48 protein-coding genes, 1 tRNA gene and 1 rRNA gene (1 of these 50 running past the window's edge) are annotated in these 57,671 nt (G+C 64.1%); 18 read left to right on the top strand and 32 right to left on the bottom strand.

The features are described from left to right. Both rpmA and rplU read right to left on the bottom strand, forming a co-directional pair. Positions 1-247 carry the 5' portion of a 50S ribosomal protein L27 gene (gene rpmA, locus BM136_RS13740; RefSeq protein WP_004633021.1) on the bottom strand. Its footprint begins 14 nt before the window's first position, so only the first 247 of its 261 coding nucleotides appear in the window; its start codon is at positions 245-247; its stop codon lies off the left edge, out of view. 37 nt (positions 248-284) lie between these two features. Continuing rightward, the gene (gene rplU, locus BM136_RS13735) at positions 285-596 is read right to left on the bottom strand and encodes a 50S ribosomal protein L21 (protein WP_004633023.1); all 312 of its coding nucleotides are present in this window, start codon (positions 594-596) and stop codon (positions 285-287) included. 335 nt (positions 597-931) lie between these two features. Here rplU and ispB point away from each other — a divergent pair, with 335 nt between their 5' ends. The 9 genes from ispB (at position 932) to BM136_RS13690 (ending at position 9,344) form a co-directional block, all read left to right on the top strand. Further along, complete coding sequence (ispB, locus tag BM136_RS13730; RefSeq protein WP_092972373.1) at positions 932-1,861, top strand: octaprenyl diphosphate synthase; 930 nt, start codon at positions 932-934, stop codon at positions 1,859-1,861. Between the two features lie 26 nt (positions 1,862-1,887). Further along, positions 1,888-1,964, top strand: a tRNA-Pro gene (locus BM136_RS13725). A 188-nt stretch (positions 1,965-2,152) separates the two neighbouring features. Next, a complete protein-coding gene (locus tag BM136_RS13720) occupies positions 2,153-3,427 on the top strand; it encodes an HlyC/CorC family transporter (protein ID WP_092972372.1) in 1,275 nt (424 codons plus the stop codon). A gap of 259 nt (positions 3,428-3,686) precedes the next feature. Further along, positions 3,687-5,414: a type IV-A pilus assembly ATPase PilB gene (gene pilB, locus BM136_RS13715; RefSeq protein ID WP_092972371.1), complete on the top strand. Its 1,728-nt coding sequence runs from the start codon at positions 3,687-3,689 to the stop codon at positions 5,412-5,414. Positions 5,415-5,458: 44 nt separating this feature from the next. Continuing rightward, positions 5,459-6,724 carry a type II secretion system F family protein gene (locus tag BM136_RS13710; RefSeq protein WP_092972370.1) on the top strand — a complete coding sequence of 422 codons (1,266 nt, stop codon included), beginning with the start codon at positions 5,459-5,461 and terminating at the stop codon, positions 6,722-6,724. 4 nt (positions 6,725-6,728) lie between these two features. Further along, positions 6,729-7,610, top strand: coding sequence for a prepilin peptidase (locus BM136_RS13705; protein WP_092972369.1), 882 nt, complete (start codon positions 6,729-6,731; stop codon positions 7,608-7,610). A gap of 13 nt (positions 7,611-7,623) precedes the next feature. Continuing rightward, a complete protein-coding gene (coaE, locus tag BM136_RS13700) occupies positions 7,624-8,238 on the top strand; it encodes a dephospho-CoA kinase (RefSeq protein WP_092972983.1) in 615 nt (204 codons plus the stop codon). Positions 8,239-8,373: 135 nt separating this feature from the next. After that, on the top strand, positions 8,374-9,132 hold the full coding sequence (gene zapD / locus BM136_RS13695; protein ID WP_092972368.1) for a cell division protein ZapD: 759 nt from the start codon (positions 8,374-8,376) through the stop codon (positions 9,130-9,132). An 8-nt stretch (positions 9,133-9,140) separates the two neighbouring features. After that, a complete protein-coding gene (locus tag BM136_RS13690; RefSeq protein WP_092972367.1) occupies positions 9,141-9,344 on the top strand; it encodes a DNA gyrase inhibitor YacG in 204 nt (67 codons plus the stop codon). On the opposite strand, the gene BM136_RS13685 is transcribed toward BM136_RS13690, so the two are convergent. From BM136_RS13685 to BM136_RS13665, 5 genes are all read right to left on the bottom strand, one after another. Then, positions 9,337-9,786 carry an NUDIX domain-containing protein gene (locus BM136_RS13685; RefSeq protein WP_092972981.1) on the bottom strand — a complete coding sequence of 150 codons (450 nt, stop codon included), beginning with the start codon at positions 9,784-9,786 and terminating at the stop codon, positions 9,337-9,339. The genes BM136_RS13690 and BM136_RS13685 overlap by 8 nt on opposite strands. Continuing rightward, positions 9,776-10,660: an ATP-binding protein gene (locus BM136_RS13680; RefSeq protein WP_092972366.1), complete on the bottom strand. Its 885-nt coding sequence runs from the start codon at positions 10,658-10,660 to the stop codon at positions 9,776-9,778. Before BM136_RS13680 ends, BM136_RS13685 begins: the two co-directional genes overlap by 11 nt. A 16-nt stretch (positions 10,661-10,676) precedes the next feature. Further along, positions 10,677-11,906, bottom strand: coding sequence for a bifunctional glutamate N-acetyltransferase/amino-acid acetyltransferase ArgJ (gene argJ / locus BM136_RS13675; RefSeq protein ID WP_092972365.1), 1,230 nt, complete (start codon positions 11,904-11,906; stop codon positions 10,677-10,679). A 73-nt stretch (positions 11,907-11,979) separates the two neighbouring features. Then, positions 11,980-14,784, bottom strand: a complete 2,805-nt coding sequence (gene secA / locus BM136_RS13670; protein ID WP_092972364.1) for a preprotein translocase subunit SecA — start codon at positions 14,782-14,784, stop codon at positions 11,980-11,982. Positions 14,785-15,032: 248 nt separating this feature from the next. Then, a complete protein-coding gene (locus BM136_RS13665; RefSeq protein WP_092972363.1) occupies positions 15,033-15,998 on the bottom strand; it encodes a M23 family metallopeptidase in 966 nt (321 codons plus the stop codon). A 69-nt stretch (positions 15,999-16,067) separates the two neighbouring features. On the opposite strand from BM136_RS13665, the gene BM136_RS13660 reads away from it, so the two are divergent. After that, positions 16,068-16,589: a DciA family protein gene (locus BM136_RS13660; RefSeq protein ID WP_027680318.1), complete on the top strand. Its 522-nt coding sequence runs from the start codon at positions 16,068-16,070 to the stop codon at positions 16,587-16,589. A gap of 48 nt (positions 16,590-16,637) precedes the next feature. On the opposite strand, the gene lpxC is transcribed toward BM136_RS13660, so the two are convergent. The 18 genes from lpxC to coq7 form a co-directional block, all read right to left on the bottom strand. After that, positions 16,638-17,555: a UDP-3-O-acyl-N-acetylglucosamine deacetylase gene (gene lpxC, locus BM136_RS13655; protein WP_092972362.1), complete on the bottom strand. Its 918-nt coding sequence runs from the start codon at positions 17,553-17,555 to the stop codon at positions 16,638-16,640. Positions 17,556-17,800: 245 nt separating this feature from the next. Next, on the bottom strand, positions 17,801-18,301 hold the full coding sequence (locus BM136_RS13650; RefSeq protein ID WP_092972361.1) for a peroxiredoxin: 501 nt from the start codon (positions 18,299-18,301) through the stop codon (positions 17,801-17,803). 389 nt (positions 18,302-18,690) lie between these two features. After that, positions 18,691-19,890: a cell division protein FtsZ gene (gene ftsZ, locus BM136_RS13645; RefSeq protein WP_024979177.1), complete on the bottom strand. Its 1,200-nt coding sequence runs from the start codon at positions 19,888-19,890 to the stop codon at positions 18,691-18,693. A 140-nt stretch (positions 19,891-20,030) separates the two neighbouring features. Beyond that, a complete protein-coding gene (gene ftsA, locus BM136_RS13640; protein ID WP_004633059.1) occupies positions 20,031-21,263 on the bottom strand; it encodes a cell division protein FtsA in 1,233 nt (410 codons plus the stop codon). Then, entirely contained in the window at positions 21,260-22,171 is a 912-nt protein-coding gene (locus BM136_RS13635; protein WP_092972360.1) for a cell division protein FtsQ/DivIB, read from the bottom strand. Before BM136_RS13635 ends, ftsA begins: the two co-directional genes overlap by 4 nt. Before the next feature lie 37 nt (positions 22,172-22,208). Next, a complete protein-coding gene (locus BM136_RS13630) occupies positions 22,209-23,204 on the bottom strand; it encodes a D-alanine--D-alanine ligase (protein ID WP_092972359.1) in 996 nt (331 codons plus the stop codon). Continuing rightward, positions 23,201-24,652, bottom strand: a complete 1,452-nt coding sequence (gene murC, locus BM136_RS13625; RefSeq protein WP_092972358.1) for a UDP-N-acetylmuramate--L-alanine ligase — start codon at positions 24,650-24,652, stop codon at positions 23,201-23,203. Before murC ends, BM136_RS13630 begins: the two co-directional genes overlap by 4 nt. 14 nt (positions 24,653-24,666) lie before the next feature. Further along, positions 24,667-25,755 carry an undecaprenyldiphospho-muramoylpentapeptide beta-N-acetylglucosaminyltransferase gene (murG, locus tag BM136_RS13620; protein WP_092972357.1) on the bottom strand — a complete coding sequence of 363 codons (1,089 nt, stop codon included), beginning with the start codon at positions 25,753-25,755 and terminating at the stop codon, positions 24,667-24,669. Beyond that, complete coding sequence (ftsW, locus tag BM136_RS13615) at positions 25,752-26,993, bottom strand: putative lipid II flippase FtsW (RefSeq protein WP_092972356.1); 1,242 nt, start codon at positions 26,991-26,993, stop codon at positions 25,752-25,754. The genes murG and ftsW overlap by 4 nt, the downstream gene beginning before the upstream one ends. Then, positions 26,990-28,489, bottom strand: a complete 1,500-nt coding sequence (gene murD / locus BM136_RS13610) for a UDP-N-acetylmuramoyl-L-alanine--D-glutamate ligase (protein ID WP_175537146.1) — start codon at positions 28,487-28,489, stop codon at positions 26,990-26,992. The genes ftsW and murD overlap by 4 nt, the downstream gene beginning before the upstream one ends. Positions 28,490-28,632: 143 nt before the next feature. After that, positions 28,633-29,802, bottom strand: coding sequence for a phospho-N-acetylmuramoyl-pentapeptide-transferase (gene mraY / locus BM136_RS13605; RefSeq protein ID WP_092972354.1), 1,170 nt, complete (start codon positions 29,800-29,802; stop codon positions 28,633-28,635). Between the two features lie 15 nt (positions 29,803-29,817). After that, positions 29,818-31,254 (bottom strand): UDP-N-acetylmuramoyl-tripeptide--D-alanyl-D-alanine ligase, encoded by a 1,437-nt coding sequence (gene murF / locus BM136_RS13600; RefSeq protein ID WP_092972353.1) that lies wholly within the window; start codon positions 31,252-31,254, stop codon positions 29,818-29,820. Continuing rightward, positions 31,251-32,795 carry a UDP-N-acetylmuramoyl-L-alanyl-D-glutamate--2,6-diaminopimelate ligase gene (locus BM136_RS13595; protein WP_092972352.1) on the bottom strand — a complete coding sequence of 515 codons (1,545 nt, stop codon included), beginning with the start codon at positions 32,793-32,795 and terminating at the stop codon, positions 31,251-31,253. The genes murF and BM136_RS13595 overlap by 4 nt, the downstream gene beginning before the upstream one ends. Then, positions 32,792-34,579, bottom strand: coding sequence for a peptidoglycan D,D-transpeptidase FtsI family protein (locus BM136_RS13590; RefSeq protein WP_092972351.1), 1,788 nt, complete (start codon positions 34,577-34,579; stop codon positions 32,792-32,794). The genes BM136_RS13595 and BM136_RS13590 overlap by 4 nt, the downstream gene beginning before the upstream one ends. Further along, positions 34,576-34,920: a cell division protein FtsL gene (ftsL, locus tag BM136_RS13585; RefSeq protein WP_092972350.1), complete on the bottom strand. Its 345-nt coding sequence runs from the start codon at positions 34,918-34,920 to the stop codon at positions 34,576-34,578. Before ftsL ends, BM136_RS13590 begins: the two co-directional genes overlap by 4 nt. 19 nt (positions 34,921-34,939) lie before the next feature. Next, entirely contained in the window at positions 34,940-35,899 is a 960-nt protein-coding gene (gene rsmH / locus BM136_RS13580; RefSeq protein ID WP_092972349.1) for a 16S rRNA (cytosine(1402)-N(4))-methyltransferase RsmH, read from the bottom strand. Between the two features lie 9 nt (positions 35,900-35,908). Then, positions 35,909-36,337 carry a division/cell wall cluster transcriptional repressor MraZ gene (mraZ, locus tag BM136_RS13575; protein WP_024979191.1) on the bottom strand — a complete coding sequence of 143 codons (429 nt, stop codon included), beginning with the start codon at positions 36,335-36,337 and terminating at the stop codon, positions 35,909-35,911. Between the two features lie 382 nt (positions 36,338-36,719). Next, on the bottom strand, positions 36,720-37,370 hold the full coding sequence (coq7, locus tag BM136_RS13570) for a 2-polyprenyl-3-methyl-6-methoxy-1,4-benzoquinone monooxygenase (protein ID WP_092972348.1): 651 nt from the start codon (positions 37,368-37,370) through the stop codon (positions 36,720-36,722). A gap of 380 nt (positions 37,371-37,750) precedes the next feature. On the opposite strand from coq7, the gene BM136_RS13565 reads away from it, so the two are divergent. Then, positions 37,751-38,932 (top strand): porin, encoded by a 1,182-nt coding sequence (locus BM136_RS13565; protein WP_092972347.1) that lies wholly within the window; start codon positions 37,751-37,753, stop codon positions 38,930-38,932. Between the two features lie 185 nt (positions 38,933-39,117). Then, complete coding sequence (locus BM136_RS13560; protein WP_092972346.1) at positions 39,118-40,434, top strand: MFS transporter; 1,317 nt, start codon at positions 39,118-39,120, stop codon at positions 40,432-40,434. A gap of 21 nt (positions 40,435-40,455) precedes the next feature. Here BM136_RS13560 and arfB read toward each other — a convergent pair whose 3' ends face one another. Further along, complete coding sequence (gene arfB, locus BM136_RS13555) at positions 40,456-40,890, bottom strand: alternative ribosome rescue aminoacyl-tRNA hydrolase ArfB (RefSeq protein WP_092972345.1); 435 nt, start codon at positions 40,888-40,890, stop codon at positions 40,456-40,458. Between the two features lie 43 nt (positions 40,891-40,933). On the opposite strand from arfB, the gene BM136_RS13550 reads away from it, so the two are divergent. Then, a complete protein-coding gene (locus BM136_RS13550; protein ID WP_092972344.1) occupies positions 40,934-41,551 on the top strand; it encodes a PAQR family membrane homeostasis protein TrhA in 618 nt (205 codons plus the stop codon). A 54-nt stretch (positions 41,552-41,605) separates the two neighbouring features. Here BM136_RS13550 and BM136_RS13545 read toward each other — a convergent pair whose 3' ends face one another. The 4 genes from BM136_RS13545 to BM136_RS13530 form a co-directional block, all read right to left on the bottom strand. Continuing rightward, positions 41,606-43,315, bottom strand: a complete 1,710-nt coding sequence (locus tag BM136_RS13545) for a long-chain fatty acid--CoA ligase (protein ID WP_092972343.1) — start codon at positions 43,313-43,315, stop codon at positions 41,606-41,608. A gap of 150 nt (positions 43,316-43,465) precedes the next feature. Next, entirely contained in the window at positions 43,466-44,563 is a 1,098-nt protein-coding gene (locus tag BM136_RS13540; RefSeq protein WP_092972342.1) for an aminopeptidase, read from the bottom strand. Between the two features lie 10 nt (positions 44,564-44,573). After that, complete coding sequence (locus BM136_RS13535) at positions 44,574-46,670, bottom strand: molybdopterin-containing oxidoreductase family protein (protein WP_092972341.1); 2,097 nt, start codon at positions 46,668-46,670, stop codon at positions 44,574-44,576. Positions 46,671-46,753: 83 nt separating this feature from the next. Beyond that, positions 46,754-47,749, bottom strand: a complete 996-nt coding sequence (locus BM136_RS13530) for a LacI family DNA-binding transcriptional regulator (RefSeq protein ID WP_092972340.1) — start codon at positions 47,747-47,749, stop codon at positions 46,754-46,756. Positions 47,750-47,964: 215 nt separating this feature from the next. On the opposite strand from BM136_RS13530, the gene ptsP reads away from it, so the two are divergent. The 4 genes from ptsP to BM136_RS13510 all read left to right on the top strand — a co-directional run bounded on the left by ptsP (position 47,965) and on the right by BM136_RS13510 (position 54,528). Further along, entirely contained in the window at positions 47,965-50,505 is a 2,541-nt protein-coding gene (gene ptsP / locus BM136_RS13525) for a phosphoenolpyruvate--protein phosphotransferase (protein WP_092972339.1), read from the top strand. After that, the gene (gene pfkB / locus BM136_RS13520; protein WP_092972338.1) at positions 50,502-51,458 is read left to right on the top strand and encodes a 1-phosphofructokinase; all 957 of its coding nucleotides are present in this window, start codon (positions 50,502-50,504) and stop codon (positions 51,456-51,458) included. The genes ptsP and pfkB overlap by 4 nt, the downstream gene beginning before the upstream one ends. A gap of 50 nt (positions 51,459-51,508) precedes the next feature. Then, on the top strand, positions 51,509-53,224 hold the full coding sequence (locus BM136_RS13515) for a PTS fructose transporter subunit IIC (protein WP_092972337.1): 1,716 nt from the start codon (positions 51,509-51,511) through the stop codon (positions 53,222-53,224). Between the two features lie 146 nt (positions 53,225-53,370). Then, positions 53,371-54,528 (top strand): ABC transporter substrate-binding protein, encoded by a 1,158-nt coding sequence (locus BM136_RS13510; RefSeq protein ID WP_092972336.1) that lies wholly within the window; start codon positions 53,371-53,373, stop codon positions 54,526-54,528. Between the two features lie 54 nt (positions 54,529-54,582). On the opposite strand, the gene argE is transcribed toward BM136_RS13510, so the two are convergent. Beyond that, the gene (argE, locus tag BM136_RS13505) at positions 54,583-55,779 is read right to left on the bottom strand and encodes an acetylornithine deacetylase (RefSeq protein ID WP_092972335.1); all 1,197 of its coding nucleotides are present in this window, start codon (positions 55,777-55,779) and stop codon (positions 54,583-54,585) included. 263 nt (positions 55,780-56,042) lie between these two features. Between argE and BM136_RS13500 the strand changes: the two genes are divergently transcribed. Then, on the top strand, positions 56,043-57,233 hold the full coding sequence (locus BM136_RS13500) for a M20 aminoacylase family protein (protein ID WP_092972334.1): 1,191 nt from the start codon (positions 56,043-56,045) through the stop codon (positions 57,231-57,233). A gap of 171 nt (positions 57,234-57,404) precedes the next feature. Here BM136_RS13500 and rrf read toward each other — a convergent pair. Then, positions 57,405-57,517: ribosomal RNA gene (gene rrf / locus BM136_RS13495) — 5S ribosomal RNA — on the bottom strand. Positions 57,518-57,671: the final 154 nt, after the last annotated feature.

The raw sequence follows: 57,671 nt of genomic DNA, 5'->3' as shown, positions 1-57,671 counted from the left end.
CAACGTCGACGAACTGCTTCTTGCCTTCGCCGCGGTTGGCGAACTTCACGTGGCCATCGACCAGCGCGAAGAGGGTGTGGTCCTTGCCCATGCCCACGTTCACGCCAGCGTGCGTGCGGGTGCCGCGTTGGCGAACGATGATGCCGCCAGCGTTGATGGCTTGACCACCGTACACCTTCACGCCCAGGCGCTTCGACTCGGAATCGCGGCCGTTCCGTGTGGAACCGCCGCCTTTTTTCTGTGCCATGACTGAACTCCTATCCGGTTACGTAGACGACGCAGCCTTAGGCCACGATCGAGTCGATACGCAACTCGGTGTAATTTTGACGATGCCCTTGGCGCTTTTGATAGTGCTTACGACGGCGCATCTTGAAGATGTGCACTTTGTCGTGACGACCGTGGGAGATGACGGTGGCTTTGACGGCAGCCCCGCTCACCAGCGGCGCACCAACCTTGAGTTGGTCGCCGGCGCCCACTGCGAGCACCTGGTCAAGCGTGATTTCTGCGCCAACGTCCGCCGGTATCTGTTCTACTTTCAGTTTTTCGCCAGCAGCAACCTTGTATTGCTTACCGCCGGTTTTTACGACCGCGTACATTGTCGGACCTCGATAAAAGAACTAAAACGTGACTCTTGTGCCACTCGACGCCCGCCTGCGCGGACAACGGACACAGAGAACTCGCAACTATACAAGAAAAACCCAAGCAAATCAAAGGTTAATGCGTTACAGGGGTGCTGCGCCCGCGCAACGCACCCGCCACGTCAAGCGTGGTGCGCCGGGCCATCGGCAAACCACCCTGTTGCTCTATAATCTTGCGGTTTTTTGCGCAACATCGTACGCGCGCAAATTGACCACCAGCCACACGCTTTCTGTCGGAATTCGCCTTGACCCAGTCCTCCGCCTCCGTCCTGCTCGCCCCTGTCGCTGAAGACATGCGCGCCGTCGATGCCGTGATCCGCCGCCGCCTAGGCTCGGAGGTGGTGCTGATCAATCAGATCGGCGAATACATCATCAGCGCCGGCGGCAAGCGGTTGCGCCCGGTGATTCTGCTGCTGGTGGCGAATGCGCTCGGCTACAAGGGCGAGCATCAGCACGAACTGGCCGCCGTGGTCGAGTTCATCCACACGGCCACACTGCTGCACGACGACGTGGTTGACGAATCCGACCTGCGCCGCGGCCGAAAGACCGCCAATGCCGTGTTCGGCAACGCGGCCAGCGTGCTGGTGGGCGATTTCCTGTATTCGCGCGCCTTCCAGATGATGGTGCAGGCCAACAGCATGCGCATCATGCAGATCCTGGCCGACGCAACCAACATCATTTCTGAAGGCGAGGTTCTGCAACTGCTGAACATGCATGACCCGGACGTAACGGAAGAGCGCTATCTGCAGGTCATTCGCTACAAGACCGCCAAGCTGTTCGAGGCAGCCGCCCAGATCGGTGCAGTGCTCTCAGGCGCGGACACCGCCATCGAAGAAGCTGCCGCCGAATACGGCCGCCGCATTGGCACCGCGTTCCAGATCGTCGATGACCTGCTCGACTACACGTCCACCGCTGATCAAATGGGCAAGAACGCTGGCGACGACCTGCGCGAAGGCAAGCCGACCCTGCCACTCATCCACCTGCTGTCAAACGGCACGGAAGAGCAGCGCGCACTGGTGCGCCAAGCCATCGAGCAAGGCGGCACGGAACATTTCGATGCAATCTTCGCTGCCATTCAGGCTTCCGGCGCGCTGGAGTACACGCGCCTGGCCGCCGAGCGCGAAGCCACCGCAGCTGAAGCAGCGGCAAACGCATTACCCCCTTCCCTTTTCCGTCAGACGCTGATAGACTTGTGTGCTTTCTCGCTGCAACGTCAGTCCTGACACGCACGAGATCTGCGAAGAAGCATCGGGGTGTAGCTTAGCCTGGTAGAGCGCTACGTTCGGGACGTAGAGGCCGGAGGTTCGAATCCTCTCACCCCGACCAGTTTCTCGTATTCAAGTCATTCCGGCGGCACAGTTTTCAGCATCGCCGCACAGCAATTCCAAGCATTTTCCGCATCGTCCGCTTATTTCAGCGGGGTGTTGCGCTGTCCGCGCGGCCAATGGCCGTGTGCGCAGAAGCGGCAAACCCCTCTGTTATAGTGGGCGCTTCGCCGCCCTTCCTCTCCCGCTTTGGACTCTTGGCCGCTCTGGGCACAAATCGGCGCCGTCGTGCTGCTGTTGTGCTGCTCCGCCTTCTTCTCGATTTCCGAAACCGCGATGATGGCCCTGAACCGCCATCGCCTGCGGCATCTTGCCAAGTCCAACGTATCGGGCGCGCGCAATACGCAACAGTTGCTCGGTCAGACCGACAAGCTGCTCTCGCTCATCCTGATCGGCAACAATCTGATCAACACCGCTGTGCCGGTGCTGATCACCACCTTGGCGATCCACTACTTCGGCAACAACGGAACGACGCTGTCGATTGCCACGGCCATCGTCGCGTTTCTCATCATCGTATTTGCGGAGATTGCCCCCAAGATCGTGGGCGCGACCTACCCCGAACGCGTGGCCTTCCCTGCCAGTTTCATCATCAAGCCGCTGCTGCAGATTTCGACGCCGCTGGTCGCGGTGGTCAACGCGTTTGCCATGGGTGTCCTGCGATTGGTGCGCATCAACACGCGCAAAGCGCCGGAGCAGCGCATGTCGACCGAGGAACTGCGCACGCTGGTGCTGGAATCAGGCAACTTCATTCCGCACAAGCACCGCAGCATCCTGCTCAACCTGTTCGACCTTGACGTCATCACCGTGGACGACGTGATGACGCCGCGCGCGCGCGTGGAATCGCTCGATCTGTCACGCCCGATTGAAGAAGTCATCCAGCAGCTCGAAACCTGCTATCACAACAAGCTGCCCGTGTTCGAGCAGGATAGCGATCAGGTGATCGGCATCCTGCATGTGCGCAAGGCACTGTCACTGCTGGGGCACACCGAACTCACGCACGACGATTTCCGGGGCCTGCTCGCCGAGCCGTATTTTGTACCGAGCGGCACGCCCGTTTTCCGCCAGCTACAGTACTTTCAGGAGAACCGCCGCCGTCTCGGCCTGATCGTCAATGAATACGGCGACATGCTGGGATTGGTGACGCTTGAAGACATCATCGAAGAGATGATCGGCGAGTTCACCACCACGCTGCCCAACGCCGGCAAGCTGGCCTGGGACAAGGAAGGCACTTATCTTGCGGATGCGGGAATGTCGTTGCGCGATCTGAACAGGCGTCTAGGCTTGGGCCTGCCAACCGACGGCCCGAAGACGCTCAACGGGCTGTTACTGGAAGTGCTGGAAGAGATTCCCGAAGCGACGGTGAGTGTGAAGATTGCGGGCTGCGTGATGGACATCGTCCAGATGGACAGCCAATCGATCCGCACGGTACGCCTGCATCAGCCGCCGCAACCAAAGCGCAGTTGACGCCACACTCAAGCGCGAACGCTTCAGTTGGAGCGGTTTTCTGCCGATGTGGCACAAATGCAAGCTGCGCTTTGATGTGCGCTTTACAAATGCAGGGGCGGTCGGCAAACTGCCCCGGTTCCGGACACCACCCCCCACGAATGGGTGGGGTACCGGCTGCAGAACATAAAACAATCGCCTTGGGGGGCGAGCGCACGCTGGAGGCGGTGGGGCCCGGCGCGCGCTGAAATGGTCAGCTTCAGCCTGACGGACTGGACTCATGACACTCGGACTCGCTCTAGCGCAGAGCCGGCGGATCGCGCCGACGCTACTCACCCAGCTCGAACAGAGCGCGCGTGAAAAACGCACGCAATTGATCGACGAACTGGTGGGCAGCGGGATCATGAGTGCGCACGACCTCGCCGTGTTCGTGGCCGGCAAGTATCAGATGCCGCTGCTGGACTTGGCTCAGTACAAGCTCGACACCGTGCCGGCCGTGCTGTCAGCCAACAAGCACTTTGCCCAGTTGCGCCTGTTGCCGCTGGGCCGCCGCGAAAACCGCCTCATCCTCGCCACGTCCGACCCCAGCGATCCGAAACCGATCGAAGAGCTGCGTCAGAAGATGAACGTGGCCATCGAAACGGTCATCGTTGAACACGACAAGCTGGTGCGGCAACTGAGCCTCGCCAATGAAGCGCCGGCCGAGATCAAGTCGCTCTTTCCCAAACAGGAAGCCACGCAGATTGAGTACGACCCGGGCGCTGCTGCCGCCACGCGTCGCACCACCACCGATGGCATCGACGATGCCCCCGTGGTGCGCTTCCTGCAGAAGCTCTTTACCGAGGCCTTGTTGCGCGGCGCGTCGGACTTGCATTTCGAGCCCTTTGAAACGTTTTACCGGGTGCGTTTCCGTATTGACGGCATCCTCGCGCAGGTCGCGCAGCCGCCGCTGGATATCCGCGACAAGATCGCGACGCGCATCAAGGTGTTGTCGCGCCTGGATATCTCGGAAAAGCGCGTGCCGCAAGACGGCCGCATGAAGCTGCTGATCACCGTTCCGAAAGACCGCAAGGACAAGGACAACAAGGAGACGATCGAGCGCGCCATCGACTTCCGGGTATCGACGCTGCCGACGCTGTTCGGCGAGAAGATCGTGATCCGGATTCTGGAGTCGTCCACCGAGCGGCTCGATATCGACCAGCTCGGCTACGAGCCGGAACAGAAGCAGTTGCTGCTCGACGTGATCAAGCGCCCGTACGGTATGGTGCTCGTGACAGGGCCAACGGGCTCGGGCAAGACCGTGTCGCTGTACACCTTCCTGAACAGGCTGAATCAGGGCGACATCAATATCTCTACCGCCGAAGATCCGGCGGAAATCCAGTTGCCCGGCATCAACCAAGTCAACGTGAATGACAAGGCGGGGCTGACCTTTGCGGCGGCGCTGAAGTCGTTCCTGCGGCAGGATCCGGACATCATCATGGTGGGCGAAATCCGAGATCTGGAAACGGCCGACATTTCGATCAAGGCCGCGCAGACCGGGCACTTGGTGTTTTCCACGCTGCACACCAACGATGCCCCGACCACGCTGACTCGCCTGATGAACATGGGGGTGGCGCCGTTCAACATCGCGTCGTCGGTGCTGCTGATTACAGCGCAGCGTCTGGCACGCCGGTTGTGCAAGGATTGCAAGAAGCCGGGGCCGCTGCCCAAGGAAACGCTGCTCGACGCGGGCTTTACCGAAGCGGACGTCGACGGCTCCTGGCAGCCGTATCACCCGGTCGGTTGCGAAACCTGCAACGGCAGCGGCTACAAGGGCCGGGTCGGCATCTACCAAGTCATGCCGATCACCGAAGCGATCCAGGAGATCATCCTTACGCACGGCACGGCGCTGCAGATTGCCGAGCAGGCACGCAAGGACGGCGTGCTGTCGCTGCGCGAATCGGGCTTGCGGAAAGTGAAGCAGGGGCTGACTTCCCTAGAGGAAGTGCTGGCCACAACGAACCAATAACCTTCTCGATCAATCGTTCCCATACCGGGGGGTAGGAACCAACCATGGCCACACGAGCACCTGCCGCGAATCGCGCGGCCGCCGCGCCAGCGCGAAAGACTGCCAAGACAAAGGCGCCCACGCAGTACATCTTCGAGTGGGAAGGCAAAGATCGCAAAGGCAAGATCTTCAAGGGCGAGATGCGCGCCGAGAGCATCACCGAGGTGAATGCCATCCTGCGCAAGCAAGGCCTGTCGATCACGAAGTCCAAGCGCCGCCGTGCGGCCCGCGGCAAGAAGATCACGCCGAAGGACATCGCCTACTTCACGCGCCAGCTCTCGACCATGCTGAAGGCCGGCGTGCCGCTCCTGCAGTCGGTCGACATCATCGCGAAGGGCCATGCCAATCCAAACTTCACGCAACTGCTGACGGAAATCCGTGTCGACATTGAGTCGGGCAGCAGCATGGCGCAAGCCTTCCGCCGTCATCCGAAGTACTTTGACACGCTGTACTGCAACCTGATCGACGCTGGCGAGCAAGGCGGTATTCTCGATGCCCTGCTGGAGCGGCTTTCGCTGTACATGGAGAAGTCGATCGCGCTGAAGGCGCAGATCAAGTCGGCGATGATCTATCCGATCTCGGTGCTGACGGTGGCGTTTGCGGTGACCGTGGTCCTGATGATCTTTGTGGTGCCCTCGTTCAAGAGCGTGTTCTCCAGTTTCGGCGCGGACCTGCCGGCTCCAACGCTGTTCGTGATTGCGATTTCCGACTTTTTCGTTAAGTGGTGGATACCAATCGTGCTGGGGCCCGTCGCGGGCATTGCATTGTTTTCTCGCGCATTCAAACGGTCTGAAAACGTCCAGCGTTCGACACATCGCTTTATCCTGAAGATTCCCATCTTTGGGGACATCATCCGCAAGGCGACCATCGCGCGCTGGACTCGCACGCTGGCTACCATGTTCGCAGCTGGTACTCCGCTCGTGGAATCGATGGAGTCGGTCGCCGGTGCCGCTGGCAACTGGATCTACCACGATGCGACGCTGGAAGTTCAGCAAGCGGTACGTATCGGCACCAGTCTCACCAACGCCATGCAGGCCACGCACGTGTTCGACAACATGGTCCTGCAGATGACGCAGATCGGTGAAGAGTCCGGTGCCTTGGACAACATGCTGCTGAAGGTGGCCGAGTTCTACGAGCGCGAGGTGGACGATGCGGTGGCCAACATCTCGACCCTGATCGAACCAATCATCATCGTCTTCCTCGGCGTGCTGATCGGCGGCATGGTGGTGGCGATGTATCTCCCGATCTTCAAGCTTGGTACGGTGGTCTGACGCAATGCCAGAGATGTTCATCATCCCCACGCTGGCGCAATTGCCGGCGTGGTTTGTGATTGCGGCCGGCTTGCTGGTCGGCTTGCTGGTCGGCAGTTTTCTCAACGTGGTGATTCACCGCCTGCCGCGCATGATCGAGCGGGAAGAAGCCAACTACATCGCCGAGTTGCGCGAAGAGCCGCTGCCTCACCCCGACGCATACAACCTGGTCGTGCCGCGCTCCGCATGCCCGTCGTGCGGTCACCAGATCAAAGCGATCGAGAATATTCCCGTATTGAGCTGGCTGGCGCTGCGCGGCCGCTGCAGTGCCTGCGAGACACCGATTTCATGGCGCTATCCCGCAGTGGAGCTGGTCACGGGGCTGCTGACGGCGGCCTGCCTGTGGCACTTCGGCCCGACGTGGGTGGCAGTCGCATCGGCGGTGCTGCTGTGGTTCCTGATCGCCGGCACGATGATCGACGCCGACACACAACTACTGCCCGATGCCATCACCCAGCCGCTGCTCTGGCTTGGGCTGGGCGTGAATCTGTTCGGCATGTTCGTGCACCTGCACGACGCGGTGATTGGCGCGATGGCCGGCTACCTGTTCCTGTGGTCGATCTACTGGGCGTACAAGCTGCTGCGCGGCCGCGAAGGCATGGGCTATGGGGACTTCAAGCTGATGGCCGCACTCGGCGCCTGGTTCGGCTGGCAGGCGCTGCCGCTGCTCGTGCTGCTGTCGTCGGTCGTGGGACTGGTGTTTGGGCTGGTGCGCATTGCGCGCGGCGCGACGAGCGAATCGCCGTTCTCGTTCGGACCGTTCATTGCCGGGGCCGGCGTGATCGCACTGCTGGCCGGCCCGCAGTTGCTCATGCTGGCAGGGCTCGGCCCGCTGCTTGCGCCATAAGGGCATGGCGAACATGCGCGTGATCGGCCTGACCGGCGGCATTGGCAGCGGTAAAAGCTACGTGGCAGACCGCCTGGCGGAACGCGGCGCCGCCATTGTCGACACCGACGCGATCGCCCATGAGATCGCCGCACCCGGGGGGGCGGCCATCCCCAAGCTGGTCGAGACGTTCGGCGCCGCCATCCTGCGCGCGGACGGTGCCATGGACCGCGATGCCATGCGCGCTCTCGCGTTTTCGGACGCCACCGCCAAATCGCGACTGGAGCAGATCACGCATCCGCTCATCCGCGAGATCGCGTTGTCGCGCGGAGCCGCCGCGCAGGCATCGAGCGCGCACCCGTACCTAGTCTACGTGGTCCCCCTGTTGGTGGAATCCCTCGCCGGGCATCACAGTTGGCGCACGCTGGTCGACCGCATTCTGGTGGTCGACTGCGCGGTTGAGACGCAGATTGCCCGCGTGATGGCCCGTAGCGGGCTGCCGCGCACGCAGGTGGAAGCCATCATCGCGCGCCAGGCTTCACGCGAAGCGCGCCTTGCCGCAGCCGACGACGTGATCGACAACAGCGGCACGCTGGCTGACCTCCTGCCGCAGATCGACCGCCTGGACCTAACCTACAGGACGAACTGAAACGGTCTGAAAGCGGTCGTCACAGCCCTTTGCATTGTGATGAACGAGGGTCTCGCATAGAATGCGGGCAGATCGAGGCCAAATGGGCTTCGGGGCCGCATATGCCAGCAGGCCAGCAAACCGGGCACCCAAGTTTTGATCCTGTACGAATATCCCTTCAACGAACGCATTCGGACGCTGCTGCGCCTCGAAGACCTGTTCGAGCGGCTGGATTTCTTTCTCGTTCAGGAACACCCGCTGCAGCACCATGTGGCCCTGACCACGCTGTTCGAAGTGGTGGACGTAGCCGGGCGTGCCGACCTCAAATCCGATCTGCTGAAAGAACTCGATCGCCAGCGCCAGACTCTCACCGCGCTGCGCGCCAATCCGCAGATCGACCAGGACGCGCTTGATGCCGTCATCAGCGAGCTGGAAACCGCCTCGGGCAATCTCACTGCCACACATGGCAAGGCGGGCCAGCTCATCGCCGACAACGAGTGGCTGACGAGCATCCGCAGCCGCGCGATCATCCCCGGCGGTACGTGCGAGTTTGATCTGCCCGCGTATTTTGCATGGCAGCATCACCCCGCCGAGCGCCGCCGCGCCGACATCATCAAATGGGCCCAACCGCTGGTGCCGCTACGCGACGCCACGATGATCGTGCTGCGCCTGCTGCGCGAATCGGGCCAGAGTGGCAAGGTGATTGCTAACACTGGCAGCTATCAGCAGATGCTGTCGGGCCGTGTGTACCAGCTGATGCAGGTGCGCCTGGACGAGTCGGCGCTGGGGTTCATTCCCGAGATCAGCGCCAACAAGTACATGCTTTGGGTGCGCTTTACCCAGCAGGATGGCGACCTGCGACCGAAGCCCGTCGATGCGGATATCCCGTTCCAGCTGAAGCTCTGTAATTTCTGAGCCGCACCATGAATGTGAAGACCGTCAAATGCCCCAGCTGCGGCAAGCCCGTGCCCTGGGTGCCTGAGAGCCGCTACCGCCCCTTCTGCTCCGAACGCTGCAAGCAGATCGACCTGGGTGCCTGGGCCGCCGAGCAGTACACCATCCCCGTGGTCGAAGAAGACGACCTGCCCGAGGCACCTGGCGGCGATACGAGCAACAAGCTCAACTAGCCGTCGCTTCCTCGCGCATCCATTCGAAGACGGGCAACGTTGCCGGCAGCACCGGATCAACGTTGATCGGCAGCGTCTGCCAGGCGAAGTCCTGACCTTCCAGCGCGCGCAATGTCCCGTCCCACGCCGTTACCTTGCAGAAGTGCAGGCGCACATATGCGTGAGGGTAATCGTGCTCGATGGTGTGCCAGGGCACGCAGGCGCGCAACGTAACGTCCAGTTCTTCCTTGAGTTCACGCGTGAGCGCAGCTTCCACCGATTCGCCCGCCTCCAGCTTGCCGCCAGGGAATTCCCAGTAGCCCGCGTACGGCTTGCCCTCGGGACGCTGTGCAAGCAAGAACTGGCCGTCCGGCTGCACCAGCACGCCAACGGCCACCTCGGTGATCTTGCGACCGTCGGAGGTGTGCGTGGGTGGCACTTGCGTCAGATTGTCAGTCGACATGCTGCCGCCCATGCTTGCCGCCCCAGTCGCGGGCGAACTGCCATGCCACGCGACCAGAGCGCGAACCGCGCTCGAGCGCCCAGACCAGCGCATCGCCACGCGCAGCGGCGATGTCCTCGTCGCTGCAGCCGAAATGCCGGAGCCAGTGGCCGACGATGGTCAGATATTCATCCTGCTTGGGCGGGTAGAACGACAGCCACAGCCCGAAGCGCTCCGACAACGAGATCTTCTCTTCCACCACCTCGCCCGGATGGATTTCGCCATCCGATGTGTGCTGATAAGTCTCGTTGTCCTTCATGTATTCGGGCAGCAAATGGCGCCGGTTGGACGTCGCGTAGATCAGCACGTTGTCTGACTGCGTTGCCACCGAGCCGTCCAGCGCAGACTTCAGCGCCTTGTAGCCCGATTCGCCCTCTTCAAACGAAAGGTCATCGCAGAAGATCGCGAAGCGCTCCGGGCGCGTCGACAGTTGCTCGACGATATCGCCCAGATCAGCCAGATCATCCTTGTCGACTTCGACAAGACGCAGGCCTTCCTTCACGAATTCGTTCAGGCACGCCTTGATGAGCGATGACTTGCCGGTGCCCCGCGCACCCGTGAGCAGCACATTGTTGGCCGGCAACTTACGCACGAACTGGCGGGTGTTGGCGACGATGGCGTCTTTCTGGCGCTCGATGTTGTGCAGATCGCTCAGGTGGATCGGCGGCAGCTGGCGGATCGGCACGAGATAGCCGATGTTGCCGAACAAGCTCTGGCGTTTGCGCCAGCGGAAGGCAACGGCCTCGTTCCAATCAGCCTCAGTCAGTTCGGGCGGCAGCCATTGCTCAAGCCGCCCAAGAAAGCGGTCGAGCCGTGCGGAAAGGTCGGACGACATAGCGGCTGACTCCGAATTAGGAACGGTAGTCCGCGTTGATCGACACGTAATCGTGCGAGAAATCGCACGTCCACACGGTGGCGGTGGCGTTGCCGCGGCCGAGTGCGATGCGCACGGTGATCTCTGCCTGCTTCATCACGCGCTGGCCGTCCTCTTCGCGGTATTCGGGGTTGCGGCCACCGTCACGCGCAACCCACACGTCGTCGAGCCACAGGTTGACGCCGTTCACGTCGAGGTCCGTCACACCGGCGTAGCCAACGGCGGCCAGGATGCGGCCCAGGTTGGGGTCCGAAGCGTAGAACGCGGTCTTCACCAGCGGCGAGTGCGCGACCGCGTAGGCGATCAATCGGCACTCCTCAACGTTGCGGCCACCCTCAACCTGGATGGCCATGAACTTGGTCGCGCCTTCGCCGTCGCGCACGATCTTCTGCGCCAGCTCCTGTGCGAGACCCGTCAACGCATCGCGCAACGCAGCATAGTCGGGGTGCGATTCGGAATCGATGCGCGGCGTGCCGGCACGGCCCGTGGCGATGACGACGAACGAGTCGTTGGTGGAGGTATCGCCATCCACCGTCACGCTGTTGAACGAATGATCAGCCGCGTGGCGCACCAAACCTTGAAGCACAGCTTCATCCACATTGGCATCGGTGGCGATGAAGCCGAGCATCGTCGCCATGTTCGGGCGGATCATGCCTGCGCCCTTGCTGATGCCCGACATGCGCACGGTCTTGCCCGACAGCGTGCACGTGGCGGACGCTGCTTTGGGTACGGTGTCGGTGGTCATGATGGCTTCAGCGGCGGCCAGCCAGTTGTCGGGCTTCGCGTTGGCCTGCGCAGCCGGCAGCCCTGCGACGATGCGATCGACCGGCAGCGGCTCCAGAATCACGCCCGTGGAGAACGGCAGCACCTGCTCCGCCGACACGCCCAGCAGCTTGGCCACGGCATCGCAGGTCTGGCGTGCGTGCGCGAGGCCCGGTGCGCCCGTTCCGGCATTCGCGTTGCCTGTGTTCACGACGATCGCACGTGCGCCCTTGCCGCTCGCCAAATGCTCGCGGCACACCTGCACAGGTGCCGCGCAGAAACGGTTCTGCGTGAACACACCGGCCACCGTCGAGCCCTCTGCGATACGAACCAGCAGCACATCCTTGCGATTGGCCTTGCGCACACCGGCCTCGGCCCAGCCCAGGTCCACACCGTCGATCGGCAACAGGGAGTCAGCGGCAGGCGCGACGAGATTCACAGCCATGGAGCACACCTTTCAAATGAGGATGCCCGCATTGCGGGCATCGTGAATCAACAGAAAACAGGTCTAAACAGCGTCAGGCAAGTTTGCCGTGGCACTGCTTGTACTTCTTGCCCGAACCACATGGGCACGGATCGTTGCGGCCAACTTTCGGCACTTCGCCAGCCAGTGCGGCAGCAGCGGCAGATGCCGCCGAACGCGGTGCGGCCATAGCCGGCGTCGCGCCGTGAATCTCCGCATCGCCCGCGGCCACTTCGGCCAGTTCGCTGAATTCGTCGTGCTTGTACTGCAGGTTGCTCAGCGCGGAAAGATCTTCTTCGATCTGCTCGGATGCCTGCTCCAGCTCTTCCTGCGACTGGATTCGCACCGTGAAGACAATACGCGTGACTTCGTTGCGAATGGTATCGAGCAGGCGGCCGAACAGTTCGAACGACTCGCGCTTGTATTCCTGCTTCGGGTCCTTCTGCGCATAGCCGCGCAGGTGGATACCCTGGCGCAGCATGTCGAGCGCCGCCAGGTGCTCACGCCAGTGCGTATCGAGGCTTTGCAGCATCACCGAACGCTCGAAACCGGCGAAGGACTCGCGGCCCACCTGCGCCACTTTGCCTTCGTACACCGCTTCAGCGGCGTCCAGCACCATCTTCAGCAGATCCTCGTCTTCGATCGACTGCGCATCTTCCAGCGTCTTCACCAGCGGCTGATCGACGCCCCAGTCTTCACGCAGGGCCTTTTCCAGGCCGGCGACATCCCACTGCTCTTCCATGGTCTCGGCCGGCACATAGGTGCGGAACAGCTCGGTGAACACGGACTCGCGCAGGTTCTTGACCAGATCGCCCACATCCTGCGCTTCGAGAATCTCGTTACGCAGCTTGTAGAGTTCCTTGCGCTGATCGTTGGAGACATCGTCGTACTGCAGCAGTTGCTTGCGGATATCGAAGTTGCGGCCTTCGACCTTGCGCTGCGCCGATTCGATCGAGCGCGTGACGATGCCTGCTTCGATCGGCTCGCCTTCGGGCATCTTCAGGCGGTCCATGATCGCGCGCACGCGGTCGCCCGCGAAGATGCGCAGCAGTTGGTCATCCAGCGACAGATAAAAACGTGACGAACCCGGATCGCCCTGACGGCCGGCACGGCCACGCAGCTGGTTGTCGATCCGGCGCGACTCGTGGCGCTCGGTGCCAACGATATGCAGGCCGCCAGCAGCCTTCACCTGCTCGTGCAGCGATTGCCATTCGTCCTGCAACGTCTTCACGCGCGAGGCCTTCTCAGCGTCGGAGAGCGACTCGTCGGCCATCACAAAGCCGGACTGCTTTTCCACGTTGCCGCCCAGCACGATGTCGGTACCGCGGCCAGCCATGTTGGTGGCAATGGTGATCATCTTCGGACGACCGGCCTGCGCGATGATCTCAGCTTCACGTTCGTGCTGCTTCGCGTTGAGCACCTGATGCGGCAGCTTCGCCTGGTTCAGCAGGTTCGACAGCAGTTCGGAGTTTTCGATGGACGTCGTGCCCACCAGCACTGGCTGACCACGCTCGTAGCAATCGCGAATATCGCGAATGACGGCGTCGTAGCGCTCCTTCGAGGTCTTGTAGATCTGATCCTGCAAGTCCTTGCGCTGCGGCGTGCGGTTGGTCGGGATCACCACGGTTTCCAGGCCATAAATCTCCTGGAATTCATACGCTTCCGTGTCAGCCGTGCCGGTCATGCCCGACAGCTTGTTGTACATGCGGAAGTAGTTCTGGAACGTGATGGTCGCCAGCGTCTGGTTTTCCTGCTGGATCTGCACGCCTTCCTTGGCTTCCACGGCCTGATGCAGACCGTCGGACCAGCGGCGGCCCGCCATCAGCCGGCCGGTGAATTCATCGACGATCACCACTTCACCGTTCTGCACCACGTAGTGCTGATCGCGGAAGAACAGGCTGTGCGCACGCAGGGCGGCGTACAGATGGTGCATCAGCGTGATGTTCTGCGGCGCGTAGAGCGATTCGCCCTCGCCGATCAAGCCGGCTTGCAGCAGGATCTGCTCGGCTTTCTCGTGGCCCGATTCGGTCAGGTAGACCTGATGCGACTTTTCGTCGACATAGTAATCGCCCGGCTTCTCGACGCCTGTGCCATCCGACTTCTCTTCACCGATCTGGCGCGTGAGCTGCGCCGGGATGCCGTTCATGCGGCGGTACAGGTCGGTGTGGTCTTCTGCCTGGCCGGAGATGATCAGCGGGGTGCGCGCTTCATCGATCAGGATCGAGTCGACTTCATCGACGATCGCGTAGTTCAGCGGACGCTGCACGCGCTGGCCGGCGTCGTACACCATATTGTCGCGCAGGTAGTCGAAGCCGAACTCGTTGTTCGTGCCGTAGGTGATGTCCGACGCGTAGGCAGCCTGCTTCTGGTCGTGATCCATGGTGGTCAGGTTGACGCCCACCGACAGGCCCAGCCAGTTGTACAGGCGGCCCATCCACTCGGCGTCGCGCTGGGCGAGGTAATCGTTGACCGTCACGACGTGCACGCCCTGACCCGAAATGGCGTTCAGATACACAGCCAGCGTTGCGGTCAGCGTCTTGCCTTCACCCGTGCGCATTTCGGCGATCTTGCCGTCGTGCAGGACCATGCCGCCGACAAGCTGCACGTCGAAGTGCCGCATCTTCATCACGCGCTTGCTGGCCTCGCGGCACACAGCGAACGCTTCGGGCAACAACGCGTCGAGGGTTTCGCCCTTGGCAAAACGTTGGCGGAATTCTTCGGTCTTGGCCTGCAGCTCGGCATCGGAGAGCGCTTCGAACTTGGGCTCGAGCGCATTGATCTGCGCCACCTTGCGGCGGTATTGTTTGATCAGCCGTTCATTACGGCTGCCGAAAATCTTCTTGAGAAGGCCCGTGATCATCGATGGCTAGGGCTGGTGAGCCACCCGGAAAACGCGTCGGAGAGACCGCGAAACACAGGCAGCACAACGGCCCAGAAAGGGTTGGCGCAAAGGCGGGAGTTTAGCATGTGCAAAACACCCGCTTGATGGCAGCAGAACCGCCAGATGTGGCAGGAACGCCGCACTTTGGGGCCGCACGAACGTCGTCCGGGCGGCTACACACTCACGCTGAACTGGGGACGGGCGCCCCAATTGCAACCCGCGCTAGATCAATGGCCGGCCGCCGCCATGCTCTTTCCGATATCGGCCGCCGCAACCTTCGGCGCGGGCGCCTTGTTGGCTGCCATCTTGGGCTGACCGGCGTTCTCCAGGAAGGCTACCGGATTCTGCGGGACATCGTTGACGTGCACCTCGAAGTGCAGATGCGGCCCAGTGGCGCGGCCGGTACGGCCGATCAGCGCGATGCGCTCGCCCGCCTTCACGATGTCGCCGACCTTCACAAACACCTTGGACGCGTGCGCATAGCGCGTCTTCAGGCCGTTGCCATGGTCGATGTCGATCATGTTGCCGTATTCGTGGTGGAACTCGCTGGCCACCACCACGCCACCGGCAGCGGCCACGATGGGCGTTCCAACCGGACCGACAAAGTCGACGCCGTCATGCTGCGTGCGCCGGCCCGTGAACGGATCGATGCGCGTGCCGAAGCCCGAGGAATCGTAGCCCGTGGCCACCGGGCGCACGGTCGGCATCATCTTGGCGTGGATCTGCCGGTCCATCAGGGTGCTTTCAAGCACGCTGAGGTAATCGATGCGCTGGTCTGCCGAGCGCGTCAGGCGATTCAGCTCGGACTGAATTTCCGGCATCGACATCGGCCGCGAGAATGCACCCTCCGGCCCGCCACGGCTCGGCTGTGATTTGAAATCGAACTCGCGCGGCGGCACGCCTGCCAGCCCCGACACACGGGCGCCCAGCGCGTCCAGGCGCGCGATCTGCGCCTGCATTTCGCCAATGCGCGCAGCCATCAGGTTGAGGTTTTCGCGGGTGACGCGCTGGTCTGCGCCAGGAACCGCGGAAGCAGCCGCACCCGGCAGCAGCCCCTGCTTGGCCGCCAACCAGGTCCCACCAACGGACAGGCTTGCCACGGTCAGCAGCACTGCGCCAATAGCCACGAAGACGCCGCGTCGCGACAGGTGCATCGCGCCGGCCTTGCGTGGGTGAATCAGGATGATCTGCATCGCTCGTTTTCCGGACAAAAAAGCTGCCCACCAGCACGAAAGCGCGATGAAGCGCCCTACAATGCCGGCATGCGAATCTTTGTTCATCCCGCTCTCAAGACGCCTGTGGCTAAACCCGTCCAGGACTGGCTCTCGGGTGCCGGTTCGGTCGGCCCGCTGATGCAGGCGGCCAGGCAATTGGCGACGTTGGAAGCGGAGGTGTTGTCGCTGCTGCCGCCCGGTTTGGGCGGCGGGGTGGCGGTCGGTGGCATCAAGAACGATGCGCGCGACAGCCGCGAAGCGACTCTGGTGTTGCTCGCCGCACATAGTGCGGCTGCGGCGCGCTTGCGGCAGGTGGTACCCACCTTGCTGGAGCGTCTGCAGCGCCGGGGATCGCAGATTACCGCAATTCGTGTACGGGTACAACCGCAGGGCGGCAACGACAGTTTATGGCCACAAGAGACCGAAAAGCCGCCTAAACGCGCCAAGATGACCGCAGTTGGAGTCAACAGCCTGGCGGCCCTGGCCAATGAACTGCCCGATTCGCCGCTTCGGCAGGCCTTGGCCGAAATGATTGCGCGACACGTTGCACCGGCCGCCAAGCCCAAATAAAAAGCGCCCCGCAGGGCGCTTTTTTCATACGAACGACCGCTCAGCCGATCACGAGAAGGCCGGTTGCAACTGCGGCAGGAACGCGCGCGGCGCTTCTTCCACCTTGTCGAACGTCACGATCTCGTAAGCCGTTTCGTCGGCCAGGAGCGCGCGCAGCAGCGCGTTGTTCAGGCCATGACCCGACTTGTGCGCGGTGTACGCAGCGATCAGCGGGTGGCCCACCACATACAGGTCGCCAATCGCGTCGAGAATCTTGTGACGGACGAACTCATCGCCATAGCGCAGTTCGTCGTTGTTCAGCATGCGGTGCTCGTCGAGCACGATGGCGTTGTCGAGGCTGCCGCCGCGCGCCAGACCGACCTCGCGCAGCATTTCAACTTCATGCGCGAAACCGAACGTACGGGCGCGGGCGATTTCGCGCGTGTAGCTGGTGTCAGCAAAGTCGATCTCGAACGTCTGGCCGGTCTTGTCGACAGCCGGGTGGCGGAATTCGATCGTGAACGACAGCTTGAAGCCGAAGTATGGGTCGAGGCGGGCAAGTTTGTCGCCCTCGCGGATTTCCACCGGCTTGAGCACGCGGATGAACCGCTTGGCTGCGCCCTGCTCTTCGATGCCCGCCGATTGCAACAGAAACACGAATGAGGCCGCGCTGCCGTCCATGATGGGGATTTCTTCGGCGTCGACGTCGACATAGAGATTGTCGATACCGAGGCCGGCGCAAGCGGACATCAAATGTTCGACGGTCGACACGCGGGCGCCGTCTTTTTGCAGCACGGACGCAAGGCGGGTGTCGCCGATGGCGCTGGCGGTAGCGGGAATCTCGACGGCCGGATCGAGGTCAACGCGCGTGAAGACGATGCCGGTGCCTGCGGCTGCCGGGCGCAACGTCAACGTCACCTTACGGCCCGAGTGCAACCCGATGCCGACGGTCTTGACGAGGGACTTGATGGTGCGTTGTTTCAACATGGCCGCCCTCAACTCACGAAATTTCTACGATTGTTTTTATCTATGCGGTCTGCATAGGTGATAACCCTAATCATACCATTTTCACATCCCTGCCTTCAAAACGACTTTTGTATCGGGATGTTAGGGGTGCTCACACTCTGCTTAACCTTAGTGCACGCAGATTCAGGGCCACGAACTCATCAGCCTTGAGGCGAGGCGGCATAGCGGGCGGTACTCCGCCATTTGGGGGAGCCGCCAGCGTGGCGTCAGAGTATCGCCAGGATCGATTCGGCGCTGCTGACGGCGAACTGCCCGGGCGCTTCCACCTGTAGCGCTGTTACCACACCGTCCTTCACGACCATCGCGTAGCGCTGCGAGCGCACGCCCATGCCGCGCTTGGAGAGGTCCTGGTCAAGGCCGAGCTTGCTGGTGAACTCTGCGCTGCCGTCACCAAGCATGCGGATTTTGTCGTCGGTTCCCTGTGTTCGGGCCCAGGCGCCCATCACGAAGGCGTCGTTGACGGACACACACCATATCTCGTCGACACCCTTGGCGCGCAGCGCGTCGAAGTGGGCGAGGTAGCCGGGCACATGCCGCGCCGAACAGGTCGGCGTGAACGCACCTGGCAGCCCGAAGATGACGATCGTCTTACCCTCTGCCAGATGCTGGACGGAGAAAGCATTGGGGCCGAGCGCGCAGCCGTCCTTTTCCACTTCAAAGAACTCGTAGAGCGTTGCGTCGGGAAGCGGTTGACCAGGCTGGATCATGATCGTCAGGGAGCGTGCGCGGATATCGCGATCATAGAACTTGCCGCGCGACCGCGCAGCCGGTTCGTAAAACGAGACCGCCCGCGTGAACGAATCACGCGGGCGGTCTTGGGAGACAACACTATCAGGCCGCTTGGGTCGGAACGCACCGCGCGCGGCACAACGAACGGATACACCCGCCGGGCGGGGTGAACCCTTCCGGGGAGGCGGCCAGAGGCCAACCTGCCCGGCGGCAACGACTGTGTCCGGTTCGTCGAGCGCTGTCGACTTGCGAGCAGCGGGCCATCACACAACGGCGATCACGGGAGGGGAGCCGTGAACCGCGCGCGGCGTGCGGTGCCGCAGGCAGTCGGACGTGCGCGAGCGCTATCGAACCAACGCAGGCCCGATCAGTCCGCCTGCTTGCGCAGGAATGCCGGAATGTCGTACGTGTCGACGCCCTTCTCTTGCAGTGCCGCCACGTGAGCCGATGCCGACTCACGCGAGCTGCGCCACACGGCAGGGGTGTCGAAATTGCTGTAGTCCGGCGCGGCCGCCACCGAGTGACCGGCGCTACCGCCGAAAGCCACCGGCTGGTTGTCCGTACCGGTCTTCAGCAGCGTCATCGTCTGTTGCTGTTGCTGCTTGTTGCGAGCAGCGCGACCCAGGCCCGTCGCAACCACGGTCACACGCAGTGCGTCGCCCATGGCATCGTCGTAGACCGTGCCGAAAATGACGGTGGCATCTTCCGCGGCATAGCTGCGGATGGTGTTCATCACTTCCTTGGTTTCGGACAGCTTGAGCGAGCGGCTGGCCGTGATGTTGACCAGCACGCCCCGCGCGCCCGAAAGGTCCACGCCTTCCAGCAGCGGGCTTGCCACGGCTTGCTCAGCGGCCAGACGTGCACGGTCGACGCCGGACACGGTGGCCGTGCCCATCATCGCCTTGCCTTGTTCGCCCATCACGGTCTTCACGTCTTCGAAGTCGACGTTCACCAGACCATCGACGTTGATGATTTCCGCGATGCCGGCCACTGCGTTGTGCAGCACGTCGTCGGCGCACTGGAAGCACTTGTCCATCTCGGCATCATCGCCCATGACTTCGAAGAGCTTTTCGTTGAGCACGACGATCAGCGAATCGACGTTGCCTTCGAGGTCGTTCGCGCCATGCTCGCCAACCTTCGAGCGGCGTGCGCCTTCGAATTCGAACGGCTTGGAGACCACGCCCACGGTCAAGATGCCCATTTCCTTGGCGACCTGTGCGACCACCGGTGCTGCGCCCGTACCCGTACCGCCGCCCATGCCGGCAGTGATGAAGACCATGTGCGCGCCGCGCAGTGCGTCGGCGATCTGCTCACGGGCTTCCTCTGCGCAGTGCTTGCCCACTTCGGGCTTGGCACCGGCGCCGAGGCCCGTGCTGCCGAGCTGCAGCACGCGCGATGCGGTCGAGCGCTTGAGCGCCTGCGCATCGGTGTTCATGCAGATGAATTCCACGCCTTGCACGCCGCGGTTGATCATGTGCTGCACGGCATTACCGCCCGCGCCGCCGACGCCGACCACCTTGATGATGGTGCCGTCCTGCATTTCCGTTTCAATCATGTCGAAGTCCATCATTGCCTCCAGAAGTGATCAGTCCCAGACGATGCAGCCTCCCCGCCGCAACTCCTGGTTCCTGAACAAAAAACATCAAAACAAGAAACTCAACTTGCTCCCCCCAGGGAGCACATCGCCAACACCCGGCACACACGTGCTTAGAAGTTGCCGATGAACCATTCCTTCATGCGCGTCCAGATCTGCTTGGCCGATCCGGACTGCACCACAACCTTGCGCCCCCGCACCCGCTGCACGCGACCTTCCTGCAGCAAGCCCATCACGGTGGCGTAACGCGGGCTCTTCACCACCTCGTGCAGGTTGCCGCGGTACTCCGGTACGCCCACACGCACGGGCTTCAAGAACATGTCTTCACCCAGCTCGACCATGCCCGGCATCATTGCGGTACCGCCAGTGAGGACCACGCCGCTGGAGAGCAGTTCCTCATAGCCGGATTCGCGCACCACCTGATGCACGAGCGAGAACAGCTCTTCCACGCGCGGCTCGATCACGGCAGCCAGCGCTTGACGCGAAAGCGTGCGCGGCCCGCGGTCGCCGACGCCCGGCACATCGATCATCTCGTCCGGATCGGCCAGCACCTGCTTGGCGATGCCGTACTGGATCTTGATGTCCTCGGCGTCCGGCGTCGGCGTGCGCAGGGCCATCGCGATGTCGTTGGTGATCTGGTCGCCGGCGATGGGGATCACGGCCGTGTGGCGGATCGCGCCTTCGCTGAAGATCGCGATGTCGGTCGTGCCGCTGCCAATGTCGACCAGCACCACGCCGAGTTCCTTTTCGTCTTCGGTCAGCACGGCCAGGCTTGATGCGAGCGGCTGCAGAATCAGGTCGTGCACCTCCAGCCCGCAGCGACGCACGCACTTGACGATGTTCTGCGCCGCACTCACTGCGCCCGTCACGATGTGCACCTTCACCTCGAGCCGGATGCCGCTCATGCCAATCGGCTCGCGCACGTCTTCCTGGCCGTCGATGATGAATTCCTGCGTGAGAATGTGCAGGATCTGCTGGTCGGTCGGGATGTTGACGGCCTTGGCGGTCTCGATCACGCGGGCCACATCGGTGGAGGTGACTTCCTTGTCCTTGATCGCCACCATGCCGCTCGAGTTGAAGCTGCGGATATGGCTGCCGGCAATGCCCGTGAAGACCTCGCCGATCTTGCAATCGGCCATCAGCTCCGCTTCTTCGAGCGCCTTCTGGATCGACTGGACGGTCGCCTCGATATTGACGACCACACCCTTCTTGAGCCCCTTCGATTCGGTCTGGCCCATGCCGATGACCTCGTAGGCGCCGTCAGGACGCAGCTCGGCGACCACCGCCACCACCTTGGAGGTGCCGATGTCCAGCCCGACCAGAAGATCCTTGTATTCCTTGCTCATCGCGTTTTCTCTGTGCTTCGCGTTGCTTTGTTGTTGGCCGCCGGCTTACCCCCCAGCGTGGCTTTCGGCTTTGCAGCACTGCTGGTGCCATTCGCGGTGCCAGGCAGCTTGCCCCCCTTGGCCAGCACCGCAGCCTGCGCATCGGTCAGGAAGCGCACACCCGCCGCCCGAACTGCGAATCCGTTGGGATACCGCAGATCGGCGTATTCGATCTGACCGCCCCAGCGCTTCGTCACCTCGGGCCACGCACGCACAAAGCGGCGGGCACGCGCGGCCAGCGCTGTGCGGTCATCGTCATTCAGTTCGCGGCCCAGCTCGATGACCGTGCCGTTGGACAACCGCGCGCGCCAGGCGTAGCGGTCGGTGAGCGTCACGCTCAGCGGCTCGACATTCATCGGCTTGAACCACTCGGTCATGGTCTCCAGTTTGTCGACCACGTCCTGCTCGGTTCCTTCGGGGCCAGCCAGCGCAACCAGGTCGGTGTCATCTTCAGCTTCGGCCAGGTTGGCCACGAAGACTTCGCCATACGTGTTGACCAGCTTGCCGGACTCATTGCCGCCCCAGGTGCCGAGCGCTTCGTGCTCCTGCACTTCCACCAGCAGCCCGTTCGGCCACACGCGGCGCACGCTCGCACGCCGCACCCACGGCACCGATTCGAATGCGGCACGCGCGTCGTCCAGATTCAGCGAGAAGAAATTGCCGCGCAGCTTGGTCAGCGCGTTGGCGCGCAGACTCGGCACATTCACGTGGCGCAACTCGCTGCCGGCCATCGGCATCACCCGCACCTGCTGCAGCTGGAACATCGGTCGCTGCATCAGCCAGACCGTCCCAACGCCCAACGCGCCAAGCGCGAGCAGCGCATAGAGCGCACTCGCGACGGCGTTGAGGAGACGGGTGTTGTGCCACATAACGTTGTGTTGTCCGGTTTCGCTGACGTTGCGTTGATTACTCTGGTTTCCAGTCGGTGCTCGCGTGCAGCTCCAGCGACGCACTCGCGGCCAGTTGCAGCACAAAATCTTCATAGCTGATGCCGGCCGCGCGCGCGCCCATCGGCACCAGCGAATGGCCGGTCATGCCCGGCGACGTGTTCATCTCCAGCAGGAACGGCGCGTTGTCGGACTTGCGCAGCATGATGTCGGCACGGCCCCAGCCACGGCAGCCCAGCCCGCGATATGCCTGCACCACCAGCGCCTGCACGCGCACGGCCACATCGGCGGGAATCGGTGCCGGGCATTCGTAGCGCGTGTCGTCGGTGAAGTACTTGTTCTGGTAGTCGTAGTTGGCCTGCGGCGCGACGATGCGGATGAGCGGCAACGCGGTCGCGCTCTCGCCTTCGCCGATGATCGGGCAGGTCAGCTCGTCGCCTTCGATGAACTGCTCGGCCATCACATCGCGGTCCAGGCGCGCAGCCTTCTCGTAGGCGGCGGGCAGCTCGGCGGCGCTCGTGACCTTGGTCAGACCGATCGACGAACCTTCGCGCGCCGGCTTGACGATCAGCGGCAGGCCAAGGCGGTCGGCCACGGCTTGCCAGTCGGCGCCGGCGTGCAACATCACGAAGTCAGGCGTGGGCAGGCCGTGAGTCTGCCATTGGCGCTTGGTGGCTTCCTTGTCCATCGCCAGCGCAGACGCGAGTACGCCGCTACCGGTGTACGGAATGCCGAATTGCTCGAGCAAGCCCTGGATCGTGCCGTCTTCGCCAAAGCGGCCGTGCAGCGAGATCACCACGCGGTCGAACCCTTGCTTGGCCAGATCGGCCACGGCCTGCAGGCCCGGGTCGAACGGGTGCGCATCGACGCCCCGCGCGCGCAGCGCAGCCAGCACGCCGTTGCCGGACATCAGCGAGATTTCGCGTTCGGCGGACCGGCCGCCCATGAGCACGCCCACCTTGCCGAGGGACTTCGGATCAATCGTCGGATTTGGAACAAACGGACCGGTCGTCATGCTGCGGCGCCTCCGTTCAGATCCACGACATTTGTGCTGCGCGCCTGCGCCTGCAACGCCACCACTTGACCGGGCACCTGCCCGATCGAACCTGCGCCCATGGTGATGACCACGTCGCCGTCCTGCGCCGCATTCAGAATCGCTTGCGGCATGTCTTCGATCTGCTCTACGAATACCGGCTCGATCTTGTTGGCTACGCGCAGCGCACGCGTCAGCGCGCGGCCGTCGGCGGCGACGATGGGAGGCTCACCGGCGGCGTACACCTCGGCGAGCAGCAACGCATCTACGGTGCCGAGCACCTTCACAAAATCTTCGAAGCAGTCGCGCGTGCGGGTAAAGCGGTGCGGCTGGAACGACAGCACAAGGCGACGACCGGGGAACGCGCCGCGCGCCGCGGCCAGCGTGGCAGCCATCTCGACGGGGTGGTGGCCGTAGTCATCGATGAGCGTGAAGCGGCCCTCGCCGTCAGCGGTCGGCACTTCGCCGTAGCGTTGGAAGCGGCGGCCCACGCCGTTGAATTCGGCCAACGCCTTGACGATGGCCTCGTCCGGCACTTCCAGTTCGGTAGCGATGGCGATGGCGGCCAGCGCGTTCTGCACGTTGTGCAGGCCCGGCAGGTTGAGCGTGATCGACAGCGGCGGCTCGGCATGGCCGTTGATCTGGCGGATCACGGTGAATTCCATGCGGCCATCGACGGCGCGCGCATTGACCGCACGCACTTGCGCATCTTCGGCAAAACCGTAGCGCACGACAGGCTTGGAGACGAACGGCAGAATTTCGCGCACGTTCGGATCATCCACGCACAGCACGGCAATGCCGTAGAACGGCAGACGCTGCGTGAACTCGATGAACGCCTGCTTCAGGCGCGAGAAATCGTGCCCGTAGGTCTCCATGTGATCGGCATCGATATTGGTGATGACCTCGATCACAGGGAACAGGTTGAGGAACGACGCGTCGGATTCGTCGGCCTCGGCGACGATGAAGTCGCCCGTGCCCAGCCGAGCGTTGGCGCCGGCAGAGTTCAGGCGGCCGCCGATCACGAAGGTCGGGTCCAGGCCGCCTTCGGCCAGCACGGAGGCGACCAGGCTGGTGGTCGTCGTCTTGCCGTGCGTGCCGGCAATGGCGATGCCCTGCTTCAGGCGCATCAGCTCGGCCAGCATCACCGCACGCGGCACGATGGGGATGCGCTTGGCGCGCGCGGCCAGCACTTCGGGGTTGTCGCCGCGCACGGCGGTGGAGACGACCACGGCATTGGCGCCGATCACATGCTCCGGCGCGTGGCCCTGCATGATTGTCGCGCCGAGGGTTGCCAGCCGCTGCGTGGTCGCGCTGCTGCCCAGATCTGAGCCTGTCACGCGGTAGCCGAGGTTCAGCAGCACCTCGGCGATGCCGCTCATACCGGCGCCGCCGATGCCTACAAAATGGATGTTCTTGACGATGTGCTTCATATCGATTCGATTCCCTATGCCCGTGCCACCGCTACACACACGTCGGCGACACGCTCGGCCGCTTCGGGCCGTGCCTGCTCACGTGCTTTAGCCGCCATATCGGCCAACTGCGCACGCGTCAGGGACGCGAGTGTATCTGCCAGCGATGCCGGACCCAGTTCCTGCTGCGACACCAACAGCGCTGCGCCGCGTTCCGAAAGGAAGCGCGCGTTGGTGGTCTGGTGATCGTCCACGGCGTGCGGGAACGGCACGAACAGCGCCGCGACACCCGCCGCGGCCACTTCTGAAACAGTCATTGCGCCCGCACGGCAAATCACGAGATCGGCGTGCGCATACGCGGCCGCCATGTCGTCGATGAAGGGCACGGGTTGCGCGTGGGCAGCGTCAATGCCCGCGGCGGCATAGTTGGCGCGCAGCGTGTCGATCTGCTTGGCACCAGCCTGATGGATGACGATCGGGCGCGTATCAGCCGGCAGCAACGCCAGCGCCTTGGGCACCACGTCGTTGAGCGCCGCCGCGCCCAGGCTGCCGCCCACGACCAGCACGCGCAGCGGGCCGGTTCGCTCGGCGTAACGCGCTTGCGGTGAAGCCAGCATGGCAAGGTCGGCGCGGATCGGGTTGCCGACCCACTCAGCGCCGGACAGCGCATTCGGAAATGCGCACAGCACGCGATCCGCTACGCGCGCAAGCACGCGGTTGGCCAGACCTGCGATGGAATTCTGTTCGTGCAGCACCAGCGGGCGCCCCAGCAGCACGCTCATCATGCCGCCCGGGAACGTGATATAGCCGCCCATGCCCAACACCACGTTTGGACGCACACGACGCACCACACCGAGGCTCTGCCAGAACGCGCGCAACAGGTTGAGCGGCAGCAGAAACTTGGTAACGAGGCCCTTGCCGCGCAGGCCACCAAACTGTACCGACTCCAGCGGAAAGCCGTGCTTGGGCACCAGTTGGCCTTCCATGCCGTTCGCGTTGCCAAGCCACACCACCTTCCAGCCACGCGCGGCAAGCAGCTTGGCCACCGACAGCGCGGGGAAGATGTGACCGCCCGTACCGCCGGCCATGACGAGGAGCGTGCGGGGCGCCGTACCTACCGTCATACCTTGCCCCCCCGCATCAGCACGCGGTTTTCGTAGTCGATACGCAGCAGCAGCGCGAGCGCCACGCAGTTCATCAGGATGCCCGAGCCGCCGTAGCTGACCATCGGCAGTGTCAGGCCCTTGGTTGGCAGCAGGCCGAGGTTCACACCCATGTTGATGAAGGCCTGCCAGCCGATCCAGATACCCAGGCCTTTGGCGACCAGGCCGGCAAACGTGCGGTCGAGCTGCAATGCGGTGCGGCCGATCTCGAATGCGCGCCGCACCATCCAGTAGAACAGCAGGATCACGATCAGCACGCCGACGAAGCCCAGTTCCTCGCCGATCACAGCCAGGATGAAGTCGGTGTGCGCTTCCGGCAGGTAGTGCAGCTTCTCGATGCTGCCGCCCAGGCCGACGCCGGTCCACTCGCCACGGCCGAAAGCGATGAGCGAGTGCGTGAGCTGGTAAGCCTTGCCCTGTGCGTATTCCTCCTGCCAGGGGTTCAGGTACGCAAAGATCCGCTCACGCCGCCACGGCGACGCCACGATCAGCAGTGAGAAAGTTGACACCGCCGTCAGCACGAGGCCGCCGAACAGCTTGCCGTTCACGCCGCCCAGGAAGAGGATGCCCATAGCCACGGCCGCGATCACTAGGAACGCGCCCATGTCCGGCTCCAGCAGCAGGAGCGAGCCCACAAACGCCACGGCCACGCCCATCGGCAGGAAGCCCTTGCGCACGCTCTGCATCCAGTCCTGCTTGCGCACGGTGTAATTGGCGGCGTACAGCACGACCGCCAGCTTCATCAGCTCGGACGGCTGGAAGTTCATGACGCCCAGCGGCAACCAGCGGCGCGCGCCGTTCACGCCCTTACCCACGTGCGGCACGAGCACGATCACCAACAGCACCAGCGCGATGATGAAAAGCTTCGGTGCGTATTTGTCCCAGAACTTGACCGGAATCTGGAATGCGACGATCGCACCGATGAGGCCGATCACCAGCGAGAAAATGTGGCGGATCAGGAAGTGCCCGTTGCTGTAGTTGGCGTACTTGGGCGAATCCGGCAACGCGATGGACGCCGAATACACCATCACCAGCCCGAGGCCGAGCAGCACAATCGCAACCCACATCAGCGGCTGGTCGTACTCCATCATCTTGGAGCGCGTGGGCTTGACCCCCGAAACGGCATCACGCAGGCCATCCCACGCATTGCCGATGGTCGCGCCGATGAAGCCGCTGCGCTTGATCTGGGTGTCGCTCATAGGAGGACTCCTCGGTCTGCCGCCAGTGCGGCCACGGCCTCGTGGAACACCTGGGCGCGATGTTCGTAGTTGCGGAACATGTCAAAGCTGGCGCACGCCGGCGACAACAGCACGGCATCGCCCGGTTGCGCATGAGCGGCGGCTTGCGGCACAGCGGCTTCCAGCGTCGGCGCATCGATCAGCGCGACACCGGTATTGGCCAGCGCCTCACGAATCAGCGGTGCATCGCGGCCGATGAGGATCACGGCGCGCGCGTACTGCGCGACCGGCTCGGCCAGCGGCGAGAAGTCCTGACCCTTGCCGTCGCCACCCGCGATCAGCACGACATGCTTGGACAAGCCCGAGAGTGCAGCCACCGTCGCGCCGACGTTGGTGCCCTTGCTGTCGTCGAAGAATTCGATGTCGTCAAATGCGGCGATCAGTTCGACGCGGTGCGGCTCGCCGGCGTAGTCGCGCAGGCCGTGCAGCAGCGCGCTCACCGGAAGGCCGATCGCCCGGCACAGTGCCAGCGCAGCCATCGCGTTGGTCGCGTTGTGCAAGCCCCGGATGCGCAGTGCGTCAGCTGGCATCAGGCGCTTGAGGCGCACCGGCACAGGCGCGGCCGGCACGTTGTCGCTTTTCTTGCGGCGCGTGGGCTTGGGAAGATCGTCCTCATCGGCTTCCGCCAATACGATCCAGGGCATGCCGCCATCGCGCAACAGGCCGAGCGCATCGGGCGTGCCCGGTTCGTCGATGCCGAAGGTGATGTCGCCACCGTTCTTGCTGGCGAATGCCATCACGGCAGCATCCTGACGATTCAGCACACGCACGGTGTTGGCGCCAAAGATGCGGCCCTTGGCCGCGGCATAGGCGTCCAGCGTGCCGTGCCAGTCGAGGTGATCCTGCGTAATGTTCAGGACGGTGGCGGCGTCTGCGTCCAGCGTGTGCGTGGTTTCGAGCTGGAAGCTGGAAAGCTCGAGCACCCACACGTCGGGCAGCGTACCGGCGTCAATGCATTCCCCGAGCTTATCGAGCGCCGACGGGCTGATGTTGCCTGCTACGCCGACAGTCTTGCCGGCGCGCTCCACCAAGGCGCCCGTGAGCGCAGTGGTGGTTGTCTTGCCGTTGGTCCCAGTGATGGCCAACACGCGCGGCGTGTAGCTCTGCGCGGTCTTGAGACCCGCCAACGCGCGGGCAAACAATTCGATCTCGCCCCACACCGGCACGCTGCGCGCATTGGCGGCGCTCAGCAGTGCGGCGACGTTGGCATCCAGCGGCGACAGCCCGGGACTGATCGCCACGAGCGTCACATCGTCCAGCAGCGACACGGCGAATGGGCCGTTCACGAATTCGGCATCCGGCACGTGCGCACGCAACGTGGGCAGGTTGGCTGGCGCCTCGCGCGTGTCGGCCACGCGCACTCGCGCGCCATGACGGGCACACCAGCGCGCCATTGCCAGGCCGGATTCACCAAGGCCGAGCACCAGCACCGCCGGCGCGTCGAAGTCGCCGAACATGCGCGGCTCCTGGGCGGTTTCGGCAGCGGGCATCGGTTCGGTGGAATCGAGCGTCGCGACAACGGCGTCCACGGCCGCTTCCGGCTGTGTGGCGTCCATGTCGTCCGGGCTGATCGATTCGGTCATGTCGGTCATTTGCGTGCTCACCGCAGCTTCAGGGTCGACAAGCCGATCAGCACCAACATCATGGTGATGACCCAGAAGCGCACGACCACTTGCGTTTCCTTCCAGCCGGAGAGCTCGAAATGGTGATGCAGCGGCGCCATGCGGAACAGACGCCGGCCCTCGCCATAACGCTTTTTGGTGAACTTGAACCACGTCACCTGCAGCATCACCGAGACGGTCTCGGCCACGAAGATGCCGCCCATGATGAAGAGCACGATTTCCTGACGCACGATCACGGCGATCGTGCCCAGCGCGCCGCCAAGCGCCAGCGCGCCAACGTCACCCATGAACACCTGCGCCGGATGCGCGTTGAACCACAGGAAGGCAAGCCCGGCCCCCGCCATCGCCGAGCAGAAGATCAGCAGCTCACCCGCACCTGGAATGTGAGGGAACAGCAGGTACTTGCTATAGACGGCGCTGCCCATCACGTAGGCGAACACGCCTAACGCACTGCCCACCAGCACGACCGGCATGATGACGAGGCCATCAAGTCCGTCGGTCAGGTTCACAGCATTGCTGGAACCGACGATGACGAGATACGTCAGGATGATGAAACCGAACACGCCCAGCGGGTAGCTGATCTCTTTGAAGAACGGCACGATCAGGTGCGACTTGGCCGGCAGGTTGAGTGACAGGCCGCTGCGCACCCAATCCATGAACAGCTCGAGCACGCGCATGTTGCTCGTCTCCGAGACCGAGAACGCCAGATATGCCGCAGCAAAGAGGCCGATCACGGTCTGCCAGAAGAATTTCTCGCGCGAGGACATGCCCTTCGGATCACGGTGCACGACCTTGCGGTAGTCATCCACCCAACCGATCGCGCCGTAGCCCAGCGTGACGAGCAGCACGATCCAAATGAAGCGGTTGCCCCAGTCCGCCCATAGCAGCGTCGACACAGCAATACCGATGAGCACCAGCACACCGCCCATCGTGGGCGTGCCCGCCTTGACCAGGTGCGTTTGCGGGCCATAACTGCGCACAGCCTGGCCGACCTTCAGCTCGGTCAGGCGACGGATCACCCACGGCCCAAACCCGAGGCCGATCACCAGCGCCGTGAGAGATGCCATCACGGCGCGGAACGTCAGATAGTTGAAGACGCGCAGGAAGCCGTAGTCGTTCTGCAACCATTGCGCCAATGCCAATAACATGGGTTCTTGCTTCCCTTAGTGCTGCTGTTGTGTGCTGGAACCGGTCGACAAATCCGCAACCGGGTCTTTCAAGACCAGCGCTTCCACAATGCGTTCCATCCGCATGAAGCGCGAGCCCTTCACCAATACCGTCGCAGCCGGCGCAATGGCGGGCACGCCGTGTTCAATCAAGTCCTCCGCCGACGCAAAATGCTGCGCGCCTGCGCCGAAAGCGTCGACGCTGTGGCGCGCAAGCTCGCCGGTTGCCAGCACCGCGTCGATGCCGTGCTCGCGCGCATAAGCGCCGATTTCTTCGTGGAATGCCGGACCCTGCGAGCCAACCTCGCCCATGTCACCCAGCACCAACCAGCGCGGCGCCGGCAGCGTGACCAGCGCATCGATCGCTGCGCGCATCGAATCGGGGTTCGCGTTGTACGTGTCGTCGATGACGAGGCCGCCGTGCGTGCCCTGCTTGCGCTGCAGCCGCCCCTTGACCGGAGCAAAGTTGCCCAGCGCCTGTGCTATCACCTCGGGAGCGACACCGGCTGCGAGCGCGCATGCCGTCGCGGCCAGCGCATTGCGTGCGTTGTGCAACCCGAGCAGCGGCAACGTGATGACGAAGCGTTGCCCAGGGGCCTGCACATCGATGCGTTGCCCGTCGGCGGTGTCCGCCACCGTGCCCGTCACAGCCCCGGCCTCGATACCGAAATCGAGCACGCGACGCGAACCGGCCGCGGCTTGCCACACCGGCGCATATTCGCCACCGTTGGCCGCATCACGCGGGAACACCGCAACGCCATCGGGCGGCAGCGCGGCCAGCACGGCGGCGTGCTCTTCAGCCACCGCTTCCACGCTGACCATGAATTCCTGGTGCTCGCGCTGAGCGTTATTGATCATCGCCACGGTGGGCTGGGCAATGGCGGCCAGCACGGCCGTCTCGCCCGGATGATTCATCCCGAGTTCGAGCACGGCCAGCTTGTGTTGCGCATTCAAGCGGAACAGCGTGAGCGGCAGGCCGATGTCGTTGTTGAAGTTACCGGCGGTCGCCAGGCGAGCGTCTTCACCCACAGCCTGCGCGAAGATCGCGGAGATCATTTCCTTGACCGTGGTCTTGCCGTTGCTGCCCGTCACGGCGACGACGGGAATCGGGAACTGGCGGCGCCAGCCGGCGGCAAGTTGGCCGAGTCCGATACGCGTATCGGCAACGGTCAGCACGGCCACCTTCGTCACATCCAGCGTGGCAGCAGGTGCGCGCGACACCAGCACGGCGGCAGCGCCACGCGCCACCACCTCGGGCAGGAAGTCGTGCGCATCGAAACGCTCGCCGATCAGCGCGACGAACAGGTCGCCGGGTTGCACAGCGCGGCTGTCGGTCGTCACGCGCAGGATCGCTGCATCGGGGCCGGCGAGATAGGCGCCGGCCATCCAGGCAGCGGCGTCGGTGGCGTGCATCATGACGGTCGCGGCGCTCATGCATTCACCCCGCGGGCGGCGAGTGCCAGGCGCACATGTTCCTGATCGGAAAACGGCCGCTTGCGACCGGCAATCTCCTGCGTCGATTCATGTCCCTTGCCGGCCACGACGATCACGTCATGCGCATCGGCGTGGCGCACGGCGTGCAGGATGGCGGCCGCGCGGTCTTCGATCTGGGTGGCGGCGCGCGGATTGTCCATGCCGTCGGCGATCTCGTCGAGGATGTGCTGCGGATCTTCGCTGCGCGGGTTGTCGGAGGTCAGCACCACGTGCGGCGCCAGGCGCTCGGCGATGGCGCCCATCTGCGGACGCTTGCCAGGGTCGCGGTCACCGCCGCAGCCGAACACAGCCCACAGCTTGCCGCCGCGCGCCTCGGTAATCGGCGCAAGCGCGCGCAGCGTTTGCTCCAGCGCGTCGGGCGTATGGGCGTAATCGACCACCACGAGGGGCCCGTCTTCACCGCCGAAACGCTCCATGCGGCCGCTCACCGGCTGCAGCTTTTCCAGGCGCGCAATGGCGTCCTGCCACGGCACACCAGCCGCCAGCAGTGCACCCAGCACACCCAACAGATTCGATACGTTGAACAGGCCGACGGTGGGGGCATGCACGGTCGCGTGACCGAAGCTGCCGTCCACGTCGAACGTCGTACCGGTGCGATGCGCGCGCACGTTGCTGGCGCGCAGCCATTGTCTGGCGCCGTGCTGCGCAGCGGCTTCGCCGTCGATGCCGTATTCGAGGGTTTCGACTTCGGCGCGGGCGTTCTGCAGCAAGCGCACACCGGCCGCATCGTCGCGATTGATCACCGCCGCGCGCAGGCCCGGCCAGCTGAACAGACGCGCCTTGGCGAGTTCGTACTCGGCCATCGTGCCGTGGTAGTCGAGGTGATCCTGCGTCAGGTTGGTGAACACCGCGATGTCGAAGCTGGTGCCATCCACGCGGCCTTGCTCCAGGCCATGCGACGACACTTCCATGGCGATGGCACGAGCACCCGCACCGTGCAGATCGGCAAGGCTGTGCTGGAGCTGGATGGCATCCGGCGTGGTAAAGCCGGTCGCGGCCAGCGCATCGACAAACCCGGTGCCGAGCGTACCCACCACTGCGCAACGCTCGCCGTGTTTGGTCAGCGCCTGCGCAATCCATTGCGAACACGATGTCTTGCCGTTGGTGCCTGTCACGCCAATCACGCGCAGGGCGTCCGCGCACGGTACGCCGTACCACTGCGCGGCAAGCGGGCCGGCCAGTTCAGCCAGACCGTCCACCGGCAGGATGCGCACGGGCGCGTCTGCGGGCATTGCGTAGCCATGGGCTTCGGCCAGCACGGCGGAAGCCCCTGCCTCGATGGCCTGAGGAATATGCGGACGGCCGTCGCCATGCTGGCGCACATTGCCGAGCACGTAGGCGACGAACACATCGCCAGTCTTGAGCTTGCGCGTATCGCTCGTGAGGTCGGCACCCGCTGGCGCTTGTACGCGCAGCCAGTCCGCCACGGGCGCCAGGCGCGCGGCGATGGTCGGACGATCGGACGTCGGCTTGGCCGTCATTGCAGCCCTCCCACCGGCTCTTCCGGCACGTCCGGCGTCATCACGAGCTGACGCACCGGCGAATCCGGCGGCACGTTCAACGCGCGCAAGGTGCCGCCCACGATCTGCGAAAACACCGGACCGGCGGCGCCGCCACCGTAGCGGTTACCCACAGTGGGCTCATCCACGCTCACCGCCACGATGATGCGCGGGTTCGACATCGGCGCCAGACCAATAAACGAGGCGCGATACTTCGAGCGGTCATAGCCGCGCCCGGTGTGCTTCCACGCCGTGCCGGTCTTGCCGCCGACGCGATAGCCCATCACCTGGGCCTGCGGTGCGGTACCGCCGGGCGCCGTCACCGTCTCGAGCATCTGACGGACCTGCCGCGCCACCTCCGGCGAGATCACGCGCTCGCCCTGCGGCGGCTGGCCGTCGGTGCGGTACATGGTGATCGGAATCAGCTCGCCATCGTGCGCAAAGATGGTGTACGCATGCGCAATCTGGAACAGCGACACCGACAGGCCGTAGCCGTACGACATGGTCGCCTGCTCGATGCGGCGCCATTTGTTTGCCGGCCGCAGCCGCCCCGCCACCGCGCCCGGGAAGCCGATCTTCGGTGCCTGCCCCAAGCCCACACTGGTGAACATGTCCCACATTTCCTGCGGCTTGAGCATCATCGCGATCTTGGTCGTACCGATGTTGCTGGAGTGCTGGATCACCTGGGCGACCGTCAGCGTGCCGTAGTTGCCGGTATCGGAAATGGTCGCGCCTTCAAAATTGTATTTGCCGTTGGTCTGCACCAGCGTAGTGGGCGTCACGCGCTTGAGCTGCAACGCGAGGCTGATGGTGACCGGCTTCATCATCGAGCCGGGCTCGAAGGTGTCGGTCAGCACGCGGTTACGCAGTTGCTCGCCAGACAGGCGGGTGCGGTCGTTCGGGTTGTAGGTCGGGTAGTTGGCGAGTGCCAGCACCTCGCCGGTCTGGGCGTCCAGAACGATCGCACTGGCGGCCTTTGCGTGGGTACGCTCGATGGCGGCCTTCAGTTCATTGAAGGTCAGGTACTGGATCTTGGCGTCGATCGACAGCGTCTGATCATGCCCATCACGCGGAGCCTTGAGCACGCCCACGTCTTCCACCACGCGGCCCAGCCGATCCTTGATCACCTGACGCTGTCCGGCGGCACCGGCGAGGTCGGACTCGCGCGCCAGCTCCATGCCTTCCTGGCCTTTGTCCTCGACGTTGGTGAAACCGACGATGTGCGCCATCGCCTCGCCTTCCGGGTAGAAGCGCTTGTATTCACGCGTCTGATAGATGCCATCGATCTTCAGCGCGGCAATCTGGTCGGCCACCTCGGGCAGCACCTGACGCTTGAGGTAGACGAAGCCCTTGTCTTCGCCCAGCTTGCCCGAAAGCTCCTTGTTGTTCATGCCGAGCAGCTTGGCGAGCTTCTTCATGTCTTCGCCAGGCACGTTGTTGGGCACGTCTTCGGGCACGGCCCAGATGGCCTTCACCGGCAGGCTCGTGGCCAGCACCAGACCATTGCGATCGAGAATCTTGCCGCGCGTGGCGGGCAACTCCAGCGTGCGCTGGAAGCGCTTCTTGCCCTCGGCTTCATAGAAGCGGTTGCCGGGGCCTTGAATCCACAGCGCGCGACCGATCAGCGCCAGGAAGGCCGAGAACATCAGGAACACGACCAGCTTAGAGCGCCACATCGGCAGGCGCAGGCCCAGCACGGGGCTGGCGGAAAACTGGCCCAGGCGCGCGCGCGCCGTGGTGCCGTTGGATTTGCGTGCGCCGCTCATGGCTGTACTCCGGAAGCCGTGGGCGCGCTCGCCGCCGCCGAGGACGCCCCGGAGCCCCCCCCTGCTGTCGGCAAATCGGCAAACCCCTGCAGATACTGCGTGCGACCCGCCTGTGCGGGCGACATCTTCAACTGCCTGCTCGCGATGTCGGCAATGCGAGCGCTCTTGCCCAGCGCGCTCTGCTCATATTGCAGACGCGACCAATCGGTGTTGAGTTGCTTCTCTTCCGCCTGCGCGCGATCCAGCGCGACAAACAGTTGCCGCGCCTGATGCTGTGCGTTGACCAGCGACAGCGCACACAGCACCAGCGCGGTCAGCAGGAACATGTTCAGGCGGTTCATGGCGTGCGGCTCCGTCGGCTCAGCAACGCTCGGCCACGCGCATGATGGCCGAGCGCGCACGCGGGTTGGCCGACACCTCGGCCTCCGACGGCTTCACGCGGCCAAGCAGGCGCAACTGCGGCGCCGGCAATTCATGCGCACGCAGCGGCGCCCGACGCAGTTCCGGCGCGGCGGATTGCTCCGGGCGCGCCAAGGCCTGCATGAAGCGCTTGACGATGCGGTCTTCCAGCGAATGGAAGCTGATCACGACGAGACGTCCCCCCTGTTCCAGGCGTTCAAAAGCGGCCTTCAGACCGGTTTCGAGGTCCGCAAGCTCTTGATTGACGTGAATCCGTAAAGCTTGAAAGGTGCGGGTCGCAGGGTCTTGGCCCTTCTCGCGTGTTTTGACGGCTTGCGCCACGAGCGCGGCAAGCTCGGATGTGCGATCGAGAGGACCTCGATCCCCGGATTGGCCCCGGCGAGCAACAATCGCCTTTGCAATCTGTACAGCAAACCGTTCTTCCCCATAGTCCCGTATCACCCTCGCAATGTCGCGCTCATCAGCCTCGGCCAGCCATTGGGCTGCGGTGATGCCGCGCGTGGTGTCCATCCGCATGTCGAGCGGGCCATCCATCCGGAACGAGAAGCCACGTGCGCCTTCGTCGATCTGCGGCGAGCTGATGCCGAGATCGAGCAGCACGCCGGCCACTCGCTCCACGCCACGCGCGTCCAGGCACTGGGCCATCTGCGCGAAGCTGTCATGCTCAATAGCGAAGCGGGCATCCTCTACGGTGCCCGCTTCGGTGATTGCTGCCGGGTCCTTGTCGAAGGCGACAAGTCTGCCGCCGGGCCCCAGCCGTTCCAGGATGAGCCGGCTGTGCCCGCCTCTCCCGAAGGTTCCATCGATATAGAGGCCGTCGTCGCGCCAGATGAGCGCGTCGACCGCTTCGTCTAAGAGCACCGTCTGATGGCGCAGTCCCGTACTGGCTTGGGTTGTCATCGTGCGTCATCAAAAGGAGAAATTCTTGAGGGCGTCGGGCATGCCTTGCGCCATGGCGGCTTGCTCCTTCGCGGTGTACGTGGCGGCGTCCCAGACTTCGAAGTGGCTGCCCATGCCGAGCAGCATCACGTCACGTTCCAGGGAGGCAGCCGTGCGCAGTTCTGGGGTAATGAGGACGCGGCCGGCGGTATCGAGTTCGACATCTGCGGCGCTGCCCAGGAAGATCCGTTTCCACCAGTGGGCTTCCATCGGCAGCGCAGCGATGCGCTCGCGAAAGCGTTCCCACTCGGGGCGCGGAAACAGCATGAGGCAACCGTCCGGGTGCTTGGTCACAGTCACCCGGCCCTCGGCCTGCAGCTGGAGCGCTTCGCGGTGCCGAGACGGAATGGACATCCGCCCTTTGGCATCCAGCGTTAGCGCCGACGCACCCTGGAACACGTTGGTTTCTCTCTCCGTGTGGCGATTCGATCGCCACTCACCTTGCCGTCAACTGGCCTGCAAACGGCCTCTTTAAACCACAAAACTACACTTTCTGACACTGTTTCCCACTTTAGAGGAACGACTTTAGGCGGTCAAGGCTTGCGAAGGGCTGCGAGACGGAAAATTTGCAATCAGAACAATGACTTAGCGCATCCCCCCGGAGCAGCCAAGGCACTTTTCCCAATCAAATGAAGGAGATAGCGTGGTTTATGCAGAAACCACGTGAGAGAACAGCGAGCGGCCGCGCCCTCGTAAGAGGGTACAAACCGCAGGCAGCAAAGCTCGGGCGAATGGAGGAGCGTGCGCCGTGTCGCCGGGTCGTCGACCCGCCACACGTGCGTCAGATGCGATAGGCGGCGGTGGTCATGACGCGTGACGCGGCACGCATGGTTTGGCGGATCGGCGCAGGCAGATCAATGCCGCCGGCTTGGCGCGCGTTGTCGCCGTGGCGGATTTCGTCGTCGCGCATCTGGGCGACGATGGCGCGCGAGCGGGTGTCCTGTTCGGGCAATGTATCGAGATGACCGTCGAGGTGATGCTCGACCTGGCGCTCGGTCTCGGCGACGAAGCCGAGGCTGATCTTGTCGCCGAGGCGTCCGGCCACCGCGCCGATCGCGAAAGCGCCGGCGTACCACAGCGGATTGAGCAGGCTCGGGCGGTCGTTCAATTCCTGCAGGCGCTGGGCGCACCAGGCGAGATGGTCTTCTTCTTCGCGTGCGGCTTCGTCAAGCTGGGCTCGGATGGCCGGGTCCCGGGCAAACAGCGCTTGCCCCTGGTATAGGGCCTGCGCGCAGACTTCGCCAACATGGTTCACGCGCATCAGGCCGGCGGCATGGCGGCGGTCGGCCTCGGAAAGCTTGGTCGCGTTGTCGACCCTATCCGCGGAGGTGGACACGATAACGGCGTCAGCAGGGTTCGGTCGGCTGGCGCGGGTGACGCCTGCCACAGCGCGCAGGGCGCGGTCGAATTCGGGGATGAAGCGGTCGAGCATAGGTACGGGCACCGCCGACAATGGCGTGCGGCGCGATCGCCATTGTAAAGCCGACGCTGCGCGGGACCTTGCGTCCGGTCAGAAGCGGGTTGACCAAACACTACTGTACGGGATAACCCTGTTGGCGCGCGGATCGCATCTAAAACCGCAACGAATCAAGCGCGCTCATCGCCGATCTATTTCAAATTCGGAAACAGCCTGTTGCCGGGATCAGACAGCAAACGCGCGTTTACGAACATTCGTTCGCAAATTTCGACCGAGCCCAGTATCGCGTTGCTACATTAGTCAGCGACTTCGATTGAAAGTCATGGGGCGGGAAGACAAGAACGGAGGGTCTGCCTGCCACCGAACTCAATAAATAAAGATCTGGAGACCGACCGATGAAGAAATCGCTGCTGGCATTGGCAGTGCTGGGCACGTTTGCGGGTGTTGCGCAGGCTCAGTCGAGTGTGACGCTGTATGGCGTGGTCGACGCGAACGTCGAGTATGTCAACCACGAGCAGAACGTAACGGCGGCAGGCGTCGCCATTCCGGGCAGCAGCGGTTCGCGCCTTGCAATGCAGGCAGGCGGGCTGTCTTCCAACCGTTGGGGCTTGCGCGGCGTTGAAGACATCGGCGGCGGGCTCAAGGGTCTGTTCGTGCTGGAATCAGGTTTCGGCATGGACACCGGCACGCTGCAGCAAGGTGGCCGCCTGTTCGGCCGGCAGGCGTTTGTTGGCTTGCAAGGCAACTGGGGCAAGATCACGCTGGGTCGTCAGTACACGACGATCTTCGACATGATGGCGAACTTCTCGCCGAGCGGGTACGCCACGCAGTGGGAGCCGGTGGTCGGCCTGCTGGGCGCGAACTTCCGCGAAGACAACATGATCAAGTACGGCGCCACGTTCGGCCCGTTGACGGTCGAAGCCCACTGGTCGTTCGGCGAGCGCACGGGCAGCAACACGGCCAATTCGGCCTACGGCGCCGGCGCGAACTACTTCGCTGGCCCGTTTGGCTTGGGTGTCGCATATGACGAAGTGAAGGTGCTGACGGCCGCAGAAGCCCTGGGCCTGTCGGGCGGCAACGAATATGCCCGTGACAAACGCGCCGCCATTGCGGCCAGCTACACCACGGGCCCCGTCAAGGTGATGGCAGGCTTCCGCTACGGCAACACCGAAGCGCCTTCCAGCGGCGCCGCAGCCGCACTGACGCCGCACCGCGATGATCTGTACTGGCTGGGCGTGAACTACCAGGCAACCCCGGCACTCGGCCTGACGCTGTCGTACTACTACGACAACATCAAGGAAGCGACCATCGGCGGCGCCACCATCAACCCGCGCAACCCGCAGCAGTGGAACTTCATCGCCGACTACAACTTCTCGAAGCGCACCGACGTGTACCTGACGGCCGCGTATTCGCGCAATGGTTCGCTGAACTGGGATTCGATCGGCTACGCGACCAACCCGGCAACGGGCGCGCAGACATCGGTGGGCTATCTGCCGGCGGCATCGCAGACGTACTTCATCACGCCGAACTCGGATAACCAAGTCGGTGTGGCAGTGGGTGTGCGCCACAAGTTCTGACGCACGCTTTGGTTTTTGCCCGCCGCCCCTCTCCTTGGCGGGCGCAGGAAGGCACCTTCGGGTGCCTTTTTGCATGGCCGCGCGCTATGCTCTGCGATCGAGCCCGCCGCCGGACAGCAAGACGGCAACACAACAACGCGCGGCGCTTCATAACGACAACAACGCGAACCTCACCGGAGACCCGCATGTCCTCTTCGACTTCTCCAACCATGGCGCCCGCTGCCCCCGACGCGACGGCCGACGCCAGCCGCTCGCGCATCGTCTTTGCGAGCTTCATCGGCACGGCCATCGAGTTCTACGATTTCTATGTCTATGCGACCGCCGCGGCGCTGGTGATCGGCCCCGTGTTCTTTCCGCATGGGTCTGCCACGGCGCAAGCGCTGTCGGCATTCGTCACCTTTGGTATCGCGTTCATTGCGCGACCGATCGGCTCGTTCCTGTTCGGCCACTTTGGCGATCGCATCGGGCGCAAGTCGACGCTGGTGGCGTCACTGCTGGTGATGGGCATTTCAACCACGCTGATCGGCCTGGTGCCGGGATACGACAGCATCGGCACGCTCGCACCGATTCTCCTGTGCGTGCTGCGCTTTGGCCAGGGCATTGGCCTGGGCGGTGAATGGGGCGGCGCGGCGCTGCTGGCCACCGAAAATGCACCGGCCGGCAAGCGCGCGTGGTTTGGCATGTTTCCTCAGCTCGGCCCGTCGGTCGGCTTCCTGGCATCGAACGGTCTCTTCTTCGGGCTGGCCATCGCATTGTCGGACGAGCAGTTCCGCAGTTGGGGCTGGCGCGTGCCGTTCCTGGTCAGCGCAGTGCTCGTGGCGCTGGGCTTGTATGTGCGATTGAAGATCGCCGAGACCCCGGCCTTCCAAGCCGCCATCGACCGGCAGGAGCGCGTGAAGGTGCCGGTCGCCACGCTGCTGGCGCACCACTGGTGGCCCACGCTGCTGGGCGCGCTGGCGATGGTGGTCTGCTACACGTTGTTCTATATCTCGACGGTGTTTTCGCTGTCGTACGGCGTGGGCACGCTGCATTTCTCTCGCCCGAGCTTCCTGGGGTTGCTGTGCCTGGCAGTGGTGTTCATGGGGCTGGCAACGCCGCTGTCGGCGTGGGCGTCGGACCGTTTTGGGCGCAAACCGGTGCTGATCGTCGGCATCATCGCGGCCATTCTGTCGGGCTTTGCGATGGCGCCGCTGCTGGGCAGCGGGCAGACGCCGCTGGTGGCGCTGTTCCTCATCATCGAGTTGTTCCTGATGGGCGTGACCTTCGCGCCGATGGGCGCGCTGCTGCCGGAGCTGTTCCCGACCAACGTGCGCTACACCGGCGCCGGCGTGTCGTACAACCTCGGCGGCATTCTCGGCGCGTCGATTGCGCCGTATATCGCGCAGAAGCTTGCCGAGCAAGGTGGCCTGAGCTGGGTAGGCATGTATGTGTCGGCCGCCGCGGTGGTCAGCCTGATCGGTGTGCTCTGCATGCGCGAGACGCGCGATACACGGCTGATGTAAGGATCCCGCATAGCAACGCGCTTAATCCCACGAGTGGCGGCCCGAGCGACCACGCTTGACGTCGCCACGCGCGCGCTTGCCTTCCAGACGGCGCGTCTTGGAAGCGCGCGTAGGCTTGGTGGCGATCCGCGACTTCGGCACCGAAAGCCCCGTCGCAATGAATGCGGCCAGACGTTCACGGGCATCCTGGCGGTTGCGGTCCTGCGTGCGAAACCGTTGTGCATCAATCACAATCACGCCCTGATCGGTCAAGCGGCGGTCGCGCTTTCCCAACAGGCGAGCGCGCAATGCGTCCGGCAACGACGGCGATTGGGCGATGTCAAAGCGCAACTCCACCGCCGTCGATACCTTGTTGACGTTTTGCCCACCCGCTCCGCTTGCGCGCACAAAGCGCTCGACCAGCTCGGTCTCCGGAATAGACAATTGGGGGGTGATTTTGAGATCGGTGCCGGGCATTGGGGCATTGTAGGGAGAACCCGTTTTTTCTGGAGATCAGCGTATGTATCGGGGAGAACGTTTCAACGGCTTCAGCCACCTGGCCGGGGCCATCCTTGCCGCCGCTGGCATGGCCGTTCTGGTAACGTCGTCCGCCCTCCACCACGACGCGTGGAAGGTCGTCAGCTCAGTCGTCTACGGCACGACGCTCGTCTTGCTCTACACCATCTCCACGCTGTATCACAGCCTGCGCGGGCCGGCCAAAAGCATCTTCCAGCGGCTCGACTATTGCGCCATCTACCTGCTGATCGCCGGTAGCTACACGCCGTTTGCGCTCGTTACGTTGCGCGGCCCCTGGGGCTGGGCGCTGTTCGGCATCAACTGGGCGTTGGCGGCCATCGGCATTGCGCAGGAACTCTGGATCGGCCACCGCACGCGCCTGTTCTCGCTGCTGATCTACGTGGTGATGGGCTGGCTGGTGCTGATTGCCATGGGGCCGTTGGCAGCCGCCCTGCCTGCCGCGGGCCTGTGGTGGCTGGTGGCGGGTGGCGCGCTTTACACGGTCGGCATCGGCTTCTTCCTCTTTGACGAGAAGGTGCGGCACTTCCACGGCATCTGGCACCTCTTCGTCTTGGCGGGCAGCGCGTGCCAGTTCGTCAGCATCCTGCTGTACGTGGGCTGATAGGCAACAAAAAAGCCGCGACGAACGCGGCTTTTTCTTTGCGGCTACGCAGACTCAGGCACGCTTCTTCATCGCCTCGTCTCGCAGTTCGCGGCGCAGGATCTTGCCCACGTTCGTCTTCGGCAGTTCGTTGCGGAACTCGATGAACTTCGGGCGCTTGTAGCCGGTGAGCTGGTCTTTGCAGAACTCCTGCAACTTCTGTTCCGTGAGCGACGGATCGCGACGCACCACGAACAGCTTCACCACCTCGCCCGAATGCACGTCGGGCACGCCCACGGCGGCCACTTCCAGCACGCCCGGGCACATCGCCACGACGCCTTCGATTTCGTTCGGGTACACGTTGAAGCCCGACACCAGGATCATGTCCTTCTTGCGATCGACGATCTTGGTGTAGCCGCGCTCGTCCATCACACCCACGTCGCCGGTCTTGAAGAAACCATCGGCATACATGACCTTGGCGGTCTCGTCCGGGCGCTTCCAGTAACCGGCCATGACCTGCGGGCCACGGATGCAGATTTCGCCCGGCTGGCCGATCGGCTGATCACGGCCTTCGTCGTCGCGAATGGCGATTTCGGTGCCCGGAATCGGCAGGCCGACCGTGCCCGAAAACTTGTCGGTATCGGTCGGGTTGCAGATGGCCGACGGCGAGGTCTCCGACAAGCCGTAGCCTTCGATGATCGGGCAGCCAGTCACTTCGAGCCACTTCTTGGCCACGGCCTCCTGCACCGCCATGCCGCCGCCGTTGGCCACGCGCAGGTTCGAGCAGTCGACATCCTTGAATTCGGGATTGTTCAGCAGCGCGTTGTAGAGCGTGTTCACCGCCGGGAACATGTGGAAGCGGTACTGCTTGAGTACCTTGATGAAGCCCGGGATGTCACGCGGATTCGGGATCAGCACGGCCAGCCCGCCCTTGCGCATCGACAGCAGGCAGCACACCGTCAGCGCGAAGATGTGATACAGCGGCAGCGCGGTGATGGTGACGATTTCTTCGTCGGCGGCCAGCATGCGGCCGTCGCGGCCGGGCTTGGTGAGCGCCGGGTTCATCCACGCTTCCGATTGCAGCACGTTGGCGACGATGTTCCGATGCAGCAGCGTCGCGCCCTTCGACACGCCGGTCGTGCCACCTGTGTATTGCAGGAAGGCGACGTCGTCGGGGCCGACGGAGGTTGGCTTGAGCGTCTGCTTGGCGCCATCTTCCAGCGCGGTGTTGAAGCGGATGCAGCTGGGCAGTTCCCACGCCGGCACCATCTTCTTGACGCTGCGCACGACAAAATTGACCAGCATGCCCTTGAGCCCGCCAAGCATGTCGCCCATGCTGGCCACCACGATGTGCTTGATCGGTGTATTGGGCAGCACCTGCTGCAGCGTCGTCGCGAAGTTCTCCAGGATGATGATGGCTTCGGCGCCGCTGTCCTTGAGCTGGTGTTCCAGTTCGCGCGGGGTGTAAAGCGGATTGACGTTGACGACCACGTAGCCGGCGCGCAGCACGGCGGCCAGCGCCACCGGGTACTGCAGCACGTTCGGCATCATCAGCGCGACACGGGCGCCTGGGGTCAGACCGCGCGATTGCAGCCACGCCGCCAATTGGCGCGAGAGCGTATCCAGCTCGCCGTAGGTCAGCACCTTGCCCATGCATTCAAATGCACGGCGGTTGCGGTTCTTCTGGAAAGAATCCTCAAGCAGATGGGCCAGCGATCGATACTGCGATGCATCGATCTCGGCCGGCACCCCAGCGGGGTACTGCTTCAGCCACGGCTTATCCATGGGTGTGTCTCCTGGCGATTGTCGATTTTTTCGAATGGTCGTTCGTTTTTTTCGGCATCCTACGCGGATGTCTGTGTCAAAACAATAACTTAGACAGTTCCCTCAGCCGGTCGAGGCTGCTTGAAACTGGTGCAGAAACCGATCTTGGCATCACTTTTGCGTGACGCCGGCCTCCGTGGTCATCGCCGGAGGCGCAAGCGCGCGCAGCACTGCCTCGCGCTGCGATTTGGATTCGGCCGCCATCGCTTTGACGTCGGCATAGAAGCGAGCCCAGTCGCCGCCATCGCGCTGGTACAGCGCCGTGAATGCCGGCACCCATTCCAGGTAACTCGCGACTGCTCCCAGATGCGCGTTCGACAGGGGCTGCGCAAACCAACGGTCGTAACCGGTATAACCGCGCCAGCTTGCTTTGAGCTTGGCGTAATCCGCCTGCAGGCTCGCGAAGATGGCGCGTTTTCCGGCGCGCTTCTCGTCGTCCGACACGGGGCTGGCATACAGCGTCTCAAGCCGGTTGCGATACTCCAGCAGCAGGGCGCGGAATTGTACGCGGCGGGCGTCGTACGTGGCGTATTCCGCGCGAATTTCCGGCGTGGCGGCATCCGCCAGCCAGCGTTCGACGCCGATGGTTTCCACGGCGGTGGCAAACGATTCGTTGAACGCGGTATCGCCCTTGGCGTAGACGACCTGATGCGCCAGCTCATGAAAAATCAGCCGCGCCAGCTCGCCTTCCGGCAGGCCGACGAAGGTGTTGAGCAGCGGATCGTCGAAATAACCCAGTGTGGAATACGCAGGAATGCCGGCCACATCCACGTCCAGACCTTGGGCGCGCAGGGTGTCGGCGTAGGCCATGGCGGCGTTGCGATCGTAGTACCCGCGATAGGTCACGCAGCCCACGACGAGGAAGCACCATTCCTTGAGCTTGACCGACAGCTCCGGCGCCGCAAACACGTTCCACACCGCGAACGGACGCTTGAGATTGGCGTAGACGCGATAGCTGCCGTTGTCGGGCAGACCCAGCTCGCGCGAAGCATAGATGCGGATGCTGCGCGCATCCTCCAGGCGTTTGGCGAGCTTGTCGTTGTGGGCTTGCCGGGCGTTGTCGATCGCCTGGTCGATCGACTCGCGCTGCGCCATCAGCGAGAGATGTCCGCTGACCGACTGGTAGTAATAACCGACGGTGTCGCAGCCGGCCAGCAACGCCGAACCGGCAAACGACAGCGCAAGGCACAGCGCGCGTACGGCACGCATGATGGCTCCGTCAGGCGGCCTGTGCCAACGGCGCGACCTCGACCAGGCAATCGTAGAAGGTTGGCGCACGCCCCATGTCGGTCAGCCGCTGGCTGGTCAGCTCGTTGGCGTTGGTGCCGTCGGGCGCGAGCTTCTTCCACCAGATCGACAGGCCGACGACCACGCCGCGCCGCGCACGGTCGGTCACGCGGGCGCGCGCCTGCATGGTGCCGCGATCGTTGAAGATGCGGACCAGTTCGCCATCGACAACGCCGCGTGCGTTCGCATCGTCGGGGTGGATGTCGAGATGCGGCTCGCCTTCGGTGTTGCGCAGGCTGTCGACGTTGACGAAGGTGGAGTTCAGGAAGTTGCGCGCCGGCGGCGAGATCATCGACAGCGGATAGCGCTTGGCCAGCTCTGGCGTGCTGATGGCCGATTCGTGCGGCGGCACATAGCCGGGCAGCGGATCGAGTCCGTCTTTGGCCATCTGTTCGGAATAGAACTCGCAGCGGCCCGACGGCGTGCGGTAGCCGCCACGAGCCAGCGGCGCGGCCGGGTGCGCCAGCTTCTGCCAGCCCTCGCGCTTGAGCGTCGCCCAGTCGATGTGCGCGGAGGCCGGGTCGTCACGGCGCACGGCCTGGCTGGCGATGTCGTCGTCCGAGTCGGCAAAGCAGGCGTCGTTAAAGCCCATGCGCTTGGCAATGCGACGGAAGATCTCCGTGTTCGGCAGCGACTGCCCCATGGGCGCGATGGCAGCGTTGTTGGCCAGCACGTAGGTGTGGCCATACGCCTTATGCACATCGACATGTTCGAGCTGCGTGGTGGCGGGCAGGAGGATGTCGGCGTAGTCGGCCGTGTCGGTCTGGAAATGCTCCAGCACCACGGTGAAGAGATCTTCGCGCGCAAAGCCGGCGGCGACCTTGCGCGAGTCCGGCGCCACCGCCACGGGGTTGCTGTTATAGACAACCACCGCCTCGACCTTGGGGCCGAACGATGCGTCGCCCGCATGCAGCAGTGCATCGCCGATGGTGCTCATGTTGATCGTGCGCGGCAGCGCGGGCCAGCTCGGCAGCAGGTCAGGACGCTGCAGCTTCGCATTGTCGATGGGGAAGAAACCCGACGTCGACAGCTGCAGCCCGCCCGCTGCATCGCGCCACGCGCCCACCAGCGACGGCAGGCATGCGACCGCGCGCACGCCCTGCCCGCCGCCATGCGCGCGCTGCATGCCGTAGTTCAGGCGAATAGCCGCGGGCTGCTTGTCGCGCACGACGGTCGTGCCGTACAGCTTGGCGAGCCACTCGATATCCGCCGCGTCCACCCCACACAGCGTCGCTGCATATTCCGGCGTGTATTGCTGCGCGCGCTCACGCAGCGCCTCGAAACCGAGCGTGTGATTGGCGATGTAATCGTGGTCGAGCAGGTCTTCGCGGATCAACACGTGGATCATCGCCAGCGCCAGCGCCGCATCGGTACCGGGGCGCACCGCCAGATGGCGATGGCACTTCTCGGCCGTCAGGGAACGATACGGATCGATGGCGACGAGCGTGGCGCCGCGCCGTTTGGCCTCCTGCGCGCGCGTCCAGAAATGCAGGTTTGATGCGATCGGATTGGCGCCCCAGATCAGGATCAGCTTGGCGTCCTGCACGTGCTCGATGTCCATGCCGAGGCTCGCGCCATACGTGTAGCGCAGCGCCGTCGCCCCAGCCGACGCGCAGATCGTGCGATCGAGGAGCGACGCTCCAAGCTTGTGGAAGAAGCGCGCCGCCATGCTTTCGCCCTGCACCAGGCCCATCGTGCCGGCGTAGCTGTACGGAAGGATGGCCTCCGGGTTGCGGGCAGCAATGTCGCCCAGGCGCGTGGCGATGGTGTCGATGGCCTCGTCCCACGAAATCGGTTCGAACTTGCCCTCGCCCTTCGCGCCCACACGCTTCATCGGCGTCAACAGGCGGTTCGGGTGGTATGTGCGTTCTGCATATCGATTGACCTTGGTGCACAGCACGCCAGCGGTCGTCGGGTGGTCCGGATCGCCCTGGACGCGTGTGGCGCGGCCGTCCTCGACGGTGACGAGCAAGGCGCAGGTGTCGGGGCAGTCGTGCGGGCAGGCAGCACGGATGACTTGGGTGGACATCAGGGGGGCTCCGGAGTGGGTGGCGGCGGGTGCATGTCGGTGACATCGCACCGCCGCGAGTATCCGGAAATTGTAATCGCCTGCTAGGGGGTTCGCAGCGGCGTGGAACCGCGCGTGACGAGGCGCCCAGTCAGCAGCACGCGGCGCGTCGGCAAAGTGGGTTGCACGAGGCGCTCCTGCAGCATCGCCATTGCCATGCGGCCGATGTCGTAGACCGGTTGCTCGATCACGGTAATGCCCGGGCCGGCGAGTTCTGTCCAGGGCTCGTTGTCAAAGCCCGCCACGGCGATATCACGCGGCACATCGAGCGACAGCCGCCGCAACGCCCTCAGCACGCCCAGCAGCGATTGCGCGTTACTCGCGACCAGCGCGTCGGGGCGATCACGTTCCGCGCCGGACAGCCATGCCAGCGTCTCGGCCTCGGCGGCCTCGGCGGTGGGCAGGATGAAACGTGCCTCGGCGGTGATACCGTGGCGTGCCAGCGCCGTCGCGAATCCGGCCTGGCGTTCAGCGCCCGTGCTGCTCGTCCGCCCGAACAGGCCGCCGATACGCCGGTAACCTTGCGCGGCGAGATGCTCGGCCAGCGCTTGCGCGGCCTGCTGGTTGTCGAGCACCACAGCATCGGCGCCGCATGTCGGGCCGGCACGGTCGATCAGCACGACCGGGTAGCCGAGGTGCACCGGTTGCTGCGCTTCGGCAATGCCGCGCGTCGGCGAGAGGATCACGCCGGTCACGCGCTCCTCTTCCATCAGACGCAGGTACATCGCCTCCTTCTCCGGGTCTTCATCGGAATTGCAGAGGATGACGCGCAGGCCGGCGGCGTAGGCCGCGTCTTCCACCGCCCGGCTGACGCTGGTGAAGAAAGGGTTGCGGATGTCCGAGACGATCAGCCCGACGGTCTGCGCCTGCTGCGAGCGCAGCCGCCGCGCCGACAGGTTCGGGCGATACCCGGACGCCGCCACCGCCGCGTCGACGCGCCGGCGCAGTTCCGCGCTCACGGGGCCGCCGGCGAGCGCGCGTGACACCGTTGCCACCGACACCCCCGCTGCCGCCGCTACGTCCTTGATTCGAACCGTCATGCTGAAATCGTTTCCAATGAAAACGTCATCATAGCGAATGACTGCATCACCTCCAATCTTCCTAGCTCCTAGGGAAACCCCGTAAATACGGGGATATACATCACTTTCTGTCGCGACGCACATTGACACTTCAACTGTAATCGATTTCAATTCGCGATCATCGACGACACGCATGCCGGGCCTTGGAGCACGGCAGCCGCAGGAGACCCCGCCGCATGGCTTCCGCCCTGATCTGCGCCGAACGCATCCGTCTGCAGCAACGCGCCACCGACAAGGAAAGCGCCATCCGCGCCGCCGGCCAATTGCTGGCCGACGCAGGCTGCATCGACCCCGCCTATATCGACAGCCTGCTGCGCCGCGAGACCGTGGCCAACACGTTCCTCGGTCACGGCGTCGCCATTCCGCACGGCATGGGCGAGGACCGCCACCTGATCCGCCAGACGGGCATTGCGGTGCTGCAGTTTCCTGAGGGGCTGGAGTGGCACCCGGGCCAGACGACGCACCTGGTGGTTGCCATCGCCGCGCAGTCGGACGAGCACATCACGCTGCTGCGCCGGCTGACACGGCTGCTGAATGACGATGCGCGCCTGCAGCAGCTCTTCACTACGCAGAATGCTGAAGAGCTTGTTGCCGCACTCTCCAGCGACGCACCCGCGCCCGCCGCCGGCACACCAGGCACCGACCTCGCCGAGCAGCGCACCTTGACGCTGGAATACCCGAGCGGCTTGCACGCCCGCCCGGCCGCGCAGTGGGTGGAAGCTGCCCGCCGCTTTGCCGCGCGCGTGCAAGTCCGCCATGCTGACGAAACCGCCGACGCAAAGAACCTCGTGGCGTTGCTGCAATTGGGGCTGGCGGCCGGCGCCAAGCTCATCGTTTCTGCGGAAGGCCCCGACGCCGGGGCCGCGCTCGACGCCCTGCTGCAGACCATCCGAGGCCTGACGACGCAGGAGCGCGCCCAGGCAGCACGTGACACGCAAGCAGCACGCACGCGCCAGAACGCGCACGGGTGGCAAGCCGATGCGGCGTTGCCCGCCATCGGCGGCATTGCGGCAAGTCCCGGGCTGGCGATCGGCCCCATCCACGTGCTCCAGCACGGCGCGTCGACCGTGCCTGATCACCCTGTCGCACTGACCACCGGCGGCGATCTGCTCGATCAGGCACTGGCCAGCACACGCGCGGAGCTGGAAGCCCTTGCACGCGACACCGCCGCCCGCCTGGGCGAAGCGGAAGCGGGCATCTTCAAGGCCCAGGCCGAACTGCTGGGCGATACCGATCTCATGACGCTGACGTGCCAAGCCATGGTCGAAGGCCACGGCGTGGCGTGGTCCTGGCATCAGGCCGTCGAACGCTTGGCCGAGCGGCTGGGCGCGCTCGGCAACCCGCTCCTGGCAGCGCGCGCCGCGGATTTGCGCGACGTGGGGCGGCGCGTGCTCGGCCATATCGATCCGTCGCTGCGCAGTGCGGCGCAAACGCTGCCGGATACGCCGTGCATTCTGGTTGCTGCGGATCTGTCTCCTTCGGATACGGCCGCGCTCGATACGCGACGCATCATCGGCATCGTCACGGCGCAGGGCGGTCCGACCTCGCACACGGCCATCCTGACGCGCACGCTGGGCATCCCGGCCGTCGTGGCCGCCGGCCCGGCCGTGCTTGATGTGGCGACGGGCACGCAGGCCATCATCGACGGCACGGGCGGCCGTCTGGTGCTCGATCCCGATGACGCCTGCATCGCGAGTGCCCGCGCCTGGCTGCAGGAAGACGCCGCGCGCACGCAACGTGAGGAGGCAGAGCGCGGCTTGCCCGCCCGCACACGTGACGGCCACACGGTGGAAATCGCCGCCAACGTCAACCTGCCCGCACAGGCGGTCGAAGCCATCACGCTCGGCGCGGAAGGCGTTGGCCTGATGCGCACCGAATTCCTCTTCCTTGAACGCGATCACGCGCCGGACGAAGACATGCAATACGCCGTCTACGCCGACATGCTCAACGCCCTCGGCGGCCGCCCGCTGATCGTGCGCACACTGGATATCGGCGGCGACAAGCAAGTCCCGCATCTGAACCTGCCGACGGAAGACAACCCGTTTCTCGGCGTGCGCGGTGCGCGCCTGCTCTTGCGCCGGCCCGACCTCATGGAGCCGCAACTGCGCGCGCTCTATCGTGCCGCCCGCGATGCTGGCAAGGCGAGTGCCCTGTCGATCATGTTCCCGATGATCACCTCGTTGGAGGAAGTGACGTCGCTGCGCGCTGCATGCGAGCGCATTCGCGCTGAAATCGACGCTCCCACCGTGCCGCTGGGCATCATGGTGGAGGTGCCGGCCGCCGCGCTGCTCGCTGATCGCCTGGCCGAGCATGTCGACTTCTTCTCCATCGGAACGAACGACCTTACGCAATACACGCTGGCGATCGATCGCCAGCATCCCGACCTCGCGGCCGAGGCCGACAGCCTGCACCCGAGCGTGCTGCGTCTGATTCAGCAGACGGTGCAAGGCGCCGCGCGCCACGGGCGCTGGGTCGGCGTATGCGGCGGGCTGGCCGGAGACCCGTTCGGCGCGCTGCTGCTCACAGGGCTTGGCGTGCAGGAGTTGTCGATGAGCCCGCGCGATATTGCGCCGGTCAAGGCGCGGCTGCGCGAGGCGCACCTCCGCGCGCTGTCGCAGCTCGCAGAACGCGCGTTAGCCTGCGCTTCCGCCCAGGAAGTGCGCGCCCTGGAAACCACATCGCCGATGCAGGCCGGTGGCGAGGAGAAGGCCGCATGAGCCGCCAGTCGCACATCGTCACCGTTACGCTCAACCCGGCCATCGACATGACCATCGGTCTGGAGCGTCTCGAACGCGGCCGCGTCAACATAGGCCGAAGCGTCACGCAACAGGCCGGCGGCAAGGGCGTGAACGTCGCCGCCTGCCTCGCCGACTGGCAGGTGCCGGTGATTGCCACGGGCCTTCTCGGCGACGCCAATGCCGAACTGTTCGAGGCGCTGTTTGCGCGCAAGGGCGTGCTCGATGGTTTCTGCCGCGTGCCCGGCACCAATCGCACCAACATCAAGATCAGCGACCAGGCAGACGGGCAGACCACCGACATCAATCTGCCAGGCATTGACGCCACGCCCGCCGACTTCGACGCGCTGTGCGAGCGCATTGATGCGCTGCCCGACATGGCCGGCGCGGCGCTGTGCGGCAGCCTCGCCGGTGGCTTGCCGCCGGATGCCTATGTGATATTGCTGGCACGGCTCAACCGCCGCGGCGTACCGACCTTGGTCGACACGAGCGGCGCCCCGCTCGCACAGGTGCTGGCCGCGCCGCGCGACGCGCTGCCGACGGCCATCAAGCCCAATCGGCACGAACTGGAACTGTGGGCGGGTACATCGCTGCCGACGCTGGCTGAAACGGTGGACGTGGCACGCGCCATCCACGCGCGTGGCGTGGCGCAGGTCATCGTTTCACTGGGCGAGGACGGTGCGTTGTTCGTCACAGCGGAAGGCACGTGGCAAGCGAGCCTGCCGCCGGTACGCGCCGCCAGCACCGTCGGCGCGGGTGACGCGATGGTGGCCGGCGTGCTGGCCGGCTGGCATGCCGGTGCTGGCATGGAAGAGACCGTGCGCCTTTCGGTGGCCTTTGCCGCATGCAAGTTGCTGCGCCTGGGCCCGCACCTCCCGGCCCCGGGGCAGGTACGCGAACGCGCGGCCGCCGTCCAGATGCAGCGCGTGGCCTGACGCCGCGTATATCGCATCGCCACACGCTCAACGCATTCAAGGAGCCGATCATGGCAAACCTGCTGGCAATTCTCGGTGCGGATGGCCGCACCACCCGCGCGATGCTCGCCGGTGCGGCCCTGCGCCATGCAGCGCGCGAATCGGGCTACAAGCTCGACGTGGACGTGCGCAGCCCGGACGCAGCCTCGGTCGTCGACACGGCGGCGCTGACCACCGCCGAGGCCGTCGTCTGGGCCGGCCTCTCGCCCAATGAGGCGGCTCGCCACGCCAATCCGCGCATGCTTGAAGTCACGCTCGACGAAGTGCTGGCCGACGCGCGGGCGGTGCTGGCCCGGGTGATGCACAACGCCTCGCCCGCGCCAGAATCCGGTGTGCAAGCTCGGCGCATTGTCGCCATCACGTCGTGCCCGACCGGCATCGCGCACACCTTCATGGCCGCCGAGGCGCTCACACAGGCCGCCGGCGCGCTCGGTCACACGATCCACGTGGAAACGCAGGGGTCGGTGGGCGCACAGAACACGCTGTCGGCCGATGCCATCGCGCGTGCGGATCTCGTGCTGATCGCCGCTGACACGCAGGTAGACCTGTCTCGCTTTGCGGGCAAGCGCGTCTTCCGCGCCGGCACCAAGGCCGCCATTCACGATGGGCAGGCGCTGATCCGCCGCGCATTCGAAGAGGCGGCCGTGGAAGGCAGCGGAACGGCGCAATCAGGAGGCACCGCTGCCGCCGCTGCCGAACAGCAGCGCACCGGCCCGTACAAGCACCTGATGACCGGCGTGTCGTTCATGCTGCCCTTCGTGGTGGCGGGGGGCATTCTGATTGCGCTGGCGTTTGCCCTCGGCGGCATCTACGTCACCGACGCCTCGGCCAGCCACACGCTGGGCGGCGCGCTGTTCCAGATCGGAGCCAAATCGGCGTTTGCCTTGATGGTGCCGGTGCTTGCCGGATACATCGCCTATTCGGTCGCCAGCCGGCCGGGCATCGCACCGGGGATGGTCGGAGGCATGCTGGCCGCCAGCCTGGGCGCCGGGTTTCTTGGGGGCATCGTCGCCGGGTTCGTCGCTGGCTATGGCACCGAGGCGCTCAACCGTTGGCTGAAGCTGCCGCGCAACCTGGAAGGGCTGAAACCGGTGCTGATCCTGCCCGTGCTCGGCTGCCTGCTGACGGGCCTGGTGATGCTCTATGTGGTGGGCGCGCCGGTTGCCGCGCTGCTCGCGTCGCTCACGACCTGGCTGCGTGGCATGCAAGGCGCCAACGCGGTCCCGCTGGGCGCTCTGCTGGGGGGCATGATGGCCTTCGACATGGGCGGCCCCATCAACAAGGCGGCGTATGCCTTCAGCACAGGGTTGATCGGCGCGCAGGTCTACGCGCCGATGGCGGCCACGATGGCGGCAGGTATGACGCCACCGCTGGGCATCGCTCTGGCGGCATGGCTGTTCCCCTCGCGGTTCACCCGCGACGAACGCCAAGCGGCAAGGGCCACCGCCGTGCTCGGCCTCGCCTTCATCAGTGAAGGGGCGATCCCGTATGCGGCCCGGGACCCATTCCGCGTGATTCCGGCGCTCGTGGTGGGATCAGCCTGCGCGGGCGCCCTATCGATGCTGTTTGGGGCAGAACTGCGCGTGCCGCACGGCGGAGCGTTCGTGCTGCCGATCCCGAACGCGGTCACTCACCTGGGCGGCTACGTGGCGGCGCTCGTTGCCGGAACCGTCGTCACCGCCGTGCTGCTGGCGGTGATGAAGCGACGGGTGGCGGAAACCGCCTGAAACGGCCCCATGTGAAGAAAGCCGTGCACATCGCGCGGCTTCTTTGTCTCAAAAACGCTCAAAAGCGACGCTGCCCGCCCGATTCTGTTTGCCTCCCCAACGCGTTTAGCTATGATGCCGGGCAAATCAACTCTCGGGGGAGAGCAATGCAATCTCGCAGAATCACTGGGCTGCTGGCCATGTTCGCAGCCGGCATCCTCGGCACTGCCTCAAGCAGCGTGCTCGCGGAGACGGGCGTGACCAACGAGGCGATCATCGTCGGCCAATCGGCATCGATGAGTGGGCCGGCGGCGCAACTCGGTCAGCAGATGAACCGCGGCGCTCAGCTTTACTTCAACGCCGTCAACGCAGCAGGCGGCATCAACGGACGCAAGATCGAGCTGAAGGTGCTCGACGATTTCTATGAGCCCGATGCGGCTGCCCGCAATACCAAAACGCTCATCGAAGACACCAAGGTCTTTGCCTTGTTCGGCTATGTCGGCACGCCGACCAGCTTGGCGGCGCTGAAGATCGCCAACCCGGCGGGTGTACCGTTCTTCGCGCCGTACTCGGGCGCCGCGGCGCTGCGCGAGCCCTTCGCGCGCAATGTGTTCCACGTGCGCGCCAGCTACAACGATGAAACCGCCGCGATCGTGCAGCAGATCCGTACGACCGGCCTCAAGCGCATTGCGGTGGTCTACAACGATGACGCGTACGGCAAGGCCGGCCTGGACGGTGTGCAGCGTGCGCTGAAGCTGCCAGCAAACCAGGGCGTTTTGCTGGCCGCGCAGGCCAGCGTGGTGCGTAACACAACCGACGTCAAGGGGGCAGTCGGCACGGTGCTGGCACAGAAGCCGGACGCGATCGTCGTCATCAGTGCTTACCAAACCGTAGCGGCACTGGTGAAGGGCGCGCAGGAACAGGGCTACGCGGGGCAGTTCTACAACGTGTCGTTTGTCGGCACCAAGGCGTTGGCCAATACGCTCGGCAAGGCCGGCGGCGGCGTGATCATATCGCAGGTGATGCCGTATCCGTATAGCGGTGCATCGCCGCTGGTGCGTGATTATCAGAAGCTTCTTAAGTCCGACGGCATTACCGATTTCGACTACGGAAGCATCGAAGGCTACGTCGCGGCGCGCGTCTTTGTTGAAGGTCTGAAGCGTGCCGGCCGCGACCTGACACGCGAGAAGTTCATCGGTGCGCTGGAGTCGATGGGCAACTACGACGTGGGCGGCTTCAACGTGAACTTCTCGCCCTCCAGCCATGTGGGCTCCAAGTTTGTTGAGATGACGATCATCAACTCGAACGGTCAAGTGATCCGCTGAACGCGCAGCGCTTACAGGAAAAAGCCGGGCCACGTGCCCGGTTTCTTTTTGCGCTCAAGCGGGCTGCGTCTGCCGCTGCGCGAGCCGCCGCATGAATGCTTCGCACTGCGCAATCTGTGCAAGCTCGATGTACTCGTTCGGCTTGTGCGCTTGCTCGATATTGCCCGGACCGCACACCACACTCGGAATGCCTGCGCGCGAAAACAGTCCCGCTTCCGTCCCATAGTCGACCTTGCCGACCGTGCCTCGCCCATCGGCCAACGCTTGCGCGAGCGCCACCAGCTCGTGCGACGGCGCAATCGATAGCCCCGGCGTGTTGGCCTTCATTGCGAAGCTGATGTCAGCATCGGCAGAGATCTCGCGCATTTGCGGCAACAACGTCTGTTGCGCATAGCGCTCGACCTCGCCGAACAGCCAATCCGGATCGGTGCCCGGGAGATAGCGGAAATCGAAGGTGAATTCGCAATCGCGCGGCACCACGTTGGTGGCAATACCACCCTTGATCGTGCCCGTGTTCAATGTGGTGTGCGGCACGACAAAGGCAGCATCGCGCGCCTCTTCCGCCGCCAGACGCGCGGCCAGCGAACGGATATGCGCGATGACCAGCGCCGCAAACTCGATGGCGTTCACACCCTGCGGCGTCAACGCAGAATGGGCTTCCTTGCCGCGCACGCAGCATCGGTATTCGCGCTTGCCCTTGTGCGCAATGATGGCGCGCATTGACGTAGGTTCGCCAACGATGCAACCCGCAGGCTGAATGCCGCTGGCTTCCAGATCGCGCAGCAGGCTGCGCACCCCCACGCAGCCGATCTCTTCGTCGTACGACAGCGAGAGATGAAAGCTGGCATCGCTCTCCGCCGCCATGAACGCGGGCACATTCGCGAGCGCCACAGCAATGAAGCTTTTCATGTCGGCTGTGCCGCGCCCGTACAGGCGGCCATCGCGGATCTGCGCATCAAACGGGTTCGTCTCCCACGACTGGCCATCGACGGGCACCACGTCGGTGTGCCCTGACAGCACCAGCCCTGGCTTGCGGCCCGGCGATAGCGTCGCAAACAGGTTCGCCTTGCCGCCCGTTGCGTCATACGTCAGTCGGCAGTCCGCACCCTGCGCGCGCAAGCGATCGCGTACCCACTCGATCAGGCCAAGATTGGAATTGCGGCTGACCGTATCGAACGCCACCAGCGTGCGGATCAATTGCAGAACTTCGTCGGAAGGTTGCGATGCAGCAGCGATGGCGTCGGCAGACATGATGGGCTCGGATCGTTCACGTGGCGCTCGGAAAACCGCGGGGAAGCTCAGAGGGTGGCGCGCGGTCAATTGGCGAACCTCCAGTGTAGGAGTTTCGGCCGCCCGGCTTCGGCTGTAAACGAGAGCGCACAAGCCATCGCGCGAAAGAATCCATACGAAACTGCATGGACGGATCAAGCAATTGGCTGATAGCCGGTCGGAAATCGCCCTTCGGCGTATCATCGAACGTGATTCCGAACCTTCAGCCAGAACACGAGCATCTCATGAAGCTGATCCCAGAAATCCAAGCCGCGCAGCCCGAGATCCAGGCGCTGCGACGCGACATCCACGCACACCCCGAACTCTGCTTCGAAGAGCAGCGCACCTCCGATCTGGTCGCCGCGAAGCTCGCCGAATGGGGCATCGAAGTGCATCGGGGCCTGGGCAAGACCGGCCTGGTTGGCGTTATCCGCAACGGCGAGGGCAAGAGCATCGGCCTGCGCGCTGATATGGACGCCTTGCCGCTCGCAGAGGCCAACCAGTTCGAGCATCGCTCCAAACACGACGGCAAGATGCACGCGTGTGGGCACGACGGCCATACGGCAATGCTGCTCGGCGCAGCGCATTACCTGTCCAAGCACCGCAATTTCAGTGGCACCGTAAACCTGATCTTCCAACCCGCCGAAGAAGGCGGTGGCGGCGCGCGCGAGATGATCAAGGACGGCCTGTTCGATCGATTCCCGTGTGACGCCGTCTTTGGTCTGCATAACTGGCCAGGCGTGCCGGTTGGTGCATTCGGTACACGCACCGGCGCGCTAATGGCATCGAGCAACGAGTTCCGCATCACGATCAAGGGAAAGGGTGCGCACGCCGCGCTGCCGCACAACGGCAACGATCCGGTGTTTGTCGGCGCTCAGGTGGTATCGGCGCTGCAAGGCATCATCACACGCAACAAGCGCCCGATCGACACCGCCGTCCTCTCCGTCACACAGTTCCATGCCGGTGATGCGACCAACATCATTCCGAACGAAGCCTGGATCGGCGGCACGGTACGCACGTTCTCCACCGAAGTCCTCGACTTGATCGAGCGCCGCATGGAAGAAGTCTCCAGGGGCATCGCCGCCGCATACGATTGCACGGTCGACTTCGTCTTCCACCGAAACTATCCCCCGACCGTCAACACGGAAGCCGAAACTCAATTCGCCGCGGCCGTCATGCGCGAACTCGTCGGCGTGGATAACGTTGATTCCAATATCGATCCGACCATGGGCGCGGAAGATTTCTCGTTCATGCTGATCGAGAAGCCTGGCTGCTTCGCCTTCATCGGGAACGGCGATGGTGACCACCGCGAGCAAGGGCATGGGCTCGGCCCGTGCATGCTGCATAATCCCAGCTACGACTTCAACGACGAATTGCTGCCGCTAGGCGCCACGTATTGGGTTCGTCTTGTTGAGAAATTCCTGGCACGTACGTAGCAGTTAGCTGCTCGCATAAACGCAAAAAGCCTCCATTCGGAGGCTTTTTGTTTGATGTGCATTCGCGCCGCAATGAGCCGATCTGATTCACCCGAAGAGCTGGATATCGAAGCTGATCGCGCAAAGGCAAACACCCCAGCTCTGTGTGAGAGCTGGGGTGTAGATGGGAGAGCCTGGCGATGACCTACTTTCACACGGGAATCCGCACTATCATCGGCGCGGAGTCGTTTCACGGTCCTGTTCGGGATGGGAAGGGGTGGTACCGACTCGCTATGGTCACCAGGCTATGACTTGTCGCCACGTTGACGAGGTCAACGCGACCAATATGGGAATGTAGATTTGGGGTTGTGATTTGTGTGTATCAGGCACAAGGCGGACCCAGCCGGAAACATACCGGTTATAGGATCAAGCCGCACGGGCAATTAGTACTGGTTAGCT

Source organism: Ralstonia sp. NFACC01 (assembly GCF_900115545.1).
Taxonomy (GTDB): Bacteria; Pseudomonadota; Gammaproteobacteria; order Burkholderiales; family Burkholderiaceae; genus Ralstonia; species Ralstonia mojiangensis.
Note: the sequence above shows the minus strand (reverse complement) of the source record. Positions and strands in the feature narration are given on the sequence as shown.

Bases quoted from the DNA above. Each gene is read 5' to 3' on its own strand.
- pilB (WP_092972371.1), top strand. From the start codon at position 3,687: ATGACACTCGGACTCGCTCTAGCGCAGAGCCGGCGGATCGCGCCGACG.
- BM136_RS13510 (WP_092972336.1), top strand. From the start codon at position 53,371: ATGCAATCTCGCAGAATCACTGGGCTGCTGGCCATGTTCGCAGCCGGC.
- BM136_RS13665 (WP_092972363.1), bottom strand. From the start codon at position 15,998: ATGCAGATCATCCTGATTCACCCACGCAAGGCCGGCGCGATGCACCTG.
- BM136_RS13540 (WP_092972342.1), bottom strand. From the start codon at position 44,563: ATGCGTGCCGTACGCGCGCTGTGCCTTGCGCTGTCGTTTGCCGGTTCG.
- BM136_RS13705 (WP_092972369.1), top strand. From the start codon at position 6,729: ATGCCAGAGATGTTCATCATCCCCACGCTGGCGCAATTGCCGGCGTGG.
- rplU (WP_004633023.1), bottom strand. From the start codon at position 596: ATGTACGCGGTCGTAAAAACCGGCGGTAAGCAATACAAGGTTGCTGCT.
- murC (WP_092972358.1), bottom strand. From the start codon at position 24,652: ATGAAGCACATCGTCAAGAACATCCATTTTGTAGGCATCGGCGGCGCC.
- ispB (WP_092972373.1), top strand. From the start codon at position 932: ATGCGCGCCGTCGATGCCGTGATCCGCCGCCGCCTAGGCTCGGAGGTG.
- argE (WP_092972335.1), bottom strand. From the start codon at position 55,779: ATGTCTGCCGACGCCATCGCTGCTGCATCGCAACCTTCCGACGAAGTT.
- arfB (WP_092972345.1), bottom strand. From the start codon at position 40,890: ATGCCCGGCACCGATCTCAAAATCACCCCCCAATTGTCTATTCCGGAG.
- pfkB (WP_092972338.1), top strand. From the start codon at position 50,502: ATGAGCCGCCAGTCGCACATCGTCACCGTTACGCTCAACCCGGCCATC.
- BM136_RS13535 (WP_092972341.1), bottom strand. From the start codon at position 46,670: ATGTCCACCCAAGTCATCCGTGCTGCCTGCCCGCACGACTGCCCCGAC.
- BM136_RS13710 (WP_092972370.1), top strand. From the start codon at position 5,459: ATGGCCACACGAGCACCTGCCGCGAATCGCGCGGCCGCCGCGCCAGCG.
- BM136_RS13500 (WP_092972334.1), top strand. From the start codon at position 56,043: ATGAAGCTGATCCCAGAAATCCAAGCCGCGCAGCCCGAGATCCAGGCG.
- ftsW (WP_092972356.1), bottom strand. From the start codon at position 26,993: ATGAGCGACACCCAGATCAAGCGCAGCGGCTTCATCGGCGCGACCATC.
- murD (WP_175537146.1), bottom strand. From the start codon at position 28,489: ATGTTCGGCGACTTCGACGCGCCGGCGGTGCTGGTGCTCGGCCTTGGT.
- ftsZ (WP_024979177.1), bottom strand. From the start codon at position 19,890: ATGGACTTCGACATGATTGAAACGGAAATGCAGGACGGCACCATCATC.
- murG (WP_092972357.1), bottom strand. From the start codon at position 25,755: ATGACGGTAGGTACGGCGCCCCGCACGCTCCTCGTCATGGCCGGCGGT.
- BM136_RS13560 (WP_092972346.1), top strand. From the start codon at position 39,118: ATGTCCTCTTCGACTTCTCCAACCATGGCGCCCGCTGCCCCCGACGCG.
- mraY (WP_092972354.1), bottom strand. From the start codon at position 29,802: ATGTTATTGGCATTGGCGCAATGGTTGCAGAACGACTACGGCTTCCTG.
- BM136_RS13550 (WP_092972344.1), top strand. From the start codon at position 40,934: ATGTATCGGGGAGAACGTTTCAACGGCTTCAGCCACCTGGCCGGGGCC.
- ftsL (WP_092972350.1), bottom strand. From the start codon at position 34,920: ATGAACCGCCTGAACATGTTCCTGCTGACCGCGCTGGTGCTGTGTGCG.
- argJ (WP_092972365.1), bottom strand. From the start codon at position 11,906: ATGGCTGTGAATCTCGTCGCGCCTGCCGCTGACTCCCTGTTGCCGATC.
- BM136_RS13650 (WP_092972361.1), bottom strand. From the start codon at position 18,301: ATGATCCAGCCTGGTCAACCGCTTCCCGACGCAACGCTCTACGAGTTC.
- BM136_RS13630 (WP_092972359.1), bottom strand. From the start codon at position 23,204: ATGACGACCGGTCCGTTTGTTCCAAATCCGACGATTGATCCGAAGTCC.
- BM136_RS13685 (WP_092972981.1), bottom strand. From the start codon at position 9,786: ATGTCGACTGACAATCTGACGCAAGTGCCACCCACGCACACCTCCGAC.
- BM136_RS13530 (WP_092972340.1), bottom strand. From the start codon at position 47,749: ATGACGGTTCGAATCAAGGACGTAGCGGCGGCAGCGGGGGTGTCGGTG.
- secA (WP_092972364.1), bottom strand. From the start codon at position 14,784: ATGATCACGGGCCTTCTCAAGAAGATTTTCGGCAGCCGTAATGAACGG.
- BM136_RS13660 (WP_027680318.1), top strand. From the start codon at position 16,068: ATGCGAATCTTTGTTCATCCCGCTCTCAAGACGCCTGTGGCTAAACCC.
- rsmH (WP_092972349.1), bottom strand. From the start codon at position 35,899: ATGACAACCCAAGCCAGTACGGGACTGCGCCATCAGACGGTGCTCTTA.
- ftsA (WP_004633059.1), bottom strand. From the start codon at position 21,263: ATGAGCAAGGAATACAAGGATCTTCTGGTCGGGCTGGACATCGGCACC.
- coq7 (WP_092972348.1), bottom strand. From the start codon at position 37,370: ATGCTCGACCGCTTCATCCCCGAATTCGACCGCGCCCTGCGCGCTGTG.
- BM136_RS13680 (WP_092972366.1), bottom strand. From the start codon at position 10,660: ATGTCGTCCGACCTTTCCGCACGGCTCGACCGCTTTCTTGGGCGGCTT.
- BM136_RS13595 (WP_092972352.1), bottom strand. From the start codon at position 32,795: ATGACGGCCAAGCCGACGTCCGATCGTCCGACCATCGCCGCGCGCCTG.
- coaE (WP_092972983.1), top strand. From the start codon at position 7,624: ATGCGCGTGATCGGCCTGACCGGCGGCATTGGCAGCGGTAAAAGCTAC.
- BM136_RS13515 (WP_092972337.1), top strand. From the start codon at position 51,509: ATGGCAAACCTGCTGGCAATTCTCGGTGCGGATGGCCGCACCACCCGC.
- BM136_RS13565 (WP_092972347.1), top strand. From the start codon at position 37,751: ATGAAGAAATCGCTGCTGGCATTGGCAGTGCTGGGCACGTTTGCGGGT.
- BM136_RS13635 (WP_092972360.1), bottom strand. From the start codon at position 22,171: ATGTGGCACAACACCCGTCTCCTCAACGCCGTCGCGAGTGCGCTCTAT.
- murF (WP_092972353.1), bottom strand. From the start codon at position 31,254: ATGAGCGCCGCGACCGTCATGATGCACGCCACCGACGCCGCTGCCTGG.
- BM136_RS13590 (WP_092972351.1), bottom strand. From the start codon at position 34,579: ATGAGCGGCGCACGCAAATCCAACGGCACCACGGCGCGCGCGCGCCTG.
- lpxC (WP_092972362.1), bottom strand. From the start codon at position 17,555: ATGTTGAAACAACGCACCATCAAGTCCCTCGTCAAGACCGTCGGCATC.
- BM136_RS13690 (WP_092972367.1), top strand. From the start codon at position 9,141: ATGAATGTGAAGACCGTCAAATGCCCCAGCTGCGGCAAGCCCGTGCCC.
- BM136_RS13545 (WP_092972343.1), bottom strand. From the start codon at position 43,315: ATGGATAAGCCGTGGCTGAAGCAGTACCCCGCTGGGGTGCCGGCCGAG.
- ptsP (WP_092972339.1), top strand. From the start codon at position 47,965: ATGGCTTCCGCCCTGATCTGCGCCGAACGCATCCGTCTGCAGCAACGC.